50 protein-coding genes (1 of these 50 running past the window's edge) are annotated in these 57164 nt (G+C 63.0%); 36 read left to right on the top strand and 14 right to left on the bottom strand.

Going from position 1 to position 57164, the window contains the following annotated elements; all coding sequences use genetic code 11:
* The 6 genes from hisS to MKZ91_RS07230 all read left to right on the top strand — a co-directional run.
* Window positions 1–739 carry the 3' portion of a histidine--tRNA ligase gene (gene hisS, locus MKZ91_RS07255; protein WP_336169524.1) on the top strand. 773 nt of this gene lie to the left of the window's left edge, so the window shows 739 of its 1512 coding nt (coding positions 774–1512); its start codon lies off the left edge, out of view; its stop codon occupies window positions 737–739.
* 5 nt (window positions 740–744) lie between these two features.
* Complete coding sequence (locus MKZ91_RS07250) at window positions 745–1887, top strand: ATP phosphoribosyltransferase regulatory subunit (protein WP_336169522.1); 1143 nt, start codon at window positions 745–747, stop codon at window positions 1885–1887.
* Window positions 1884–2579 carry an ATP phosphoribosyltransferase gene (hisG, locus tag MKZ91_RS07245; RefSeq protein WP_336169520.1) on the top strand — a complete coding sequence of 232 codons (696 nt, stop codon included), beginning with the start codon at window positions 1884–1886 and terminating at the stop codon, window positions 2577–2579. The genes MKZ91_RS07250 and hisG overlap by 4 nt, the downstream gene beginning before the upstream one ends.
* A 166-nt stretch (window positions 2580–2745) precedes the next feature.
* Window positions 2746–3453 carry a glutathione binding-like protein gene (locus tag MKZ91_RS07240; protein WP_336169518.1) on the top strand — a complete coding sequence of 236 codons (708 nt, stop codon included), beginning with the start codon at window positions 2746–2748 and terminating at the stop codon, window positions 3451–3453.
* A gap of 89 nt (window positions 3454–3542) precedes the next feature.
* The gene (locus MKZ91_RS07235) at window positions 3543–4766 is read left to right on the top strand and encodes an NAD(P)/FAD-dependent oxidoreductase (protein WP_336169516.1); all 1224 of its coding nucleotides are present in this window, start codon (window positions 3543–3545) and stop codon (window positions 4764–4766) included.
* A gap of 216 nt (window positions 4767–4982) precedes the next feature.
* The gene (locus MKZ91_RS07230; protein ID WP_336169514.1) at window positions 4983–7784 is read left to right on the top strand and encodes a bifunctional diguanylate cyclase/phosphodiesterase; all 2802 of its coding nucleotides are present in this window, start codon (window positions 4983–4985) and stop codon (window positions 7782–7784) included.
* A 111-nt stretch (window positions 7785–7895) separates the two neighbouring features.
* On the opposite strand, the gene MKZ91_RS07225 is transcribed toward MKZ91_RS07230, so the two are convergent.
* From MKZ91_RS07225 to groES, 3 genes are all read right to left on the bottom strand, one after another.
* Entirely contained in the window at window positions 7896–8345 is a 450-nt protein-coding gene (locus tag MKZ91_RS07225) for a hypothetical protein (RefSeq protein WP_336169513.1), read from the bottom strand.
* A gap of 634 nt (window positions 8346–8979) precedes the next feature.
* Entirely contained in the window at window positions 8980–10617 is a 1638-nt protein-coding gene (groL, locus tag MKZ91_RS07220) for a chaperonin GroEL (protein WP_336169511.1), read from the bottom strand.
* 62 nt (window positions 10618–10679) lie between these two features.
* Window positions 10680–10976 carry a co-chaperone GroES gene (gene groES / locus MKZ91_RS07215; RefSeq protein ID WP_004675403.1) on the bottom strand — a complete coding sequence of 99 codons (297 nt, stop codon included), beginning with the start codon at window positions 10974–10976 and terminating at the stop codon, window positions 10680–10682.
* Window positions 10977–11213: 237 nt separating this feature from the next.
* On the opposite strand from groES, the gene MKZ91_RS07210 reads away from it, so the two are divergent.
* The 5 genes from MKZ91_RS07210 (at window position 11214) to MKZ91_RS07190 (ending at window position 17557) form a co-directional block, all read left to right on the top strand.
* On the top strand, window positions 11214–12062 hold the full coding sequence (locus MKZ91_RS07210; protein WP_336169501.1) for a TIGR01459 family HAD-type hydrolase: 849 nt from the start codon (window positions 11214–11216) through the stop codon (window positions 12060–12062).
* Between the two features lie 15 nt (window positions 12063–12077).
* Window positions 12078–13064 carry a bifunctional riboflavin kinase/FAD synthetase gene (locus tag MKZ91_RS07205; protein WP_336169499.1) on the top strand — a complete coding sequence of 329 codons (987 nt, stop codon included), beginning with the start codon at window positions 12078–12080 and terminating at the stop codon, window positions 13062–13064.
* 246 nt (window positions 13065–13310) lie between these two features.
* On the top strand, window positions 13311–16220 hold the full coding sequence (gene ileS / locus MKZ91_RS07200) for an isoleucine--tRNA ligase (protein WP_336169497.1): 2910 nt from the start codon (window positions 13311–13313) through the stop codon (window positions 16218–16220).
* A 127-nt stretch (window positions 16221–16347) separates the two neighbouring features.
* The gene (locus MKZ91_RS07195) at window positions 16348–16968 is read left to right on the top strand and encodes a hypothetical protein (RefSeq protein WP_336169495.1); all 621 of its coding nucleotides are present in this window, start codon (window positions 16348–16350) and stop codon (window positions 16966–16968) included.
* 109 nt (window positions 16969–17077) lie between these two features.
* Entirely contained in the window at window positions 17078–17557 is a 480-nt protein-coding gene (locus MKZ91_RS07190) for a GNAT family N-acetyltransferase (protein ID WP_336169493.1), read from the top strand.
* Window positions 17558–17577: 20 nt separating this feature from the next.
* Here MKZ91_RS07190 and MKZ91_RS07185 read toward each other — a convergent pair whose 3' ends face one another.
* Complete coding sequence (locus tag MKZ91_RS07185; protein WP_336169491.1) at window positions 17578–18027, bottom strand: nucleoside deaminase; 450 nt, start codon at window positions 18025–18027, stop codon at window positions 17578–17580.
* Window positions 18028–18100: 73 nt separating this feature from the next.
* Between MKZ91_RS07185 and MKZ91_RS07180 the strand changes: the two genes are divergently transcribed.
* The 3 genes from MKZ91_RS07180 (at window position 18101) to MKZ91_RS07170 (ending at window position 21680) form a co-directional block, all read left to right on the top strand.
* Window positions 18101–20149: a pseudouridine synthase gene (locus MKZ91_RS07180; protein ID WP_336169489.1), complete on the top strand. Its 2049-nt coding sequence runs from the start codon at window positions 18101–18103 to the stop codon at window positions 20147–20149.
* A gap of 6 nt (window positions 20150–20155) precedes the next feature.
* Window positions 20156–20716, top strand: a complete 561-nt coding sequence (gene rsmD / locus MKZ91_RS07175; RefSeq protein ID WP_336169487.1) for a 16S rRNA (guanine(966)-N(2))-methyltransferase RsmD — start codon at window positions 20156–20158, stop codon at window positions 20714–20716.
* An 82-nt stretch (window positions 20717–20798) separates the two neighbouring features.
* The gene (locus MKZ91_RS07170) at window positions 20799–21680 is read left to right on the top strand and encodes a patatin-like phospholipase family protein (RefSeq protein WP_442892211.1); all 882 of its coding nucleotides are present in this window, start codon (window positions 20799–20801) and stop codon (window positions 21678–21680) included.
* A 61-nt stretch (window positions 21681–21741) separates the two neighbouring features.
* On the opposite strand, the gene MKZ91_RS07165 is transcribed toward MKZ91_RS07170, so the two are convergent.
* The gene (locus tag MKZ91_RS07165; RefSeq protein ID WP_336169484.1) at window positions 21742–23577 is read right to left on the bottom strand and encodes a monovalent cation:proton antiporter-2 (CPA2) family protein; all 1836 of its coding nucleotides are present in this window, start codon (window positions 23575–23577) and stop codon (window positions 21742–21744) included.
* A 147-nt stretch (window positions 23578–23724) separates the two neighbouring features.
* Here MKZ91_RS07165 and MKZ91_RS07160 point away from each other — a divergent pair, with 147 nt between their 5' ends.
* The 6 genes from MKZ91_RS07160 to lpxK all read left to right on the top strand — a co-directional run bounded on the left by MKZ91_RS07160 (window position 23725) and on the right by lpxK (window position 29636).
* Window positions 23725–25071 carry a TldD/PmbA family protein gene (locus MKZ91_RS07160; protein WP_336169482.1) on the top strand — a complete coding sequence of 449 codons (1347 nt, stop codon included), beginning with the start codon at window positions 23725–23727 and terminating at the stop codon, window positions 25069–25071.
* A 78-nt stretch (window positions 25072–25149) separates the two neighbouring features.
* Window positions 25150–25965, top strand: a complete 816-nt coding sequence (locus MKZ91_RS07155) for a 3'(2'),5'-bisphosphate nucleotidase CysQ (RefSeq protein WP_336169479.1) — start codon at window positions 25150–25152, stop codon at window positions 25963–25965.
* Between the two features lie 60 nt (window positions 25966–26025).
* Window positions 26026–26262 carry a DUF4170 domain-containing protein gene (locus MKZ91_RS07150; RefSeq protein ID WP_336169477.1) on the top strand — a complete coding sequence of 79 codons (237 nt, stop codon included), beginning with the start codon at window positions 26026–26028 and terminating at the stop codon, window positions 26260–26262.
* Between the two features lie 91 nt (window positions 26263–26353).
* A complete protein-coding gene (gene waaA / locus MKZ91_RS07145) occupies window positions 26354–27667 on the top strand; it encodes a lipid IV(A) 3-deoxy-D-manno-octulosonic acid transferase (protein WP_336169475.1) in 1314 nt (437 codons plus the stop codon).
* A 26-nt stretch (window positions 27668–27693) separates the two neighbouring features.
* On the top strand, window positions 27694–28398 hold the full coding sequence (locus tag MKZ91_RS07140; RefSeq protein ID WP_336169474.1) for an HAD family hydrolase: 705 nt from the start codon (window positions 27694–27696) through the stop codon (window positions 28396–28398).
* A gap of 197 nt (window positions 28399–28595) precedes the next feature.
* Complete coding sequence (gene lpxK / locus MKZ91_RS07135) at window positions 28596–29636, top strand: tetraacyldisaccharide 4'-kinase (protein WP_336169472.1); 1041 nt, start codon at window positions 28596–28598, stop codon at window positions 29634–29636.
* Between the two features lie 66 nt (window positions 29637–29702).
* Here the strand turns inward: lpxK and MKZ91_RS07130 are convergent, their stop codons facing one another.
* Both MKZ91_RS07130 and mutL read right to left on the bottom strand, forming a co-directional pair.
* Window positions 29703–29936, bottom strand: coding sequence for a DUF2093 domain-containing protein (locus tag MKZ91_RS07130; protein WP_336169470.1), 234 nt, complete (start codon window positions 29934–29936; stop codon window positions 29703–29705).
* 91 nt (window positions 29937–30027) lie between these two features.
* Window positions 30028–31836, bottom strand: a complete 1809-nt coding sequence (gene mutL, locus MKZ91_RS07125; protein ID WP_336169468.1) for a DNA mismatch repair endonuclease MutL — start codon at window positions 31834–31836, stop codon at window positions 30028–30030.
* A gap of 405 nt (window positions 31837–32241) precedes the next feature.
* Here mutL and MKZ91_RS07120 point away from each other — a divergent pair, with 405 nt between their 5' ends.
* Together MKZ91_RS07120 and MKZ91_RS07115 are read left to right on the top strand one after the other, a co-directional pair.
* Window positions 32242–33966 (top strand): response regulator, encoded by a 1725-nt coding sequence (locus tag MKZ91_RS07120; protein ID WP_336169466.1) that lies wholly within the window; start codon window positions 32242–32244, stop codon window positions 33964–33966.
* A 305-nt stretch (window positions 33967–34271) separates the two neighbouring features.
* Window positions 34272–35579 (top strand): putative bifunctional diguanylate cyclase/phosphodiesterase, encoded by a 1308-nt coding sequence (locus tag MKZ91_RS07115; RefSeq protein WP_336170037.1) that lies wholly within the window; start codon window positions 34272–34274, stop codon window positions 35577–35579.
* A 6-nt stretch (window positions 35580–35585) separates the two neighbouring features.
* Here the strand turns inward: MKZ91_RS07115 and MKZ91_RS07110 are convergent, their stop codons facing one another.
* The gene (locus tag MKZ91_RS07110) at window positions 35586–36524 is read right to left on the bottom strand and encodes a LysR substrate-binding domain-containing protein (protein ID WP_336169464.1); all 939 of its coding nucleotides are present in this window, start codon (window positions 36522–36524) and stop codon (window positions 35586–35588) included.
* Window positions 36525–36616: 92 nt separating this feature from the next.
* Between MKZ91_RS07110 and MKZ91_RS07105 the strand changes: the two genes are divergently transcribed.
* The gene (locus tag MKZ91_RS07105) at window positions 36617–38167 is read left to right on the top strand and encodes a trimethylamine methyltransferase family protein (protein ID WP_336169461.1); all 1551 of its coding nucleotides are present in this window, start codon (window positions 36617–36619) and stop codon (window positions 38165–38167) included.
* Window positions 38168–38304: 137 nt separating this feature from the next.
* Here the strand turns inward: MKZ91_RS07105 and MKZ91_RS07100 are convergent, their stop codons facing one another.
* The 6 genes from MKZ91_RS07100 to MKZ91_RS07075 all read right to left on the bottom strand — a co-directional run bounded on the left by MKZ91_RS07100 (window position 38305) and on the right by MKZ91_RS07075 (window position 44417).
* On the bottom strand, window positions 38305–38967 hold the full coding sequence (locus MKZ91_RS07100; RefSeq protein ID WP_336169459.1) for a PRC-barrel domain-containing protein: 663 nt from the start codon (window positions 38965–38967) through the stop codon (window positions 38305–38307).
* Between the two features lie 420 nt (window positions 38968–39387).
* Window positions 39388–41112 (bottom strand): IlvD/Edd family dehydratase, encoded by a 1725-nt coding sequence (locus tag MKZ91_RS07095; protein ID WP_336169457.1) that lies wholly within the window; start codon window positions 41110–41112, stop codon window positions 39388–39390.
* A gap of 82 nt (window positions 41113–41194) precedes the next feature.
* Window positions 41195–42079, bottom strand: coding sequence for an SMP-30/gluconolactonase/LRE family protein (locus MKZ91_RS07090; protein WP_336169455.1), 885 nt, complete (start codon window positions 42077–42079; stop codon window positions 41195–41197).
* Window positions 42079–42714 carry a 2-dehydro-3-deoxy-6-phosphogalactonate aldolase gene (locus tag MKZ91_RS07085; protein ID WP_336169453.1) on the bottom strand — a complete coding sequence of 212 codons (636 nt, stop codon included), beginning with the start codon at window positions 42712–42714 and terminating at the stop codon, window positions 42079–42081. The genes MKZ91_RS07090 and MKZ91_RS07085 overlap by 1 nt, the downstream gene beginning before the upstream one ends.
* A gap of 15 nt (window positions 42715–42729) precedes the next feature.
* On the bottom strand, window positions 42730–43647 hold the full coding sequence (locus MKZ91_RS07080) for a 2-dehydro-3-deoxygalactonokinase (protein WP_336169451.1): 918 nt from the start codon (window positions 43645–43647) through the stop codon (window positions 42730–42732).
* Entirely contained in the window at window positions 43647–44417 is a 771-nt protein-coding gene (locus tag MKZ91_RS07075; protein WP_442892217.1) for an SDR family NAD(P)-dependent oxidoreductase, read from the bottom strand. Before MKZ91_RS07075 ends, MKZ91_RS07080 begins: the two co-directional genes overlap by 1 nt.
* Window positions 44418–44569: 152 nt before the next feature.
* On the opposite strand from MKZ91_RS07075, the gene MKZ91_RS07070 reads away from it, so the two are divergent.
* From MKZ91_RS07070 to MKZ91_RS07010, 13 genes are all read left to right on the top strand, one after another.
* Window positions 44570–45379: an IclR family transcriptional regulator gene (locus MKZ91_RS07070; protein WP_336169446.1), complete on the top strand. Its 810-nt coding sequence runs from the start codon at window positions 44570–44572 to the stop codon at window positions 45377–45379.
* A gap of 193 nt (window positions 45380–45572) precedes the next feature.
* On the top strand, window positions 45573–46313 hold the full coding sequence (locus tag MKZ91_RS07065; protein WP_336169444.1) for a LuxR family transcriptional regulator: 741 nt from the start codon (window positions 45573–45575) through the stop codon (window positions 46311–46313).
* Window positions 46314–46455: 142 nt separating this feature from the next.
* Window positions 46456–47229, top strand: coding sequence for a LuxR family transcriptional regulator (locus tag MKZ91_RS07060; RefSeq protein WP_442892209.1), 774 nt, complete (start codon window positions 46456–46458; stop codon window positions 47227–47229).
* 496 nt (window positions 47230–47725) lie between these two features.
* Window positions 47726–48889, top strand: coding sequence for an Mrp/NBP35 family ATP-binding protein (locus tag MKZ91_RS07055; RefSeq protein ID WP_336169439.1), 1164 nt, complete (start codon window positions 47726–47728; stop codon window positions 48887–48889).
* A 345-nt stretch (window positions 48890–49234) separates the two neighbouring features.
* Window positions 49235–50212, top strand: a complete 978-nt coding sequence (locus MKZ91_RS07050) for a magnesium transporter CorA family protein (RefSeq protein ID WP_336169437.1) — start codon at window positions 49235–49237, stop codon at window positions 50210–50212.
* 16 nt (window positions 50213–50228) lie between these two features.
* Window positions 50229–52127, top strand: coding sequence for a potassium transporter Kup (locus tag MKZ91_RS07045; protein ID WP_336169435.1), 1899 nt, complete (start codon window positions 50229–50231; stop codon window positions 52125–52127).
* A 153-nt stretch (window positions 52128–52280) separates the two neighbouring features.
* Entirely contained in the window at window positions 52281–52649 is a 369-nt protein-coding gene (locus tag MKZ91_RS07040) for a hypothetical protein (RefSeq protein WP_336169433.1), read from the top strand.
* 301 nt (window positions 52650–52950) lie between these two features.
* The gene (locus MKZ91_RS07035) at window positions 52951–54072 is read left to right on the top strand and encodes a cell wall hydrolase (RefSeq protein ID WP_336170035.1); all 1122 of its coding nucleotides are present in this window, start codon (window positions 52951–52953) and stop codon (window positions 54070–54072) included.
* A gap of 302 nt (window positions 54073–54374) precedes the next feature.
* On the top strand, window positions 54375–54734 hold the full coding sequence (locus MKZ91_RS07030) for an AtpZ/AtpI family protein (RefSeq protein ID WP_336169431.1): 360 nt from the start codon (window positions 54375–54377) through the stop codon (window positions 54732–54734).
* Between the two features lie 60 nt (window positions 54735–54794).
* The gene (locus tag MKZ91_RS07025; RefSeq protein ID WP_336169429.1) at window positions 54795–55547 is read left to right on the top strand and encodes a F0F1 ATP synthase subunit A; all 753 of its coding nucleotides are present in this window, start codon (window positions 54795–54797) and stop codon (window positions 55545–55547) included.
* Between the two features lie 82 nt (window positions 55548–55629).
* Entirely contained in the window at window positions 55630–55857 is a 228-nt protein-coding gene (locus tag MKZ91_RS07020; RefSeq protein ID WP_025426100.1) for a F0F1 ATP synthase subunit C, read from the top strand.
* Between the two features lie 76 nt (window positions 55858–55933).
* Window positions 55934–56548 carry a F0F1 ATP synthase subunit B gene (locus tag MKZ91_RS07015; protein WP_336169420.1) on the top strand — a complete coding sequence of 205 codons (615 nt, stop codon included), beginning with the start codon at window positions 55934–55936 and terminating at the stop codon, window positions 56546–56548.
* Between the two features lie 13 nt (window positions 56549–56561).
* Complete coding sequence (locus MKZ91_RS07010) at window positions 56562–57047, top strand: F0F1 ATP synthase subunit B (protein WP_336169418.1); 486 nt, start codon at window positions 56562–56564, stop codon at window positions 57045–57047.
* The last annotated feature ends 117 nt before the right edge of the window (window positions 57048–57164 follow it).

Raw genomic sequence — 57164 nt, 5'->3', positions numbered from 1 at the left:
CGAACTGGCAGCGCTCGTTTCCGGCACCGCCAAGGGCGGCGAGGGCGTCCAGGAACTCAACACCATCCGCAGCCTGGTGGTCAGCGCTGGCTATGAGGCCGACCGCATCAAGATCGACCCCTCGGTCGTGCGCGGTCTCGAATATTACACCGGCCCGGTCTTCGAGGCCGAGCTGCAGTTTGCCGTCACCAACGAGAAGGGCGAAAAGGTCGTCTTCGGCTCGGTTGGCGGCGGTGGCCGTTATGACGGCCTCGTCTCGCGCTTCATGGGCCAGCCGGTGCCGGCAACGGGCTTCTCGATCGGCGTTTCCCGCCTGATGACGGCGCTGAAGAACCTCGGCAAGCTTGGCGCGTCCGAGGTTCTGGCCCCGGTCGTCGTTTGCGTCATGGACCGCGACATCGAAAGCATGGGCCACTACCAGCGTTTCGTGCAGCAGCTGCGCCATGCCGGCATCCGCGCGGAGATGTACCAGGGCAACAAAAAGAACTTCGGCGACCAGCTGAAATATGCCGACCGTCGCGGCTCGCCGCTGGCCATCATCCAGGGCGGTGACGAGCGCGCCGCCGGCCTCGTCCAGATCAAGGATCTGATCGAGGGCAAGCGCCTGTCGGGCGAGATCGAGGACAATGTGGCCTGGCGCGAAGCGCGCGTGGCCCAGGTTTCTGTACCGACGGCCGAGATGGTCGAAAAGGTGCGTGAGATGCTCGCGGCGCAGGCCGAGGATCGGGCAAGGGGCTGACGATCATGGCCCTCATCAACCTGCCTGAATTTGCCGACGCGCTGTTGGCCGACTTCGAAAGCCTCGGTACGCTGCGCGTCGACACGCCGGTGATCCAGCCGGCCGAGCCGTTCCTCGCCATGGCTGGAGAGGATCTGCGCCGCCGCATCTTCATGACCGAGAGTGAGACCGGCGAGAGCCTCTGCCTGCGGCCGGAATTCACCATTCCCGTCTGCCTGCGCCACATCGAGGCGGTGACCGGCACGCCGAAGCGCTATGCCTATTTGGGCGAGGTCTTCCGCCAGCGCCGCGAGGGTGGCAACGAGTTCTATCAGGCCGGTATCGAGGATCTTGGCGATACCGACACGGCAACCGCCGATGCGCGCATCGTCGGCGATGCCATGCGCGTTGTTGCCAATCGCCTGCCCGGGCGCGCGCTCAGCGTGACGCTCGGCGATCAGGCCGTATTCGAAGCCGTCGTCGGCGCCTGTGGCCTGCCGGCGGGCTGGCAGAAGCGGCTGATCCATGCCTTCGGCGACCAGAAACATCTTCAGAAGCTTTTGACCGAGCTTGCGCACCCGCGCACGGTCGGTGTCTTCGGCCCCGAAGTGGTGCGCCTGTCGATGGATGGCCTGCTCGAGGACGAAGAGCGTCTGGTCGCCCATGTCGCCGAAACGATGGAGGCGACCGGTTATTCCACCAATGCCAGCCGCTCGCCGCAGGACATCGCCCGGCGGCTCAAGGAAAAGATGGAGCTCGCCAACACGCGGCTCGATCGCAAGACGCTCGACCGTGTCGGCGAGTTCCTGGCGCTCGACGTGCCGCTCGCCGAGGCCCCGGCAGCACTTTTCGCCTTCGCGCAAAAATCCGGCCTCAAGCTCGACGAGGCGCTGGCGCGCTTCGATGCCCGTGTCGCGGCCCTTTCGAAGGCTGGCGCCGACATTGGCGCAATCCGCTATCGCGCCGCCTTCGGCCGTCCGCTCGACTATTACACCGGCCTCGTCTTCGAGGTCGAGGTTGCCGGCTCGCATGCGGTTCTGGCGGGCGGTGGTCGCTTTGACCGGTTGCTGACGCTGCTTGGCGCCCGCGAGCACATTCCGGCCGTCGGCTTCTCGCTCTGGCTCGACCGTATCGAAAAGGCGATTGCCTCTGAGGGAGGCGTCCAATGACCATCACCATCGCGCTGCCGTCCAAGGGGCGGATGAAGGATGACGCTTCGGCGATTTTTGAACGCGCCGGCATGAAGATCGTTGCCGTCGGCAATGATCGCTCCTATCGCGGTCGGGTCGAAGGCAACGACGATGTCGAAATCGCCTTCCTATCGGCCTCGGAAATTTCGCGCGAGCTCGGCCACGGCTCGATCGATTTCGGTGTCACCGGCGAGGATCTGGTGCGCGAGGGGCTGGCCAATGCCGATGCCCGCGTCGAGTTCTGCGCCCGCCTCGGCTTCGGCCATGCCGATGTTGTCGTCGCGGTGCCGGAGATCTGGTACGACGTCGACACCATGGCCGATCTCGGCGACGTGGCCGCGGATTTCCGCGCCCGCCACGGTCGTCGCCTGGCGATTGCCACCAAGTACTGGCGGCTGACACAGAACCATTTCTCGGGCAGCCACGGCATCCAACTCTACCGCATCGTCGAAAGCCTGGGCGCCACCGAAGGCGCGCCGGCGTCAGGCTCTGCCGATATCATTGTCGACATCACCTCGACCGGCTCGACGCTGAAGGCGAACCACCTGAAGATCCTGACCGATGGCGTGATCCTGCGTTCCGAAGCCTGCCTGGTGCGGGCACGCAAGCCGGCCCATGACGGCGATCCGGTTGTGGCCCGGATTGTCACTGCGGTTCGCAGCGCGCTTTGACGCCCGCTCGGGGCGGGCAGGGCATTGCGTGCGGTACAGATCCAATGGTACCGAGGGCGGTCAAAAAAACTAGGGGAGGGCCCTCACAAGGCGCGCCCTCCGTTCCTATGTAAGGCTGGCAGACGCTGTTTTGCCGTTACCGCCATTCCCCTGCCAGGAGATCTTCATGGCTGATCTTTCCGCCTTTCCGATTACCAAGCGCTGGCCCGCGAAAAACCCCGACATCCTCCAGCTCTATTCGCTGCCGACGCCGAACGGCGTGAAGGTCTCGATTGCACTCGAAGAACTGGGCCTCCCCTACGAGCCTCACCGGATCGCATTCGATGCGAACGAGCAGAAGTCGCCGGAATTCGTTTCACTCAATCCCAACGGCCGCATCCCGGCGATCATCGATCCCAACGGCCCGGACGGCATGCCGATCGGCCTGTTCGAATCCGGCGCCATCCTGATCTATCTGGCGGAAAAGACCGGCAAGCTGCTGCCGGCCGATGCGGCGCGCCGCTATGAGACCATCTCCTGGGTCATGTTCCAGATGGGCGGCGTCGGCCCGATGTTTGGTCAGTTCGGTCACTTCTTCAAGTTTGCGGCCGACAAGGTCGCCAACAACTCCTATCCCGTCGAGCGCTATCGGGATGAAGCAAAGCGCCTGCTCGGTGTGCTCGAAGCGCGCCTTGAGGGGCGGCAATGGCTGATGGGCGGCGACTACACCATCGCCGACATCGCCACTTACCCTTGGGTTGAAGGTGCCCGCCGGTTCTATGGCGGCGCCGAGGTGCTCGATTACAAGAGTTTCCCCAACGTGATGGCCTGGGTCGAGCGCGGCCTGGCGCGCCCTGCGGCTCTAAGGGGCATGGAAGTGCCGCGCAAGGAATAGCAATCCGTCCACACCTGTGCCTGAGTTGACGAAGCTCCGCCGCAAGGCTAGGCCTTGCTGTACAATCGGATAAGAAACGGGTGGATAGCGTGTCGGGAAGGCTTGTTGTTGTTGGTGGCGGTCAGGCCGCCTTTGCTCTGGTTGCGAAGCTGCGTGCGCTGAAGGACGAGCGGCCAATCACGATCGTCGCTTCCGAATCAAGCCTGCCCTATCAGCGCCCGCCACTGTCCAAGAAGTACCTGCTGCGCGAGATGAGCCTCGATCGGCTGCTCTACCGACCGGAAGCCTGGTACGGCGAGCACAATGTCGATGTGCGCCTGGAGACCACGGTCACCCGCCTCGATCGCGCCGGCAACCGCGTGACGCTGAGCGACGGGACGTCGCTCGAATATGAAGTGCTTGCCTTTGCCACCGGTGCTGCGCCGCGCCGGCTGCCGGCGGCGGTCGGTGGCGATCTCGAGGGCGTGTTCGTCGTGCGCGACTTCAGGGATGCCGATCTCCTTGCCGACGAGATGAAGCCTGGCCGCCGCGCGCTGGTCGTCGGCGGCGGCTATATCGGCCTTGAGGCAGCCGCCGTTGCCCGCACCTGCGGGCTCGAAGTCACGGTCATCGAAATGGCAGACCGTATCCTGCAACGCGTCGCTTCCGTGGCGACCTCGGGCCTTGTGCGCGACATCCACCTCGCGCGTGGCGTCGACATCCGCGAAGGAACCGGCCTCAATCGGTTGGTCGGCGAAAACGGCCGTGTCGTCGCAGCCGAACTTTCGGACGGCTCAACCTTGCCGGTCGATGTCGTTATCGTCGGCATCGGTGTCACCGCCAACGATCGCCTGGCGCATGACGCCGGCCTCGAAACCGCAAACGGCATCGTCGTCGATGCTTTCGGGCGAACGGCGGACCCGGCGATTTTCGCCATGGGCGACTGTGCCGTTCTCCCGTGGGAAGACATGCGCATCCGGCTGGAATCGGTGCAGAATGCGGTCGACCAGGCCGAGGCGGTTGCAGCAATCCTTGCCGGCAGCGAACACCCTTACGATCCGAAGCCCTGGTTCTGGTCGGACCAGTACGACGTCAAGCTGCAGATCGCCGGCTTCGGCCTCGGTCACGACGAAACGATCATCAGGCCCGGTCAGCGCGAAGGCAGCGTCTCCGTCTGGTACTTCCGACAGGGGCGGCTGGTTGCGGTCGATGCGATCAATGACGCCAAGGCCTACGTGACCGGCAAGAAGCTGCTCGAAACCGGCGTCAATCCCGATCGTGCCGTGATCGCCGATCCGCAGTCGGATCTTAAGGCGCTGCTGACACAGGCTTAGTCCAAAGACCACGCTCGGCAGTGCTTCGCGCCCCCTGCAACCTGCAGGCGGCGCGCCTTCAAAATTCATTAACGACGAAACTATTGTCTTGCCGGGCAAAGTCGGGGCAGCGCCTCGATTTATCATTTCCTTAAATCACCTGACGCCAAGAGATGCTGCTTAACTGGAGGCGAGCAGTCTCGTTTTCCCGACAGGTTTTGATTTAGGCGATTGGCGATGTTCAAGGTTCTTACATGCCTCGTGGTGGAGCATAATCCCAAGCTGGTCGTTCTGGCCGCGCTCATCTGCTTCCTTTCAAGCTATGGCGCCGTGACGCTTCTGCAACGGGCCCGCGGTTCGTCGGGCAAGGCAAAGGCGATCTGGGCGACGGCGGCCGGCATCGCCAGCGGCTTCGGTATCTGGGCCACCCACTTCATCGCCATGCTCGCCTACGACCCGGGCGTCGTGCTCGGCTACCAGATGGATCTGACCGGCCTGTCGCTGGCCGTCGCGATCGTCCTGACCACGACGGCCTTGTTGATCGCAACCCACGTGCAGGATCGCCCGGGCTGGATTGCCGGCGGCGTCGTCCTCGGTGGAGGCGTCGCCTGCATGCACTTTCTCGGCATGGCGGCACTCGATGTTCCCGGCAGCATTCGTTGGGACGCGGCCCTGGTCGTGACCTCGATCGTCGCCGGCTCCCTCTTCGACGTCGCCGCGCTTCGCACGATCGCCCGCGTCGGCAAGCCATTGAAGGCGAAGATCCTCGCGACGCTGCTGATGACGCTCGGCATCGTCGCGCTGCATTTTACCGCCATGGGCGCCGTGACGATCGAGGCTGACCTGCTGGCGCCGGCCCGCGAAGGCCTGATCCAGCCGCACCTGCTCGCCTTCGTCATCGCCGGCACCGCTTTCTTCCTGCTGTCGATGGTGCTGATCGCCGCCGGCTTTGCCCACCATGCCGAGCTTTCCGCCGCTGCGGCCGAGCGGGAATTCGCCCGCTTCGTACGCAGCGTCAAGGACTACGCCATCTACATGCTCGACGTAGACGGCCGTGTCGCCAGCTGGAACGACGGAGCCGAAGCGAACAAGGGATATTCCGCCGAGGAGATCGTCGGCAAGAATTTCGCCTGCTTCTATTCCAAAGAGGATCAGCAGGCCGGCGTGCCGCAAAAGGCGCTCGAAGTGGCGCTCGGCAATGGCAAGTTCGAGAACGAAGGCTGGCGCTACCGCAAGGACGGTTCCCGTTTCTGGGCGCATGTGGTGATCGATCCGTTCCTCGACGAGGAGGGCAAGCACGCCGGGTTCATCAAGATCGTCAAGGACATCACCAAGGCGAAGCTCGATGCCGATCGCATCGCCGAGGTCAGCAACAATCTCGACGTCGCGCTTGAGAACATGTCGCAGGGCATCTGCCTGTTCGACAGCAGCGACCGCCTGCTCTTGTCGAACCGGCGCTGCCGCGAGATCTTCGGCTTCTCCGAGACGCTCGCCGGCAAGGGGCTCACCTTCCGCCAGATCCTCGACACCGTCTTTGCCCGCATGTACTCCGATCCCGAAATTGCACGCGCCAAGGCCGACGAACTCTATCAGAAGCATCGCATCGAAATGGTCGGCAAGGGCGGCGGCGATATCGTCGAGAAGCTCGCCAATGGCCGCTCGATCCTCACCAAGCACCGCACGCTGCCGGATGGCGGCTGGGTCAGCACCTATGAGGACATCACCGAGCGGCTCGACACCGAGGAGCAGATCACCTTCCTTGCGCGTCACGACAGCCTCACCGGACTGCCGAACCGGCTGCAGTTCAGCAGCTATCTCGAGGAAGAGCTCGATGCGGCCGCCTGGTTCAACCGCAAGGTCGCCGTCGTTGGCATCGACCTCAACAAGTTCAAGGAAGTCAACGATCTGCACGGCCATGCCGCTGGCGATTTCGTGCTGGTGACGATTGCCCAGCGCGTGAAGGGCCTGCTCCAGGACGGCGAATTCGTGGCCCGCTTCGGCGGCGACGAGTTCGCAGCGGTCAAGCGCTTCGAGGAGCTTTCCGAACTCAACGATTTCCTGCGCCGCATTGAAAAGAGCCTGCACGAGGAAATGCGCTTCGGCGATTTCGAGCTGAAGTCCGGCGGCAGCATGGGTGTCGCGATCTATCCGCAGGATGCGGAGACCGCCGATACCCTGATCAACAATGCCGACCTTGCGATGTACCGGGCAAAGGCCGCGCTCAACCAGACGGTCTGCTTCTACGAGGTGTCGATGGACGAGGCGGCGCGCCAGCGTCGCGCGCTTGCCAACGACCTCTGGGACGCGGTCGAGAAGCAGCAGCTTGCCCTTCATTACCAGGTGCAGAAATCGGTGATGTCCGGGGAAGTCATCGGCTACGAGGTGCTTCTGCGCTGGAGCCATCCTGAGCGCGGCATGGTTCCGCCCAGCGAATTCATCCCGCTTGCCGAGGAGTGCGGCGCCATCCTGCCGATCGGCGAATGGGTGCTGCGCGAGGCCTGCCGCGAGGCGGCGAGCTGGGAGAGCAAGCACAAGATCGCCGTCAACCTGTCACCGGTTCAGCTGGCCAACGGCGATATCGTCAGCCTGGTTGGGGACGTGCTCACCCAGACCGGCCTCGACCCGAACCGGTTGGAACTGGAAATCACGGAATCGACGATCATCGATGACAAGGAGCGTGCGCTGTTGACCCTGCGCCAGATCAAGGAACTCGGCGTCACCATCGCGATCGACGATTTCGGCACTGGATACTCCTCGCTCGAAACGCTGCGCTCCTTCCCCTTCGACAAGATCAAGCTCGACAAGAGCTTCATGTGGGAAGTGGAAGGCAGCCCGCAGGCCAAGGCGATCGTCCGCGCGATCCTCGCGCTCGGGCAGAGCCTGTCCGTGCCGGTTCTGGCCGAAGGCGTCGAGACGCAGAAGCAGCTCGATATCCTGCAGGCGGAAGGCTGCGACGAGGCCCAGGGCTACTTGCTCGGTCGCCCGGCGCCGATCACGTTGCTGTTTGCTGGTGATGAGGATGAAGCCGCGGCCGCCTGATGGCGACCGCGTGCCGGCCCGCTCGGACCCGTGCGGCTCCGGTACAAGCCTCTAACTGTTTCACTTTGGAGGCGCGCTTTTGCGGCGCGCACCTGCGGGGCGGGGCTGGCGTTATTGGCGCAGCAAGGTGCGACCTGCGCTGTCCACCATGAAGCGTGGGAAGAAGAAGACGCCGAGGATCGTGCCCGAATAGCGCTGTTCGAGGCCCGACGATTCACCGATGCAAAACAGCGGCTGCTTCTGGCCGGATTCTTCGAGTGCGATCGTCGTCGAGAAGCAGAAGGACGAGCAGCTTGTCGCTGCCTGCTCGAAGAGTTCCAGCACATGATTGCGGTCAGCGGGATCGTAGCAGCGGACGAAATTGAGCAGGCCGCATTCGCCGTCGCGCAGACCATGGATGGCGGCGGCCTTTTCGCCCAATCGGAACAAGCCTGTCGACAGATCGCCCGACCATCCTTCCGAGGCGCAGAACTGCTCCAGGAATTCGTGATGCGGAAGGCCGATATGCGGCTGGCCCGGAGAGCCGAGGGGAACGGAATTTGCTGTCGTGATTTTGAACACGGTCTACCTCAGCAGAGCTCCCGGAGCCCGCCCTTGGCGCCCCAGAAAACACGTCCCAATGTGCAAATACGGCCTAACATGACCAATACGAGAGAACACGCCACGTTATGTGGGCGCTTTCTGAAGTAAAAAGGTCGATAGATGGTAATAGAGCTCACCAACGAACTGAATTCGAGGGGGAGTGTCGGCTCAATTTGCGATTAAATACTTTTGTTCTTTTGTATATTCTCGAAGATGTCCCGGAACGCTAGCTATTTCGAGTAAGCTCCCGGCGATCGGCTGCTTGCTCTTGCTCTGCAATCCAGTCTTCCGTGAATCTCCGTTCACTTGGGGCGCTGTTATAGTTCGTTTTTTTTCGACTTCAACGGTTTTTTGACGCCGGAATACAACCGGCTGGATTTTTCTGCGGACAGATTGGCCGGGTGGTCGATAACGCGTGAATGACATTGATAAAAAACAAGAAAGGGCGACCCGAGGGCCGCCCTTCCGATCCGGATGGATCGTCAATGTGAAAGGCTGGCGCCTTTATCACATCATGTCCATGCCGCCCGTTCAGCGCGCTTGACGCGCTGAACCGCTTTAAGAGCATGGGCGAAGCTTTATGGACGATGCTGTGAAAAGGCTGGCGCCTTTATCACATCATGTCCATGCCGCCCATGCCGCCCATGCCGCCCGGCATTGCCGGAGCGTCCTTCTTCGGCAGTTCGGCGATCATGGCTTCCGTCGTGACGAGGAGGCCGGCAACCGAAGCTGCGTCCTGAAGGGCGGTGCGAACGACCTTGACCGGGTCGACGATACCCATGGCGATCATGTCGCCATATTCGCCGGTCTGGGCGTTGTAGCCGTAGTTGTCTTCGTTCTTGTCGAGGATCTTGCCGACAACGATCGAAGCTTCATCACCAGCGTTTTCAGCGATCTGGCGGGCCGGAGCCTGCAGAGCGCGGCGAACGATGTTGATGCCGGCTTCCTGGTCTTCGTTGACGCCCTTGACCGAGATCTTGGAGGCCGAACGCAGGAGCGCGGTGCCGCCGCCCGGTACGATGCCTTCCTGAACAGCAGCGCGCGTCGCGTTGAGAGCGTCGTCGATGCGGTCCTTCTTTTCCTTCACTTCGACTTCCGTCGAGCCGCCAACGCGGATCACGGCAACGCCGCCAGCGAGCTTGGCAAGACGTTCCTGCAGCTTTTCGCGGTCGTAGTCGGAGGTGGTGTCTTCGATCTGGGCCTTGATCTGGGCGACGCGGCCTTCGATGTCGGCCTTCTGGCCGGCGCCGTCGACGATCGTCGTGTTTTCCTTGGAGATCGAAACCTTCTTCGCACGGCCGAGCATGTCGAGCGTGACGTTTTCGAGCTTGATGCCGAGGTCTTCGGAGATCACGGTGCCGCCCGTCAGGATGGCGATGTCTTCGAGCATGGCCTTGCGGCGATCGCCGAAGCCCGGAGCCTTGACGGCAGCGATCTTCAGGCCGCCACGCAGCTTGTTGACGACGAGGGTCGCAAGAGCTTCGCCTTCTACGTCTTCAGCGATGATGAGGAGCGGCTTGCCGGTCTGGACGACAGCTTCGAGAACCGGGAGCATGGCCTGGAGGTTCGAGAGCTTCTTCTCGTGGAGGAGAACGAAGACGTCGTCGAGGTCAGCGACCATCTTTTCCGGGTTGGTGACGAAGTAGGGCGACAGGTAGCCGCGGTCGAACTGCATGCCTTCGACGACTTCGAGTTCGGTTTCGGCGGTCTTGGCTTCTTCAACCGTGATGACGCCTTCGTTGCCGACCTTCTGCATGGCTTCAGCAATGTCGAGGCCGATCTGACGCTCGCCGTTGGCCGAGATCGTGCCGACCTGTGCGACTTCTTCCGAAGTGTTGATCTTCTTGGCCTTGGCCTGGAGATCCTTGACGACTTCGCTGACGGCGAGGTCGATACCGCGCTTCAGGTCCATCGGGTTCATGCCGGCAGCAACGGCCTTGGCGCCTTCGCGAACGATCGCCTGGGCCAGAACGGTTGCAGTCGTGGTGCCGTCGCCGGCAATGTCGTTGGTCTTCGAAGCAACTTCGCGGACCATCTGGGCGCCCATGTTTTCGAACTTGTCTTCGAGTTCGATTTCCTTGGCGACCGATACGCCGTCCTTGGTGATGCGCGGAGCGCCGAAGGACTTGTCGATGATGACGTTACGACCCTTCGGGCCGAGCGTGACCTTTACGGCGTCAGCGAGGATGTCGACGCCACGCAGCATCTTTTCGCGCGCGGTGCGGCCGAACTTGATTTCTTTTGCAGCCATTAGAGAAAACTCCCGGGCTCATTGCCCATTGGTTGTCATGAAAAGGGGTGGGTAACGGCCAATCAGCCGATGATGCCCATGATGTCGGCTTCCTTCATGATCAGAAGGTCTTCGCCGTTGATCTTGACTTCGGTGCCCGACCACTTGCCGAACAGAACGCGGTCGCCTGCCTTGACGTCGAGAGCAACAACCTTGCCGCTTTCGTCACGGGCGCCCGAGCCAACGGCCACGATTTCGCCTTCTTGGGGCTTTTCCTTGGCGGTGTCCGGAATGATGATGCCGCCCTTGGTCTTCTCTTCAGACTCGACGCGGCGAACGACGACGCGGTCGTGCAGCGGGCGGAAGTTGGTGCTTGCCATTAGTCTAATCCCTCGATCAAATGACACTACGGATCGCTGATCGACCCGATGGATGGGTGTTAGCACTCTCGTTTATCGAGTGCTAGCGACGCCGAGATAAGGCGCGGTCCCGGACGAGTCAAGGATTGACGGCGAGATTTTTTGCCCGGGAAGGCATCCCTTTTTCGGCAGGCGAGACTTGTATTCTTGTGCCTTCCTTGCCATGCAAGCCGGAAACCGTGTTTGCAGGAAGCCAGGATGGCCGCAAGGATCAACAGTTTTCGGGAAATCGCCGCTCGCTATGACGTCGTGCTGTGCGATGTCTGGGGTGTTCTTCACAACGGCGTGCAGGCCTTCGCCTCCGCCTGCGAAGCGCTGGCCGAGGCGCGTGCCGCCGGCCTGACCGTTGTGCTGATCACCAATTCGCCGCGGCCGAACCCGATGGTGAAGGTCCAGATCCGTGGTCTCGGCGTTCCTGATGAAGCCTATGACCGGATCGTGACCTCGGGCGACGTCACCCGCGCGTTGATCGCTGCCGCCGACAAGAAGATCTATTTCATCGGCGCCGAACGCGACTTGCCGCTGCTTGAGGGCCTCGGAACGCAGATCGTTTCATCCGAGGATGCACAGACGGTGGTCTGTGCCGGCTTCTATGACGACGAGACCGAAACGCCGGAGCACTACCGCGCCACGCTGACCGGGCTCGCCAAGCGCAAGATCCCGTTTATCTGTGCCAACCCCGACCTCGTGGTCGAACGCGGCCACCGTCTGATCCCGTGCGCCGGAGCCATCGCCAAGCTCTATGAGGAGCTGGGTGGCGAGGCGCGTATCGCCGGCAAACCCTATATCGCCATCTATCGCGCAGCACTCGGCGAAGCGAAGGCCGCGCGTGGCGCGATCGATCTCACGCGCGTCATTGCGGTCGGCGACGGCATGCCAACGGACGTAAAGGGCGCGCAGGATACCGGACTCGATCTGCTTTACATCTCGGCCGGCATCCATGCGCAGGAATACATGAACGAAAGCCGGACCGACGAGGCGAAGCTCGCCGCCTTCCTCAAGAAGGAGGGCGCCTCGCCGAAATACTGGATGCCGCGGCTCGCCTGACGGAAGACGACGAAGATGACGGTTTTTCATCGCAACGAGACGCGCGATCCTCTGCCCAGGCATCTGCACGGCGGCGTCGTCGCCATCGGAAATTTCGATGGCGTGCATCGTGGTCATCAGTCGGTGCTGAACCGGGCACTCGAAGAGGCTGCCGCGCGCGGCGTGCCGGCGCTGGTTCTGACGTTCGAGCCGCATCCGCGAACCGTATTCCGTCCGGACACGCCGGTGTTCCGCCTCACCCCGGCGCCGCTGAAGGCGCGCATTCTTGAGGGCATGGGTTTCGGCGCCGTGATCGAATACCCCTTCGATCGCACCTTCTCGCAGCTCTCCGCATCCGATTTCATCCATCGTATCCTGCTCGAATGGCTGCATGCCTCGCATGTGGTGACCGGTTTCGACTTTCATTTTGGCAAGGGGCGCGAAGGTGGTCCGGCCTTCCTGATGGCGGCCGGCGGCGACAACGGCTTCGGCGTAACCCTCGTCGATGCCTTCCGCGACGAGAATGCCTCGGTGATTTCCTCGAGCTATATTCGCGCGCTGCTTGGCGAAGGTGATGTCTCGCAGGCGGCCGGCATGCTCGGCTATCGCTATGTCGTCGAGGCCGAAGTGATTGGCGGCAAGAAGCTTGGTCGCGAACTCGGCTTTCCGACCGCGAATATGCGGCTTGCGCCTGAGGTCGAGTTGCGCCCCGGAATTTATGCGGTCCGCTTTCGCCGGGCCGACGGTTCGCTCTACGACGGTGTCGCAAGCTTTGGCCGCCGACCGACGGTCGACAGCGATGGCGAGCCGCTGCTCGAAACCTACGTCTTCGATTTTTCCGGCGACCTCTATGGCGAGATCTGCGCGGTTTCGTTCTTCGGCCACCTGCGCGACGAACTGAAGTTTGACGGGCTCGATCCGCTGGTGGCGCAAATCCGGCAGGACGAGGCCGAGGCGCGCGCGCTGCTCTCCGGCGTGACGCCGCTTGGCGAGATCGATCGCAAGCTCAACTTCGCCGGATAAAAGAATTCGGTCTTCGCGCGGCGGCGGACCTTTTCAAAAGGCGGAAAACGCCTTAAACAACCGGCCACCATGACCCGGCACCGTCGATTGATCATCGATCAGCGAATTATTGGCCCGGCCTTCCGCGCGCTCTAGTCTGCCGGAAGGTCCGGGATTTCGGCGTTTCCGACGCCCCCAGTCATCTCTCGATACCCGAGTCCATTTCGTATGCGCGGACCCTCGCGCGAAGAAGCGATTGCAAAAACCATGACCGACACCGCTGAAAAGATCGACTACTCCTCGACCCTCTACCTGCCGCAGACGGAATTCCCGATGCGCGCCGGCCTGCCGCAGAAGGAGCCGGAAACGGTGGCCCGCTGGCAGAAGATGGGTCTCTACAAAAAGCTGCGCGCCTCCGCCGCCGGCCGCGAGAAGTTCGTGCTGCATGACGGCCCGCCCTACGCCAACGGCAACATCCACATCGGCCACGCGCTGAACAAGATCCTGAAAGACGTCATCAACCGCTCGTTCCAGATGCGCGGGTTCGACGCCAACTACGTGCCCGGCTGGGACTGCCACGGCCTGCCGATCGAGTGGAAGATCGAGGAAAAGTACCGCGAGAAGGGCCAGAACAAGGACGAGGTTCCGGTCAACGAATTCCGCCAGGAATGCCGTGACTTCGCCTCCGGCTGGATCCAGGTCCAGTCAGAGGAGTTCAAGCGCCTCGGCATCGAGGGTGACTTCGACAATCCCTACACGACGATGAACTTCCACGCGGAAGCCCGCATCGCCGGCGAACTGATGAAGATCGCCAAGCTCGGCCAGCTCTATCGCGGCTCGAAGCCGGTGATGTGGTCGGTCGTCGAACGCACGGCACTGGCGGAAGCTGAAGTCGAGTACGCCGACGTCGAAAGCGACATGATCTGGGTGAAGTTCCCGGTCACCGAAGGCCCGGACAGCCTTGCCGGCACCTTCGTGGTGATCTGGACGACGACGCCCTGGACGATCCCGGGCAACCGCGCGATCGCCTTTTCGTCGCGCTATGCCTATGGTCTCTACGAAGTGGCGACCGCCGCGAACGACTTCGGCCCGCAGCCGGGCGAGAAGCTGATCTTCGCCAAGCGTCTCGCCGACGAGTCCGCGGCCAAGGCCAAGCTCACCTTCAATTTCGTTCGCGACCTCGAAGCCGATGAGCTTTCAGCCGTCACTTGCGCCCACCCGCTGCATGGTCTCGGCGGCGGCTACGCCTTCAAGGTGCCGCTGCTCGACGGCGACCATGTGACCGACGATGCCGGCACCGGCTTCGTGCACACCGCACCCAGCCACGGCCGCGAAGACTTTGACGCCTGGATGGACAATGCCCGCGCGCTCGAAGCCCGCGGCATCTCCTCGGCCATTCCGTTCACGGTCGACGATGCCGGCTACTTCACCGCCGATGCTCACGGCTTTGGCCCGGACTCCGAAGGTGGCGCTGGCCGCGTGCTCGACGACAAGGGCAAGAAGGGCGATGCCAACGATCGCGTCATCAAGGCCCTCATCGGCCGTCACGCGCTGTTTGCGCGCGGCCGCCTGAAGCACTCCTATCCGCATTCCTGGCGTTCCAAGAAGCCGGTGATCTTCCGCAACACGCCGCAATGGTTCGTCTACATGGACAAGGCCTTCGGCGACGGCACGACGCTGCGCTCGCGGGCGCTATCTGCCATCGACGACACCCGCTTCGTGCCGGGTGCCGGACAGAACCGCCTGCGCGCCATGATCGAAGGGCGCCCGGATTGGGTGCTGTCGCGCCAGCGCGCCTGGGGCGTTCCGATCGCGATCTTCGCCGATGACCAGGGCGAGATCCTGATCGACGAGGCCGTCAACGCCCGCATCCTCGACGCCTTCGAACTTGAAGGCGCTGACGCCTGGTTCGCCGAAGGCGCCAAGGACCGCTTCCTCGGCAACGATCACGACCACGCCAAGTGGCACCAGGTCATGGACATCCTCGACGTATGGTTCGACAGCGGTTCGACCCACACCTTCACGCTCGAAGACCGCCCGGACCTGAAGTGGCCGGCCGATGTCTATCTCGAAGGTTCGGACCAGCACCGCGGCTGGTTCCATTCCTCGCTGCTCGAGGCCTGCGCGACCCGCGGCCGCGCGCCCTACAACGCCGTTGTCACCCATGGCTTCACCATGGATGAGAAGGGCGAGAAGATGTCGAAGTCGAAGGGCAACACCGTCACGCCGCAAGAGGTGATGAAGGATGCCGGCGCCGACATCCTACGCCTGTGGGTGATGACGACGGACTACTGGGAAGACCAGCGCCTCGGCAAGACGATCATCCAAACCAACATCGACGCCTATCGCAAGCTGCGCAACACCATCCGCTGGATGCTCGGCACGCTCGCCCACGACAAGGGCGAGGAGGTTGCCTATGCCGACATGCCGGAACTCGAAAAGCTGATGCTGCATCGCCTCGCCGAGCTCGATAAGCTCGTGCGCGAAGGCTATGACGCCTTCGACTTCAAGAAGATCGCTCGCGCGCTGATCGACTTCTCCAACGTCGAGCTCTCTGCCTTCTACTTCGACATCCGCAAGGACGCGCTTTACTGCGACGCGCCGTCGAGCCTGCGCCGCCGGTCGGCACTGGCCGTCATCCGCAAGCTCTTCGATTGCCTCGTGCTGTGGCTGGCGCCAATGCTGCCCTTCACCACGGAAGAGGCGTGGTTGTCGCGCAAGCCTGACGCTGTTTCGGTGCATCTCGAACGGTTCCCGGCGATCCCTTCGGAATGGAAGAACGATGCGCTCGAAGCCAAGTGGGACAAGATCCGTGCCGTGCGCACGGTCGTCACCGGCGCGCTCGAAATCGAGCGCAAGGACAAGCGCATCGGTTCGTCGCTGGAGGCGGCACCGGTCGTCCATGTCGCCGATCCGGAGCTCTTGAAGGCGCTGGAAGGCCAGGACTTCGCCGAGATCTGCATCACCTCGGCAATCACCATCGATGCCACCGAAGGTCCCGCGGACGCGTTCCGCCTGCCTGAAGTGGCGAAGGTGAGCGTCGTGCCGAAGCTCGCCGAAGGCCAGAAATGCGCCCGCTCCTGGCGGATCACGACCGATGTCGGTTCCGACCCGCTTTACCCTGATGTCTCCGCTCGCGATGCGGCGGCCCTGCGGGAACTTGGTTTCAAGGCTTAACGGATTGTTACTGGATGAATTGCACTCGTTGCGTTCATCCGGTAAAACCTGCCCGAAATTTGGCGGATTTCTCCGTCATGGGCGCTTGGGTGGCCGCGCTGACCGGCGGCCGGCTGGAAGGAATTTCATGGAAATGACGCGAGAGTTGCGAGTGTTTGCCAGCGTGGCCGCCATTCTGATGGGCGGCCTGGTGCTTACGGGCTGCATTGGCGGCCCGACCTACGGCACGGACAAGACGGCCGGCGAACAACTCATGGACGACCTCGGCAGCGCCGTGAGCTTTGGCCCGCCGAAGCGCGACCCGGTCAAGTACCAGCCGCGCCCCGGTCTGGTCCTGCCGCCATCGGCGCAGCAGGTTGCCCTTGTCGAGCCGCAGAAGTCGCTCGCCAGCCGGGAGGCCAACCCGGAATGGGTTGAATCTCCGGAAGAGGTGCGCGCCCGTCTGCGCGAAGAGGCCGACGCCAACAAGAACAACCCGAACTATGTTTCGCCGCTTGCCAAGGCAAGTGCCAACGGTCGTCGCCTGTCTGCCAAGGAACAGCAGGAAGCCTACCGCGAAGCACGCAAGGTCGAGATGGGCGCCTATTCCGACAAGCGCCGTTTCCTGAGCGACCCGCCGCTCGACTATCGCCGCCTGCCGGAGGGGGCTGAGACGGAGCTTGGCGAACCGGAGAAGGACAAGGAGCGCCGCCGCAAGAAGGAAGCGCAGATCAAGAATTCCGGCACCAAGTGGTACTGGCCCTTCTAAGATCATGCCGCCGTTTCGCTGAAACGGCGGCATGCCTTTATCTCCCTCAATCTTCGCAACCCGGGAACCGCCTTTCGTTTGCTGGAGTTGCCTAAGCAGCATATCGGCCATGACCATCAGCATTCGCGACGCGCGCCCGGAAGACGCGGAAGTCATCCTGCGCTTCATCACCGAACTTGCCATCTACGAGAAGGAGCCCGATGCCGTCGAGGCGACGGTGGAGATGCTGCAGGCTTCGCTGTTCGGACCTGACGCCATCACCCGCGCGGTGATCTGCGAAAAGGATGGCAAGCCTGCGGGCTTTGCCATGTGGTTCTACAACTATTCGACCTGGCAGGCGCGCAAGGGGCTTTATCTTGAAGATCTCTATGTCACGCCGGATTGCCGCGGCTCCGGTGCCGGCAAGCTGCTCTTGAAGCACCTGGCGAAGATTGCCGTTGAGGAAGGTTGCGGTCGCTTCGAGTGGAGCGTGCTTGACTGGAACGAGCCGGCGATCCGGGTTTACGAGTCGGTCGGCGCAGAACCGATGTCGGCATGGACGCGCTACCGTCTTTCGGGCCCGGCGCTCGAAAGCTTCGCGGCTGACTGAAGCGAGATCGGGGAACGGCGTTACCGTTTCTCGGCGAAAAAGTCCCTGAGCATGTCGGCGGCCTCCCGTTCGGCGAGCCCGGAATAGACGTCCGGAACATGGTGGCAGGTGGGAGAGCCGAAAAAGCGCACACCGCTATCGACAGCGCCGCCCTTCGGGTCGTCGGCGCCGTAGTAGAGACGGCGGATGCGGGCAAATGAAATCGCCGCCGCGCACATGGTGCAGGGCTCGAGCGTGACGTAGAGATCGGCGCCTGTCAGCCGCTCGTCCTTAAGGACGGCGGCGGCCTCGCGAATGGCGACGATTTCGGCGTGTGCGGTCACGTCGCTGAGTTCGCGGGTGCGATTGCCGGCGCGTGAAATGATCCGGCCGTCGAAAACAACGACGGCACCGATCGGGACTTCGCCGCGTTCGGCGGCTTTCCTGGCCTCTTCAAGGGCCGCATCCATGAAGCGTGTCGTCTCAGCCATCGCTCAAACAATAATTTCTCTTAACCCACGGGCCGCGACCTGATAGGACAGCCGCAAAAGGCAGGCAACACAAATGACATCTAAAGACAAGCCCACGCGGCCTGGCGGCAAGTCCGCCGGCCGGGACAAGAAACCGCATTTCGCCGACAAGAAGGGCGCAGCGCCGAAAAAGGCCGCAGGCTTCAAGGCTTCCGGCCCGAAGTCTTTTGGCGTCAAGAGCGCCGATGCCAAGAGCTTCGGTGCAAAGACCTCCGGTCCAAAGGCCGGCGCTTCGCGTCCGGCCAGGGAACGGCCGAGCGCTGCAACCGCAGGTGCCGACGAGCCGCAGCGCATCTCCAAGATCCTGGCGCGCGCCGGCGTCGCCTCGCGCCGCGATGTCGAGCGCATGATCATGGAAGGCCGCATCAAGCTGAACGGCGTCGTTCTCGATACGCCCGTCGTCAACGCGACGCTTGCCGATTCCATCGAGGTTGACGATCAACCGATCCGCGGCATCGAACGCACGCGGCTCTGGCTATATCACAAGCCGGCCGGCCTGGTGACCACCAACGCCGATCCGGAAGGTCGCCCGACCGTATTCGAGAACCTGCCAGACGAACTGCCGCGCGTGCTGTCGATCGGCCGCCTCGACATCAACACCGAAGGCCTGCTGCTGCTCACCAACGACGGCGGTCTTGCCCGCGTGCTCGAGCTGCCGTCGACCGGCTGGCTGCGCCGCTATCGCGTGCGCGCCCATGGTGAAATCGAGCAGGCGGATCTCGACCGGCTGAAGGACGGCATCGCCGTCGACGGCGTGCTCTATGGTGCGATTGAGGCGACGCTCGACCGGGTTCAGGGCTCCAACGTCTGGATCACCATGGGTCTGCGCGAAGGCAAGAACCGCGAAATCAAGAACGTGCTCGGCGCGCTCGGTCTCGACGTCAACCGTCTGATCCGTATCTCCTACGGACCGTTCCAGCTCGGCGAACTGCCGGAGGGCCATGTGCAGGAGATCCGTGGCCGCACGCTACGCGATCAACTCGGGCCGCGGCTGATCGAGGATGCCAAGGCAAACTTCGACGCGCCGCTCTATAACGACCAGGCGACAACGGGCGCTCACGAGCAGCACGAAGACGACGAACAGCGCAAGAGCAACCGCTGGGAAAAGCCGGAAGACAAGCGAGAACGAGCGCTGGCGCGGCTCGACACCCGGCGCGACGATCGCCGTGATGGTGGCCGCAAGGAAGGGCCGCGTGGCAAGGGCGGCCCTCGCGATGACCGCGACGCCAAGTTCGAAGACCGGCCGAAGCGCGCGCCCGCACAGCGCGCCCGCACGGCCAATGTCTGGATGGCACCGGGCGCCCGTCCGCTGGCCGACAAGAAGGCGAAATCCGCCGAAGGCGATGCCACCGAGAAGCCCGTGCGTCGCGAGCGCCCGGATGGCGCTCCGAAGACCAAGCGCTACGGCCGCAACAAGGACGGTTTGGCGACGAAGACGACGAGCAAGTTCGACCCGGACCGCAAGGGAGCCGGCAAGGATTTCGCACGCGCCGAGAAGCCGGCGCGCCCCTTCGTCAAGAGCCGCGACGATGAAGGCGAATGGATCAGCGCCGCTGAACCTGTCCGCCGCAACAAGGAACACGGCCGCGACGGCGGTTTCGAGCGACGCCGTTCGTTCGACGGCGGCGAGCGCAATTCGCGCGATCACGGTGATCGTCCGCCGCGCCGCGAAGGCGGGGACCGTCCCCGTGGCGACCGGCCGGCCCGCGCCGAGGGTGGGGAACGCCGGTTCGACAAGCCACGCACTCCGCGTGCGGAGGGTGATCGTCCGCCGCGTCGTGAAGGTAGCGATCGTCCGCGCGGCGACCGGCCTGCGCGTGCCGAAGGTGGTCCGCGCAGCTATTCCGACAAGCCGCGCGCTCCGCGCGCCGAGGGGGATCGTCCCCAGCGGCGTGAAGGCGGTGACCGTCCCTTCGGTGACAAGCCGCGCGGAAAGCCCTTCGGCGGCAAACCCTCTGGTGGCAAGTCTTTCGGAGCACGGTCAGGGGCTCCCCGCGGCGGCAAGCCGGGTGGCGGCAAGCCCGGTGGTCGCCCTGGCGGCGCCCGTCCCGGCGGCGGCAAGCCGCGCGGCAAGGGGAACTAAGCGATCGTGCGGATCGTCGGCGGAGAATTCCGGGGTCGCAGCCTGGCGACCCCCAAGTCCAATGATATCCGTCCGACGACGGATCGAACGCGCGAAAGCCTGTTCAACATCCTGAGCCACTCCTATCCGGAGGCGCTCGACGGCACCCGTGTGCTCGATCTTTTCGCGGGCACCGGCGCCGTCGGTTTTGAAGCTTTGTCGCGCGGGTGCCGACAGGCACTCTTCGTCGAACAGGGCGTCGAGGGCAGGGGGCTGCTACAAACCAACATCGAGACACTCGGTCTGCAGGGGCGAGCGAAGGTCTTCCGGCGTGATGCCACCAGCCTTGGCGGCGTCGGCACGATGGAGCCGTTTCATCTCGTTTTCGCCGACCCGCCCTATGCAAAGGGCCTCGGCGAAAAGGCGCTGGAATCGGCCGCTGTCGGCAAGTGGCTGGTTCCCGATGCGCTGGTCATCCTAGAGGAACGCGCCGATGTCCAGCCGGCGCCCGTCGCCGTGTTCGAAAACCTCGATGTCAGGGTTTTTGGCGACACCCGCATGCATTTCTATCGGTTTCGCGGCGCCTGACGTCATGTTTCCGGTTTGCTTGCAAAGCTAGGCTCCGCCTGCCGACGTGTTTCTGTCCCGCTTGAAAGCGGAGGGTATGCCGATGAAGCAGGATCTTTCGATGACGCACAGACTACCCAGGACGAAGGGCGAGCCGTCGGTGGCGCTGGCGCTCGGCGGCGGTGGCGCACGCGGACTGGCGCATATCCACGTCATCGAGGCGCTGGACGATCTCGGCATTCGTCCGGTGGTGATCGCGGGCTCCTCGATCGGCGCCATCATGGGCGCCGGCATGGCGGCGGGCCTCCGCGGCGAAGAAATCCGTGCCCATACGCTGTCGACGGTCGGCCATCGCCGTGAGGTGCTAAACCGCCTCTGGCAATTGCGGCCGGCGAGCCTGTCCGAAGCGATGGCCAGCGGTTTTCGCTTCGGACAGTTCAACGGCGAACGCGTGCTCAGGGCATTCCTGCCCGAGGCTATCCCGCCGAAATTCTCCGACCTGGCGATCCCGCTCAAGGTCGTTGTCACCGATTATTATGCCCAGACCGAGCACATCTGCGAGAAGGGCGACCTGTGGAAGGCGCTGGCTGCTTCGGCCGCCCTGCCTGCGATCTTCACGCCGGTGAAGATCGACGGGCGGGTGATGATCGATGGCGGCATCTACAATCCCATTCCCTTCGATCATCTGCGCGGCTTGGCGGATATTGTCGTCGCTGTCGATGTCGTCGGCGGGCCGGACGGCGATGGCAAGACGATCCCGAGCCGCATCGACAGCCTGTTCGGCGCAAGCCAGTTGATGATGCAATCGATCATTTCGATGAAGCTGAAGGAGGGCGCGCCGGACATCCTGCTGCGCCCGGATGTCGGCCGCTACCGGGTGATGGATTTCCTGCGGGCCGAACAGGTGCTGAAAGGGACCGCCAGCATCAAGGACGAACTGAAACGGGCGCTTGACGAGCGCATGAAGGCGCTGCAGCGCCGCTGATGTCGGGCAAGAGCCCCACGCAACCTGCCTGACGGGGAAAGACCCCTCAAAGCGCGAAACCTCAGGCGCTTTCCCGTTCGTCGGCGGGCAGGCCCGGCAGGACGCGCTCACCCGTCTCGACGGAGTGGTCGACCTCGCGCTTCGGCTTGACCAGCGGCTCGGGCCTGACCGGACGCGAATGCAGCATGTCGCGACCGGCGGTGATGCCTTCGGCTTCCTGAAGCACCAGCCGGGCCTCGTCACGCTTGCGGATGTCGTCCATGATCGCAATCGCCTCGTCGTCGCCGACACCTAGCGCTTCGAGCGTCTTGCGGCCGAAGAGCAGACCGGACTCGAAGGTTTCGCGCAGCTCGTAGTCGACACCCTTGGCGCGCAGTTCCAGCGTATGCAGGCGGTCGTAGGAGCGGGCGTAGATGCGGGCGTTCGGATACTCTGATTGTACGAGGTCGATGATGTGGTCGGTCGTTTCCTTCTTCTGCGTGCAGACGGCGACGATCTTGGCGCGTTCGATGCCGGCGGCGCGCAGCACGTCCAACCGGTTGCCGTCGCCGAAATAGATGCGGAAACCGAAGGTCGCGGCCTGGCGCACGCGTGCGGCGGAATGGTCGATGATCGTCACGTCTCGCCCGCCGGCAAGCAGGATCTGCGCAGCGATCTGGCCGAAACGGGAGAAGCCGATCATCAGGACGTCGGCATTGGCGCCATCGAAATCTTCCTCGATCTCCTCGTCCATCTCATCCTGCTCGCGCATCAGTTTTGACGCCAGCATCGAGGCAAGCGGCGTCAGTGCCATCGACAGGGTCACGATAGCAACGAGCAGCGAGGCGTCGCCGTCCGAGAAGACGCCGGCAGTCGCTGCCGCCGTAAACAGCACGAAGCCGAATTCGCCGCCCTGCGGCAGAAGAAGACTGATGCGCACTGCGTCGTTGTGGTGGGATCCGGTGAGCCGGCAGAGCCAGTAGAGCACCAGGCTTTTCAGTGCCATCAAAAGCGGCACGGCAAGGATGATCAGCTGGTAGCGTTCGACGATGACGCCGAGCTGCAGCGAAAGGCCGACGGCCATGAAGAACAGCGCCTGCAGGATACCGCGGAACGGCTCGATATCCGCTTCAAGTTCGTGGCGATAGGAGGATTCCGCCAGCAGCACGCCCGCCAGGAACGCGCCCATCGCCATTGAGAGGCCGGCGAGCTGCATCATCGTCGCCGCCCCCATGACGACAAGCAGTGCCGCCGCAATCATGACGTCACGGGCGCCGGTGCGGGCGATGATCTGGAACAGCGGATTTACGAGGTAGCGGCCGGCCGCAAAGAGCACGACGATTGCCGTGGTCGCGATCGCAAAATCCTCGAGCGGCGGCGTCGTGTCCTCGGGCATCTGCAGCGCCAAGAGCGGAATGAGCGCCAGCAACGGTACGATCGCCAGGTCTTGAAGCAACAGGATCGAAAACGCCCGCTGTCCGTAGCGCGTGTTGCGGTCGTTGTTCTCGTCAAGGATCTGCATGGCAAAAGCCGTCGACGACAGCGACAGGCCGAAACCGGCGATGATGCTGCCGCCATGCCCGAGAAGTCCGATGGCATAGATGATGTAGGACAGAAGGATACCGGTGATCAGCACCTGAGCGGTGCCAAGGCCGAAGATGTCGCGTCGCATCTGCCAGAGCCGCGAGGGCTTGAGCTCTAGCCCGATGATGAACAGCAGGAAGACGACGCCCAGTTCCGACACGTGGAGAATTTGTTCGCCCTCGGTGATGCTTTGAGCGACGGGGCCGATCAATATGCCGGCCGAGAGATAGCCGAGGATCGTGCCGAGGCCGAGCCGCTTGAAGATCGGGGCGGCAATGACGGCCCCGCCGAGCAGCATCAGGGCCTGGGAGTAGATGATCGGTGTCGTTGCCATGCCTTCAGGCTTTCACTATCGCAGAACCGGGCCCGTTCCAGGGCTTTCGAGAGCGCTTCATTTGCGGTGTTTGAGCGGGAATCGGGCCTACGCCCTTGATGCCTGCTTCGCCGCACAATAAATGGGGCAGGAATGAAAGGCCACACCATGTCAGACACGATCGATTCCGCCGACCTCGAAAAACGCGCCTCCGAGCTTGTGGACCTCGCCCGCAAGGCTGGCGCCGATGCGGCCGACGCCGTGGTGGTGCGCGGGCGCTCCCGTTCCGTAGCGGTCCGCCTCGGCAAGGTTGAGGCCACCGAAGCCTCCGAAAGCGACGATTTTTCCCTGCGGGTCTTTGTCGGGCGGCGGGTTGCCAGTGTCTCGGCCAATCCGGGCTTTGACCTGAAGGTGCTCGCCGAGCGTGCGGTTGCCATGGCCAAGGCCTCTCCGGAGGACCCGTTTGCCTCGCTCGCCGATGCCGATCGGTTGGCGAAATCCTATCCGGACCTTGATCTTTTCGACCCGACTGAAGTTTCGACGGACAGCCTGACCGAGGCAGCCCTTGCCGCAGAAGAAGCGGCGCTTGCCGTTCCCGGGGTCACCAATTCCAGCGGCGGTGGTGCCTCGGCCGGCATGGGTGGCCTGGTGCTCGTGACCTCGCATGGTTTTTCCGGTTCCTACATGGCCACGCGTTTCGGCCGTTCTGTCAGCGCCATCGCCGGCGAAGGCACGAAGATGGAGCGCGACTACGATTACGACAGCCAGCTCTATGCCGGTGATCTGCGTGCCGCCGATGAGATTGGCCGGCTTGCCGGCGAACGGGCCGTTGCCCGCATCAACCCGCGACAGGTGCCGACCGCCAAGAACGTCACCGTTGTCTTCGATCCGCGCATGGCGCGCGGCTTCGTCGGTCATCTTGCTGGCGCCATCAACGGCGCCTCCGTGGCCCGCAAGACCAGTTTCCTGCGTGACATGATGGGCAAGCAGATCCTGAAATCGGGCCTGTCGGTGACCGACGATCCGCTGATCGTGCGTGGCTCCTCGTCCCGCCCGTTCGACGGTGAGGGCGTCAGCGGCGAGAAGCTGGTGATGGTCGAGGACGGCGTGCTCAAGCACTGGTTCCTTTCGACCTCGGCTGCAGCGGAACTCGGGCTTGAAACCAACGGCCGCGGCGTGCGCGGCGGTCCGACTGTCAACCCGGCTTCGACCAACCTGGCGCTGGAGCCGGGCGCGATCTCGCGCGAGGACCTGATCCGCAGCGTCGGAACCGGCTTCTATGTCACCGAGCTGATCGGCCAGGGCGTCAACATGGTGACCGGCGAGTATAGCCGTGGCGCCTCCGGCTTCTGGATCGAGAACGGCGAGCTCTCCTTCGCCGTCTCAGAAGTCACGATCGCCTCCAATCTCAAGGACATGTTCATGGCGATCACGCCCGCCGATGACATCGACCGCAAGTTCGGCGTCGCCGCGCCGACGCTTGCCATCGAGGGCATGACGCTCGCCGGCATCTAGCGAGATTAGGAAAAAGCGCGAAGCATCAGCGCTGATCCCGCTCTCGTGTTATGGAGAGCCGGGCTGACGAGGTTTTGAATGTCTGAAACAACACCAGTGGGCGTGGATTGGAGCGCGGATCTCGAGTTGATCCGCGCCGCCGCGGTCGTGGCCGGCGAAACGGCGCTCGGATACTTCCGCAAAGGCCCTGACGTTCGCTGGAAGAACGAGGGCCGTTCGCCGGTGAGTGAAGCCGATCTGGCGGCAAACGACGTGTTGAAAACGCGGCTGCTCGCAGCCAGACCCGACTATGGCTGGCTGTCGGAAGAGACCGACGACGACAGCAGCCGCCTGACCCGCGAAACCGTCTTCGTCGTCGATCCGATCGACGGCACGCGCGCCTTCATCGCCGGCAAGGAACTCTGGTGTGTCAGCGTTGCCGTGGTTTGCCGTGGGATGCCCGTCGCCGGCGTCCTCTACGCCCCGGCCCTGGACGAACTCTACGAGGCGGTGGCCTCAGGCGACGCTCTCAAGAATGGAAAGGCGATCTCGGTTCGCGAGGCAGCCCCAGGAGAAACGCTGCATCTGGCCGCAGCAGAAGACACGATCGCAAAGCTCGCGCCCGTCTATCGCAATGCCGTCGAACGCGTGCCGCATGTGCCTTCGCTTGCCTATCGGCTGGCCATGGTGGCCGATGGGCGGATCGACGGCACGTTGGTCAAGAAGAACTCCCACGACTGGGATCTCGCCGCCGCCGACCTCATTGTCGCCCGGGCCGGTGGCGCGCTCGTCGACCTTGATGACAAGCCTCTGTTCTACAACCGCTCCACGGTCGTCCATGGGGTGCTATGTGCGGGTGCAAGGCCGATCCTGCCGGGCCTGATTGCCGCGTGCCGGTCGCTGGAGCCCCATTGACCTTTGAGGCTGAATGCCTCAAATCAACGCCCACACCCAATAAGAAAAAATGGAATTCCGATGGCTCACGAAACCGAGAAGAAACAACGTCTGCACCTCGTCTTCGGCGGTGAACTCACCACGCTGACCGACGTCCATTTCCGCGACCTGGACAAGCTCGATATCGTCGGCATCTACCCGGACTACGAAAGCGCCCTTGCCGTTTGGAAATCCAAGGCGCAAATGACTGTCGACAACGCCCACATGCGTTACTTCATTGTCCATATGCACCGTCTGCTCGACCCGGAAAACGGCTGATGCCGATGCGGTCGGGATGCGTGGCTGATACCCACGCGCCAGTCGCCCCCAAGTCTCTCCGGGCCGGACAGGCTGGGGAAGGTGCCTCGTCATGAGCAGCTTTCGCGCGCGCCTGGCGCTCTCCAGCTATCGCTGGATCGGCTCGGCCATTTATCCTCTTGTTTGGTCTTACCTTGCCATTCGCGCCGCGAAGGGCAAGGAGGACCCGGCACGCCGCCGCGAGCGGTATGGCCACGCCAGTGCGCCGCGACCGCAGGGGCCGCTTGTCTGGTTCCATGCTGCGAGTGTCGGCGAGACCAATGCCGTCATCCCGCTGATCAAGGAGATCCGGCGCCGCGGCATCCATGTCGTGCTGACGACCGGGACGACGACATCGGCGCGCGTGGTCGCCCAGCGTCTGGGCGCAGGCGTCATTCACCAGTATGTGCCGCTCGATTTCAAGCCGGCGGTCAGCCGTTTCCTGAGCTACTGGGAACCGGATCTCGCGATCATCGCCGAGTCCGAAATCTGGCCGATGACCATCCTGGAACTTGGCCGCCGCCATATCCCGCAGGTGCTGGTGAATGGCCGCCTCTCGGACCGGACCTTCGCGCGCTGGAAACGGCGCCCGGCTCTGGCCGACGCGCTGTTTGAAAACCTGGCGCTGGTCATTGCCCAGTCCGACGTCGATGCCGAACGCTTCCGTACGCTCGGCGCCTTGCCAGTGATGGTCTCCGGCAACCTGAAGGTCGACACCGATGCGCCGCCGCATGACCCGCAGGCGCTGAAGGAATACAGTCAGCAGATCGGCCAGCGAAAGACCTGGGCGGCGATCTCGACCTTTGAAGGCGAAGAGAACGCGGCCGGCGTCGTGCACCGCGCGCTGAAGGAGCGCACGGGCCTTCTGACGATCATCGTCCCGCGCCATCCCGAGCGCAGCGACGGGATCGAGGCGGCCCTGACCGCCAAGGGGCTGAAGGTTGCCCGCCGGACCCGGCGCGACCCGCTGACGCCGGATGTCGATATCTTCCTTGGCGATACGATCGGCGAGATGGGCCTCTATCTACGCCTGACCGAAGTCGCCTTCGTCGGCCGCTCGCTGTTTGCCGAGGGCGGCCAGAACCCGCTGGAGCCGGCCATGCTCGGCTGTGCGATCCTGTCTGGCGGCAACGTCCAGAACTTTCGCGAGACCTACCAGACGCTGGCGAAGAACGGCAGCGCCAAGATCGTGCGCGATGTCGAGATGCTGGCCAAGGGCGTCAACTATCTGCTCGCCAACGACGACATGCGTCGCTCGATGATCGATGCCGGGCTCGAAACCGTGCAAGAAATGCGCGGTGCACTGTCGGCGACGATGAAGGGGCTTGAGCCCTATATCAATCCGCTCGTCGTCAAGGCACGTCTCAATCCGCCCACCGACGGCTGATCCGCAGCAGGAGACGACCACCCGCCATGACAGCAGCCAAAGCCATTGCCGGTATCCTGTTCGACAAGGATGGAACCCTGCTCGACTACGCCAAGAGCTGGGTGCCGGTGAACTACGAACTGGCTCGGATCGCGGCGAGGGGTGACGAGGCGCTGGCACGCGCGCTGCTCAAGGCCGGCGGCATGGATGCCGAGACCGGCCATGTCCTGCCCGACAGTCTGCTGGCTGCCGGCAACACGGTGGAGATCGCGACCGGATTCGTCGAGGCTGGTGCGCCCTTCAAGATTGCTGAACTGACGGCCCTGCTCGACGGCCTGTTCGCGCGTTCGGCGGAATATGCGGTGCCTGTCACCGACCTTGGTGCCTTCTTCGCCGGCCTGCATGCAAGGGGCTATCGCCTCGGCGTTGCCTCCAGCGATAACGAACGTTCGATCCGCGAGACGGCGAAGCGCTTCGGCTTCGATGGTTATCTGCATTATGTCGCCGGTTACGACAGCGGCTACGGCGTCAAGCCGGAGCCGGGCATGGTTCACGGCTTCTGCGCCGCGACCGGCCTTGATCCACGCCAGGTCGTCGTCGTCGGTGACAACAATCACGACATGCACATGGGGCGCAATGCGGGCGTCGGCATGACGGTCGCGGTCTTGACCGGAACCGGTTCGCGCCAGTCGCTTGCAGCGGCGTCCGACCATTGCCTGGCCGACATCACCGAACTCGAGGCGATCCTTTAAGGGCTGCGCCACGCACTGCCGGACCTTCGCCGCACGGCCGGATTGCCTTCCACGCGCCTGCGGACATTTGCGCCGCTTGCGTTTTTTCGCGTTCTGACGTTTTTTGTGGCAATCCGTCGCTGAGCATTTCCGGCGGGCAACAGTTTTCGTCCTTCCCGCAGAGGAGGACTGCAGGGGCCGGGGGCCACGGAACGAAGATGGTATCGGAAGCGCCGCCATTCTGGTGGACCAAGGCGGATTGGCGTGCTCGCGCATTGTGGCCGTTTTCGTGGCTCTACGGCCGTATCGCCGGCATGCGCATGGATCGCGCCCGCCGGGCTTCGGTCCCGGTCCCGGTCATCTGCATCGGCAACTTTACCGTCGGCGGAGCCGGCAAGACGCCGACCGCCATCGCGCTCGCCCGCGTCGTTCGCGAGAAAGGCCTGAAGCCCGGTTTCCTCAGCCGCGGTTACGGTGGCTCGCTCGACGTAACGACCGTTGTCGACCCAGAACACCACCGTGCCCGTGATGTCGGCGACGAGCCGCTGCTGCTCGCACGCGAAGCGCTGACCGTCGTTTGCCGCCGCCGTGTCGATGGCGCCCGCCGGCTGGTGAAGGAAGGCGTCGACATCATCATCATGGATGACGGCTTCCAGAGTGCGCGGCTCGCCTTCGACTTTGCCCTGCTGGTGATCGATTCACGCCGCGGCATCGGCAACGGCTATCTCGTGCCGTCGGGGCCCGTGCGCGCGCCCTTGTCCAACCAGCTTCGTCACGCCACGGCGCTTTTGAAGATCGGCGGCGGCACTGAGGCCGATGCCCTGATCCGCCGGGCCGCCCGCGCCGGCAAGCAGATCTACGAGGCGGATGTGGTGCGGCTCGACGACGGATCGCTTGACGGCGTCAAGGTTCTGGCCTGGGCCGGGATCGCCGATCCGGAGAAGTTTTATCGCACGGTGCGCGAGACCGGCGCTATCGTCGAGGAAACCCGCAGCTTCCCGGACCATCACCATTTCTCCGACGACGAGATCGATGACCTCATCGATCGGGCGGCGGCTCTCGGCTGCACGCTGGTCACGACCGCCAAGGACCTGGTCCGCCTTGAACCGGGCCATGGGCGCGCGGGCGAGCTTGCCGCGGCAAGCCGCGTGATCGAGATCGATGTCCGGTTCGACGATCCTTCCGCGCCGAAGAAGATCATCGAGACGGCGGTGACAGCGGCCCGGGCGCGCAAACTGCGCGAAGGCGCCGCCAAGTAGTGGTTGGATTTGCTGGCTGGGGAAGCAAGGCGGCCGAAAGCCGCCGGCCAGTCTCGGTCTTTGCCCTTAGCGCCGCTGGTTCGGCAACGCGCCGGCACGCTTTTCTGCCTCGAGCGACGCTTCCGCATCGACATAGGCTTCCTGACGGGCGACGCTCCAGTAACGCAGTTCGTCGACCGGGATGGTCTTGCCCGTCATGGCACAGATTACATGCGAGCCGGCAAGGACGATCTGGAAGTCGCCGTCGAGATAGCGGATCTTCGCTTCGCGCGATGCGCTTCCTTCAAACCGGTTCATCATGCTCTTTGCCCATTGCGTCCAGGGTGATTGTTCTCTGGTCTAGCCCGACCTCCGGCAAAATGCCAGCCGCTTTTCGCCGGTCCGCGTGCGATCAGCTCCTGCCGAACAATCGTTCGATATCAGAAAGCTTGAGTTCGATATAGGTCGGCCTGCCGTGATTGCACTGGCCGGAGCCTGGCGTCGCCTCCATCTGCCGCAAGAGCGCATTCATCTCCTCGGTGCGCATGCGCCGGCCGGAGCGAACCGATCCGTGGCAGGCCATGGTCGCTGCGAGATACTCGAGCCGGCTGGTCAGCCCACTGGCCGTATCCCATTCGGCAAGCTCGTCCGCAAGCTGGCGCACCAGCCCCACCGCATCCATTTCGCCCAGCATCGCCGGCGTCTCGCGCACGGCGATCGCGCCGGGGCCGAAGCGCTCGATGGCAAGGCCAAGACGGGAAAATTCCGCCGCATGCGCCATCAGCCGATCGCAATCGTCCTCGGCAAGATCGACGATTTCCGGGATCAACAGCGCCTGGGCGGCAACCGGCCGTGAATGCAGCGCGGTGCGCATGGCTTCGAACACCAGGCGTTCATGGGCGGCATGCTGGTCGACGATGACCAGACCGTCGTTCGTCTGGGCAACGATGTAGTTTTCGTGGAGCTGCGCCCTGACGGCACCAAGCGGGAAGGATTGCGGTTGCGGTGCTTCCTGTGCCGGCACGGGCGCCTCGCGCTCGAGCGGCGTGGCGATGCGTGCCGAGGGCGTTGCAAGGGTGGCGAAGCTTGCCTGCGACGGTTCCGCAAGCGTACGCAGCATGGCGCCGAATTGCGCCGGCCGGGAGGGAGACGTCTCAGGCGTCCAGGGCGGCGGGCGGTAGGATCCGGAACGGAAGGCCTGCATCATGCCGCGCGCGCCCGTCGTCGCTGCGCGGTCGCCGTCGCGCGACAGCGCTTCACGGATCGCGCCGATGATCAGCCCGCGGATGAGGCCGGGATCGCGGAAGCGAACATCGGACTTCGCCGGATGCACGTTGACGTCGACGAGGGCCGGATCGAGCGTGATCGACAGCACCGCCACCGGGTAGCGGCCGCTCGGGATCGTTTCCGAATAGGCGGCGCGGATTGCCGACAGCAAAAGCTTGTCCTGGACCGGTCGGCCGTTGACGAAAAGATATTGCTGCAGCGAGTTGCCGCGATTGTAGGTCGGCACGCCGGCAAAGCCGGTGAGTTCAACGTCCTCGCGCGCCGCATCGATTTCGATCGCATTGTCGCGAAAATCCTTGCCGAGCACCTGGGCCATGCGCGCCAGGCGGTCGTCGCCGGTTGCCGGGAACTCGAGCGTCGAGCGGTCGCTGCCTGAGAGCACGAAGCGAACCGCCGGAAAGGCGATCGCCATGCGACGCACCACTTCGGAGATCGCCGCAGCTTCCGCCTTCTCGGTCTTCATGAATTTGAGCCGCGCCGGCGTCGCGAAGAAAAGGTCGCGGACTTCGACGACCGTACCCGTATTGGCGGGCGAGGGGCGAACAGCCTCGGTCTTTCCACCGGTGACGGTGATCACCGCGCCCTCGCTGGCGCCGGCCGTGCGTGTGGTGATCGACAGGCGGGCGACCGAGCCGATCGACGGCAGCGCCTCGCCGCGAAAGCCCAGCGTGCGGATATCGAAAAGGCTGTCGTCGAGCTTCGACGTGCAGTGCCTTCGAACTGCGAGCTCGAGGTCATGGGGCGTCATGCCCGAGCCGTTGTCGGTCACGCGCAGCAGCGTCTTGCCGCCGCCGGCGGTGGCGATCTCAATTCGGCTCGCGCCGGCGTCGAGCGCGTTCTCGATCAGCTCCTTGGCGGCGCTGGCGGGGCGTTCAATCACTTCGCCGGCGGCGATCTGGTTGATGAGGGTCTCTGAAAGCTGCTTGATGGCCATGGCCTATTTTCCGGGATTCGGCTGGGAAACGAAAGGGGAAATGGTGCCTCGTCCCCGGTGGATAAAGGCGCCGACCGACGGACGTGCGAACCGGGCTTTCGCTCCGCCGAAAAATGAGCCCGCAGCTTAATTGCCCCTTAACACTCTGCTGCGATTTTCCACAACAACCTGAATGATCACGGGTTTTGTCTTTTGAGCCCTGCGGCGTAGCTGGACGTTGCATTCCCTCGCTCGAAACGACGCCTTCCAAGGCCACCCCAGCATGTCCCGAAAAGAAACCGCCGCTACAGCGCCGCGTGTCCTGCCAGACATGCCGGGCCGCCGTGGCACTTCGATTGGCCGCAGCTTTCCTTGAATCGGAGGAGATTCCAGGAAACGCGCGGCAAGGCGAATGAGGACAGCGCGATGAACGATGGGGCGCCAAACGGCGCGGACATCAACAGGGTCATTCTCGAGTCGAGCTGCGACGCGCTCGGCATCGCTGTGCTTGTCTGCAGTCGGGACGATACCATTCTCTTCGCCAGCCGCACGATGCTGCAGTATTTTCCGGTGCCGCCGGAGATCCTGATGCCCGGCACGCGGCTCAGGGATTTTCTTGGTGCCGTTTATGACACCGGCGTTCGCCCGGGAACCGTTCCGGAAAGCAGCCGTCGGCGCACCAATCGCGAGGACTGGATCGCCGAGCACATGGCGCTTCATTGGCGCGAGCGCTACGAGAGCATCGAGCGCGCCGGGCGTACGCGTTGGGTCTCGATGCGCAAGCGCCGTCTGTCGAGCGGCATGGGCATCCTGTCGATCACCGACGTATCCGACCAGAAAAAACGGGACGACCAGCTCCAGACAGACCTTGAACGTGTCGAGTTGACCGAGCAGATCCTCGACGCCCAACCCAATCCGATCTGCGTCAAGGACCGCAATCTCAACTACATCGCCGTCAACAAGGCCTTCTGCCTCATCCACGATCTGCCGCAGGACGCCATCCTCGGCCGCTCTGCCTGGGACCTGGTCGAAAGCGAGCTTGCCGAGCGCTTCGAGCAATCCGACCGGATGGTGCTCGATACCGGCAAGCCACATTCGCAGGCCGAGCATATCGTGCGCGCCGACGGCAGTGATTTGTGGGTACTGACGCGCAAGTATCGCGTCGGCATGCCGGGCCGGCATTTCGTCGTCACCTGCATGAACGACGTGACCGACATTGCCGTCTGGTATCATGGCGGCGAGGACGCTCCCGCCCAGGCCGGTCTGCAGATCAGCGATTACAGTATCTTTGCGGCGGCGCAGAATTTCTATGATCCCTTCCGCGCGCTGAACGTCCAGCAACTCGTCGAAGCCGGTTCGATGATCGAGACCTTGCCCGCCCGTGGCCTTCGCGTCCTTGTTGCGACCGGCGATCACATGGTGGAGGAACGGCTGGTCGCGCGCCTTCGCGGTTCGGGGCTGGACGCCTGTGCCGTGCGTGATGCGGACGAGCTGCGGGCCTTCGGCCGCGTGGTCGATGATGCTGGCATCAAGCTCGATGTCCTGCTGCTCGATGCGGCCTTTCCCGAGCGGCAGCATGTTGCCGGGGCGTGGCGGAACTGCCCCGTGCTTTCGGTCTCCGCTGGGCAGGACGGTGCCGCCGTGCTTGCGGATGTGTTCCGCGTCTGCTCCGAACGGGCACCGTCGCCGGCCATGCCTGAGCCCGATTGGACGCTGTCCTTCGAGGGCGAGGACATCGCCGCACCCTTGCCGGCACCCCAGGTCGATGTACTCGTCGCCGAGGACAACCAGATCAACCAGTTCGTCTTCACCCAGATCCTCGAGGGGCTTGGCGTCTCCCATCGCATTGCCGCCAACGGCTGGGAAGCCGTCGAACTCTGGCACGAATTGCAGCCGTCCCTCGTGCTGATGGATGTGTCGATGCCGGTCATGAATGGGTTCGATGCGACCGTAGCCATCAGGGCGGCCGAAAAGCCGCGCAACCAGAAAACGCCGATCATCGGCGTCACCGCACAGGCACTCGATATCGATCTGCAGCAATGCAAGGCGTCAGGGATGGACGACCACATCATGAAGCCGGTGAGCCCGGACATGATCGAGGCGGTCTTGAGAAAATTCATGCCGGCAAAGGCGATGCGAACGACAGGTTGAGGCACGCACGTGTCAACTCGCTAGAATTGGGGAGGCGCAATGGCAGATCTTGGAGCGGAGCGATATCGGATTATTAACCGCCGATTGCGATCGTCTGCTCCGAATTGCCGCTAAAGTGTAGAGCCCGCCCGAATGGATCCCGCCTTCCCTGTTTCTGAAGACCCGGCCGTGTCGGAACGGCAGAGCCGGTCCGCGTCGCGGGACGGGCTGTTGCCGGTAACGGGGCTGTCGACTTCCTTCGGACGAGCCGCGAGGACCGGGCCATGACGACGGTCGAAACGCCCTATCACCGCATTGGCCGTGCCATGCCCGCAGCGACCGGGCATATCGATCCGCTGACCGGTCTTGGCAATGCCTGCTGCCTGCGCCAAACCGTGCTTGACCTGGCGCAGGAACGGGCCAGCGACCCTGCACCCTTCACCATCGGCCTTGCCAATATCGATGGCTTCAAGCCGATCAACGATCTGTTCGGACCGGCGGCCGGCGACGAAATCCTGTGCCAGGTGGCCTACCGGCTGAAAGCCTGTGCGCCGGAGGGCGCGACGATCACGCGCTCCGAAAGCGACGAATTCGCCTTCGTCCTGCCGCTCGTCTTCGAGCGCAAGGGCGCCGAGAAGATCGGGCAGATGCTGAAGGAGGTGCTGTCGGCGCCCTTCGATCTTGGCGATCGCCACGTTCGCCTTTCCGCATCCTTCGGATTTGCCGTCTATCCCTTTGCCGGCGAGGTGTTCGAGGACCTGTTGAAGAGTGCCGACACGGCGCTCTACCGCTCGAAGCGCCGCGGCCGTGGCCAGATCACCGTCTATTCTCAGGAAATCGCGCAGGAGATGAAGCGCGCCACGCAGCTCGAGCAGGCGCTGCGCAACGCCATCATCGCCAACGAAGTCGACGTGCATTTCCAGCCGATCGTCGATCTGCGCAACGATGCGGTCGTCGGTTTCGAAGCCTTGGCGCGCTGGTGTGACGCCGATCTCGGTTATGTCTCTCCGGCCGTGTTCGTGCCGCTTGCCGAGGAACGTGGCTTTATCGATTCGCTTGCAGAAGTCCTGCTGCGCAAGGCGGCCCATGCCGCGCTCTCCTGGCCGAAGGAACTCTTCCTCTCGTTCAATCTCTCCTCGGCGCAGCTTATGGACCCGTCCACCAGCCGGCGGCTGCTGTCGATCATCGGCCAGATCGGCCTCGATCCGCGCCGCCTGGAGCTGGAAATCACGGAGACGGCGGTCATGGCCGATGCGGACATTGCCCAGAAGATCGTTTCGGAGCTGCGTGCGGCCGGCGTGCGCGTCTCGCTCGACGATTTCGGCACCGGCCAGTCGAGCCTCGGCCGTCTCAGGGATTTCTCCTTCGACAAGGTCAAGATCGACCGCGCCTTCGTCTCGCGCATCTCCGCGGACCGGGCCTCCGAGCACATCATCAAGGCGATCGTCTCGATGTGTGAAGGCCTTGAGCTGGAAGTCGTCGCCGAAGGCATCGAGGATTTTTCCGAAGCGCTGAAGCTGAAGGCGCTCGGCTGTGGCCTGGGGCAGGGCTATTTCTACGGCAAGCCCGCCGATGCGGTGGCGACGATGCGTTATCTCTCCGACCGCTATCGCGACGTCTCGGTCCAGGCCTGAGCCTGCCTATCCGTCTGCGCCTGTCATGGCGGCTCGGTCACGCCGTCCTTCCTCCAGCAGCCAGTCCCTGACCCTTTTCGCCTGGGCATTGAGCTCGCGTGAGCGCGGCCAGACGACGTAGAAGGCAAGCCCGGTCTTCAGCACGTGACCGGCGACCGGCACCAAGGCGCCGGAGCGGATCTGCGGATAGATCAGATGTTCCCAACCGAGCGCCACCCCTTCACCTGAAAGCACCGCCTGGATCACCAGCACGTAATCGTTGATCGTCAGACGCCGTGCTTGCTTCGGATAGGCCAATCCGGCGCTTGCAAACCACTCGGTCCAGTCACAGGCCCGCCGAACCGGCTCCTCGAGATGGATGAGATTGTGCCGCAAGAGGTCGGCGGCGGTCCTTGGCAGGCCATGTTCGTCGATATAGGCGGGCGTCGCGACGGCGTTGACCACCTCCTCGGCAAGCAGGGCGGCGTGATAGCGTGGCCAGTGGCTGGGGTCGCCGCCACGGATGCCGAGCGGGATCGGCTCTTCCTCAAGATCGAGGTCACGCATGCTGGTCTGGATCCGAAGGTCGATCTCCGGCAGGTCCTCGCGCATGCGGTTGAGGCGCGGCAGCATCCACATCGAGGCAAAGGCCGTCGAGGCCGCAAGCGTCACGTTGGTTTCGCGGCCCTTGGCGCGGATGTCTTCGGCCGACTTCTGGATGCGCGATAGGCCCACAGACACGTCGGCATGGAATTTCTCACCGGCCTCGGTCAGTTCCACGGCTCGATGCACCCGGTGAAACAAGGGTACGCCCAACTGCTCCTCAAGGCCGCGGATCGCATAGGACACGGCGGCCTGGGTCATGCCAAGCTCATTGGCGGCGCGGGTGAAGTTCTGGTGGCGGCCGGCAGCCTCGAAAACGATGAGGCTCGCGGCAGAGGGAAGCAGGCGGCGCAGATTTTCCATAAACCAAGCTTATCGCATGGGTCGAATTTTTCCAGCGTTACAGCGGGATTTTTCACCCATAGCATCATCTCAGGTGATGGGAGGATGTAAGAATGGATACGGCATTGGCAGCAACCGAGACGGCACCGAGACGGACGCGGGGCGCACGTTCACAGCGGCGCGAGGGTGTCGGTCGAAGCCTCGGCGTTCCCTACATCATCAGAAACATCCCCACCTACGATATTCTCGGTGAGGAAAGTCTGTTGCGGATCGAGGCAGTCGCCGATCGCATCCTGGCAGAAGTCGGCATCGAGTTCCGCGACGACCCAGTCTCGCTCGACCACTGGAGGCGCGCTGGCGCAAAGGTTGATGGTGTGCGGGTGACCTTCGAGCCTGGGATGCTGAAGGAGATCGTGGCCTCCGCGCCGCGGCAGTTCACCCAGCATGCGCGCAACCCGGCGCGCAATGTCGAGATCGGCGGCAACAACGTGGTCTTCTCGCCGGCCTACGGCTCTCCTTTCGTCATGGATCTCGACAAGGGCCGGCGTTACGGCACGATCGAGGACTTCCGCAATTTGATCAAGCTCGCCCAGTCGAGCCCCTGGCTGCACCATTCCGGTGGTACCATCTGCGAGCCGGTCGACGTGCCGGTCAACAAGCGCCACCTCGACATGGTCTACAGCCATATCAAGTATTCGGATCGTGCCTTCATGGGGTCGATCACTGCCGAAGATCGGGCAGAAGATTCGATCGAGATGGCGCGCATCCTCTTCGGTCGCGATTTCGTCGACCAGAACTGCGTCATCCTCGGCAATGTCAACGTCAACTCGCCGCTCGTCTGGGACGGGACGATGACGAAGTCGCTGCGCGCCTATGCGCGGGCCAACCAGGCGGCGGTGATCGTGCCCTTCATCCTCGGCGGCGCCATGGGGCCGGTTACCAATGCCGGCGCGATTGCCCAGTCCTATGCCGAGACGCTTGCCGGCTGTGCGCTGACCCAGCTAGAGCGCAAGGGCGCGCCGGTGATCTTCGGCAACTTCCTGTCATCCATGTCGTTGCGTTCGGGCTCGCCGACCTTCGGCACGCCGGAGCCGGCGATCGGCAGCATGGTCGTCGGCCAGCTCGCGCGCCGGCTTGGCTTGCCGCTGCGCTGTGCCGGCAACTTCTCCAACTCCAAGCTGCCCGACGCGCAAGCGATGCAGGAAGGCGCGATGTCGATGTTGTCGGCAGTACACTGCGGCGCCAACTTCATCCTGCATTCGGCCGGTTTCGTCGACGGTCTGCTTGCCATGTCCTACGAGAAGTTCGTGATGGACACGGATTTCTGTGGCGCGCTGCATTCCTATCTCGCCGGCGTCGTCGTCGACGACAACACGCTGGCCATGGACGCCTTCCTCCAGGTCGGTCCCGGCAGCCATTTCCTCGGCTGTGACCATACGATGCGCAACTACCAGACCGCCTTCTGGGATGCCGCACTCTCTGACAATGAGCCGTTTGAGAAATGGGTCGAGGAGGGCGAGACGGACATGGCGACCCGCGCCAACCGCGCCTGGAAGAAGACGCTTGCCGAATACGAGGCGCCGCCTTTGGACGTGGCTATGGATGAGGCGCTGGTAGACTATGTCACGCGTCGCAAGGAGAGCATGGCGGATGCGTGGTACTGACGATAAGGCCACGATGCACACTGGCATCTATGATGCTTCGCGTTGCGGAATGCGAGTTTGAAGTCAAGCGAAAGCGGCGGTGCCCGGCACCGCCGCTCGCTGGAAGGCGTATTTGGTAGGCGTATTGAGCCGCAGCCTTACTGCTGCGGCTGCTCGGTACCCTGTTGCATCGGCTGGGCCGGTGCCGTCGTCGTGGTCGAAGACGTGGTCGAGGTATCGACCGGCTGGTTGGCGTTCTGTTCGGCAACCTGCTGTGCCTTCGTCTTGAAGTCCGGCGCGGCCTTCAGCGTGTCGACGGTTTCTGTCGTCGTCAGCTTCAGGTCGTCCGTGTTCGGCTGCTCGGCAATCGCGATGCGGTCGAACGGCACGGCGACGTTCTTTTCACCGATGCCCAGGAAACCACCGACACCGATCACGGCTGCTTCGACGCCGCCGTCCTTCTTCATGATCAGGTCGTTGATCTCACCGATGCTCTCGTCACCGGCGTTGTAGACGGTCTGGCCGATATAGGTGCTGGCGGCGATCTGGTCGCTGGCCTGCTCGGTCAGATAGGTGGCGTCGGACTTGGCAAGATCAGCGGGTTCCTCGGCAATCGGGGGCTTTGTCTGTGCCTGGTCGTTCGTCTGCATCTGCTCGGCAGGAGCCTCGGCGCCCGGAACCGGCTGCATCGTCTGCGTCTGGTCCGTCTGCACCTGATCTGTCTGGGGCTTGGCTGCATCCTGCGCAAAAGCCACCGGGGCGACAGCAAGGCCCGCGAGAAGTGCGCCGGCCGCGACGGTCGTTGCGAATTTCTTGGTCATGTCAAACTGCCTTTCCTTGACGTTGTCGATCAAGGCGCGGTCTGGCTGCTTTTGCCAGCTTCACCGCACCGGTGATACGGTCTCAACGCCCGGATTCAGGAACGGTTCCGAAAAAACAGGCAAAAAATTCAGCAGCGAAAGTGCACTGAAGCCCGGTTGATCGTCTTTCGGGGCAGCTGCTGCAGGTTATCTATGCTTCGCGCGGAAGTTTATTATCCATTCCGAATTTATGTATTTTAGTATTTTATGATGATACTCGGTTTCCTTCTGAATTCGTGATTGTGCTTGCGGATACTTCTGGCAAGGCGGGAAATAGCCTGCTGCTTCGTTCTGCCTGTCTCATCGCTTGCCGGATAAAAATACCCCGCCGGATGGGCGGGGTATCTGAAGCTTCCAGAGGTTGGTTGGCGAGCCGCGCTGTCAGTGGCTTTCGCGATGCACTTCGCTGCCACTACCGCCGACGAGGAAGTCGAGGTCGGCACCCTTGTCTGCCTGCAGCACTGTGTCCTGGTAGAGCTTGTAGTAGCCGCGCGTCCATTTCTGCGGCGGCGCCTGCCAGGCGGCCATGCGCGCGGCAAACTCTTCCTCGCTGATCATCAGGTTGAGTTCGCCCTTCATCGCATCGAGACGGATGCGATCGCCGGTCTTGACGATCGCGAGCGGCCCGCCGGCGTTCGATTCCGGGCTGACATGCAGGACGACGGTGCCGAAGGCGGTGCCCGACATGCGGGCGTCGGAGACGCGCACCATGTCGCGCACGCCCTTTTCGACCAGCCGCCGCGGGATCGGCATGTTGCCGACTTCGGCCATTCCGGGGTAGCCCTTTGGTCCGCAACCCTTGAGCACCAAAATAGTGTCCTCGGTCACCGGCAGGTCCGGATCGTCGATCTTCGCCTTCAGATCCTCGATGGTCTCGAAGACATAGGCCGGGCCTTCGTGGACCAGCAGATGCTCGCTTGCCGCCGACGGCTTGATGACAGCGCCGTTCGGCGCAAGGTTGCCCTTGAGCACGCGGATGCCGGCGGCCGCCCGAAGCGGGTTGTCTAGCGGACGGATGACGTCGTCGTTGAACACTTCGGCATCTTCCCAGTATTTGCTGATCGGCAAACCGAAGACCGTCGGCGCATCGGCATGCAGCAGGTGCTGGATGCGGTTCATCACCGCCGGCAGGCCGCCCGCATAGGCAAGATCCTCGATCAGGTACTTGCCCGAAGGCATGCAGTTGACGATGCACGGCACCTGGCTGCCGACGCGATCGAAGTCCTCGAGACAGAGGTCGACGCCGGCGCGACCGGCAATCGCCAGCAAGTGCACGACGGCATTGGTCGAACCGCCGACGGCGGCATTGGCGATGATGCCGTTTTCGAAGTTCTTCTTGGTCAGCACCTTCGACAGACGCAGGTCTTCATGCACCATTTCGACGATGCGTTTTCCCGTCATGTGCGACAGCGCCATGCGACGGGCGTCGACCGCGGGAAGGGCGGCGTTGGTCGGCAGCGACAGGCCCATGGCCTCGACGATCGAGGCCATGGTCGTCGCGGTGCCCATGGTCATGCAGACGCCCGGCGAGCGCGACATGCCGCTTTCGGCCGCCATGAATTCCTGCATGCTCATATCACCGGCACGCACGGCTTCGGAGAATTTCCAGACGTCGGTGCCGGAGCCGATGTCCTTGCCCTTCCACTTGCCGTTCAGCATCGGGCCGGAGGAAACGACGATCGTCGGCAGGTCAACGGAGGCGGCCCCCATCAGCTGGCCGGGCGTGGTCTTGTCGCAGCCGCCGAGCAGCACGACGCCGTCGATGCCATAGGCACGGATCGCCTCTTCGACGTCCATGGCGAGCAGGTTGCGAAACAGCATCGCCGTCGGGCGCATCTGCGTTTCGCCGAGCGAGGAGACCGGGAACTCGACCGGAAATCCGCCGGCTTCCCACACGCCGCGCTTCACGCCCTCTGCCAGGATGCGCAGGTGGCTGTTACATGGCGTCAGCTCCGACCAGGTGTTGCAGATGCCGATGATCGGCCGACCATCGAAAACGTGGTCCGGAAATCCCTGGTTCTTCATCCAGGAGCGATGGATAAACCCATCCTTGTCGGTGCCGCCGTACCAGTGGCGGCTGCGCAGTTCTTTCTTCTTGTCGCTCATGCGAGCTTCCTCCTCACCATGCGATGAAACGCCTGGCTGAATTGTATGACTTTTTATTGGCGCTTCGCCAAGAGGTTCCGCTTTAAAGGCGGAACGACGGTTCGAACCGGCCCTTGACGCTGACGCCGAGGTCGAAGGTCTTGCCGGCATGCGGATCAGCCGCACGCGTTGCCTCATCCAGGTCCTGCCAGGCGGATGTCACCAGCATGCGGTCGGCTTTCGGTCCGATGAAGGCCGTGCAGCTCGGCTGGCTCGTCGGCATGGCGTAGCGCGCGATCCGCGCCCCGTCGGGTCGGTAGACATCGACCGTACCGCTGCCCCAACGGGCGTTCCAGATCAGGCCCTCGGCATCGCACACAGACCCGTCGATGCCGCCCTTCTCGCCGCTGCCGTCGACAAGCAGGCTCGGCTCGCCCTTCGGCAGACCCGTCTCGGCATCGATATCGACGCGCATCAGGTGGTTGATGTCGGTATCGACGAAATAGGCGACGGTTCCGTCCGGCGAAAAGCAGATGCTGTTCGGAATGGTGACCCGGTCGTAGAGCTTCGTCACCTTCGTTCCGACCACGTGATAGATCGCGCCGGCGCCCTTCTCGGCGCTGCGGCCCATGGTGCCGATCCACAGTGAACCGGAAGCGTGGACACGACCATCGTTCGAGCGATTGCCGGGCTTGTCCTCAAGCGTGGTGACGAGGCTGAAGGCGCCCGTCTGGGTATCGCGCAGGAAGAGGCCCTGGTCGGATGCGATCAACTGCCGCGACGGATCGATGACGGCCAGCACGCTGCCGAGGAACGGCAGGGCGTGCACGGTCTTGCGGCCGGTTTCGAGGTGCAATTCATGCAGTTCCTGGCCCTTGATGTTGAACCACCAGGCGGTGCCGGTGGCCGGATCGTAGGTCGGGCCTTCCCCGAGGATCGAGGTCGATTCGCAAAGGATGCTGCCGGAAAAAGGGATGGTATCGCTCATCAGCGTGCTCCGTAGACGGCGTCATAGGCCTTGATTGTTGCGACGGCGCGTTCGCGCACTTCGGCCGCGCTCATGCCGGGCCTGTAGAGGCTCGAGCCGAGGCCGAAGCTGCGAATGCCGGCCTTGGCGTAGTCACCGAAATTCGTGTCGGAAACGCCACCGACGGCGGCGATCTCGAGGTCCGGCGGCAGGATCGCGCGGATCGCGGTGATGCCCGCGGGTCCAAGCACGCTTGCCGGGAAGAACTTCAGGCCGGTCGCGCCGGCGGCGGCCGCCGAAAGCGCCTCGGTCGGGGTGAGCACGCCTGGCATGGTGACCATGCCCTTCTTTGCTGCGAGGGAAATCACCGCCGGCTCGACGTTGGGGCTCACCATCAGCCGCCCGCCGACATTGGCAAGCTGCTCCACCTGCGCCGTCGCCAGCACCGTGCCGGCACCGATCAGGCAATTTTCCGGCGCCATTTTCACCGCAGTCTCGATCGAGCGGAACGGATCGGGGGAGTTCAGCGGGATCTCGATCGCGGTGAAGCCGGTTTCGATCAGCGCGCCGACGACGCCCTCGGTCTCCTCGGGCTTGAGACCGCGCAAGATGGCGATCAGCGGGTACTTCATCGGCGGGAAGGGGATGCGGGTCATGAGTTTGTCTTTCGTTCAGAGAGGCCAGATCGCCTGGGCGGCAGTCGAGAGGCCGGCGCGGACGGCCGTGTCGGCATCGATCACCCGCAGCGGGCAGTCGAGGCTTTCGAGGGCGGCATGGTAAAGCGCACCGAGTGAACCGGAGGCGACGAGGCAGATGCTGTCGATCGTACTGGCTGAAGCCAGCGCGCCGGCGATCTCGAGGCCGACCAACGTGCCCGACAGCAACGCCTTGGCGTCGGTCGCGCTTGCGCCATGCAGCAACTGCCCGGCGCGCGCGCCGAAGATCAGGCTGGTGCCAAGCGCCGGATTGGTGCGGGCCTCGGCCACGGCCGCCGCAAAGGCGGGATGATCACCGGAAAAGGCGTGGGCGTCCGCGATCGAGTGGCTGAGGATCGAATGCTTCGAGATCACATCGAACAATTCGCCGGTCATGAAGGTAGAGAAGCCACTGACTGCACCATCCTCGAGGCGAACCCATTTGCTGTGCGTTCCCGGCATGCAGACGAGGTGCCTGCCGCTGCCGAGTTCTCTGGCCGCGCCGAGCAATTGCGTTTCCTCGCCGCGCATCACATCGGGATGGCGTTTGTCCCTTTGGGCGAGGCCCGGCAGGATGCGGATGTCGCGGTCCATGTCCGGCACGGCGACTGCACGGGCGGCAATATCGCCAAGGGCTGCAGGCGTGTCGAGATAGCCGGCTTCCACCCAGCCCTGCTTGGCGCCGGCCATGCCGCAGATGATGGCCGGCAGGTGCCCGGGCGCATCGACGGCAGCGAGATGCTTTTCCAGGATGGCATGGAAGCCGGCCTTCGTCGCAGTGGTCATGCCTTCGCCGCTGCGGCGTTCGGCAAGCACCGAACCATCCTCGCCGATGATCCACAGCCGGAAACTCGTGGTTCCCCAGTCGACCGCGGCATAATAGGCTGCCGTCATCAAAGTGCGCCTCCATCAATGATCATAATTTGTGCGGTCATGCCCGAGGAGCAGTCCGATGCGAGAAAGAGGCAGGGGCCGACAAGGTCGTCGGCCGTCAGGCTGCGCTTCAGGCATTGCCTTTCCTGCATCCTGGCGATCGCAGCATCGTCGAGCCACAGCCGCTTTTGCCGTTCAGTGACGATCATGCCGGGCAGGATCGCGTTGACGCGGATGTTTTCGGGCCCGAGCTTGCCAGCGAGCGATTTGGTGAGGCCGACAATCCCCGCTTTTGCGGTCGCATAGGCCGGGATCTCGCCCATGTTGAGCAGGTAGGCGATCGATGAGAAATTGACGATCGAGCCGCCGCCGGAAAGGCGCATGTGCGGCGCGACGGCCTGGCTCATGAAGAAGACATGCCGAAGATTGACCGCCTGGCTCTCGTCCCAGCTCGCCGCGCTCACGGCGTCGAGTTCCTGGCGGTCGTCGCGTGCGGCATTGTTGACAAGGACATGGATTGCGCCAAGCACGTCTGCCGCCTTGAGCGCCGCTGCCTGCAGGGCCTCAATGTCGCGCAGGTCCGCGTGTATGAACTGTGGCGCTATACCGGTTTCGCCGGAAAGTCGTTCCGTGAGCGCGCGGCTCGCCCGCTCATCGATGTCGACGAAAGCGACCCGGGCACCCTGGCGCAAAAAGCCCTCGACCAGCGCAGCGCCGATCCCAGAGCCGCCGCCGGTGATCAGTACGCAGCGGTCCTTGAGGTCGTGAAATTGGACCCTCGACACCGGTATGTTTCCTCTTTGCCCCCAAAGGCCGTTGAATGTGTCAATTTATTCCATTATTTGGAACTTGATTTTATTATCTGGAATTATCGTGCCGAAGCGTCTAGCTTGTCAAGTCAGGCGGCAAGGTTGCGACCTCTGGCGGAGACACGAAAACGACGATGACGAACGAGGCGACAGTCGGGATGGATGAGGCGCGCGGCACCGGCACGCTCGGCAAGGCGATGGCGGTTCTCGAAGCCGTCGTCATGGCCGACGGCCCGCAGCGTTTCACCGATATCCTTGCCCGGTCCGGCCAGCCGCGCGGAACCTTGTACCGGTTGCTGAGCCATCTTGTCGAAGAAGGCTTGCTGATCCAGCGGCGTGACCTCTGCTACGAGCCAGGGCTTCGGTTGCTGACACTTGCCCATCGTTCCTGGTCGGCCAACCGGTTTCGCGATGTTGCCGAACCGCATCTCAGGCGGTTGCACGAATTGACCGGCGAAACCGTGCACCTCGGCATCCTGCGCGACGCGGAGATCGTTTACGTCGACAAGGTGGAGAGCCGCCAGACCGTGCGGATGAGCTCGCAGATCGGCAAGGCATCGCCGGCCTATTGCACCGGCATCGGCAAGGCAGCCCTGTCGTTGCTCGACCGGTCTGACCTGGAGCGTGTTCTGGCCAAGACCGAGTTTCGCGCTTTCACCCCGCACACGCACCGGTCGGCCGCAACGCTGGTGGCCGAGATCGAGGAGATCCGCCGCGACGGCCATGCCTTCGACCGTGAAGAGCACGAGGCTGAGATCCGTTGTGTCGCCGCACCCATCACTATTCCCGGTAGCGAACTCGCTGCCGGCATCTCGGTGACGGGGCCAGCCTACAGGGTCAGTATGGAGCAATTGATGGCCTGGGCGGCGCTCGTGCGGGCTGCAGCGCAGGCGATCGGCGAGGAGGCCGTTATCCGGCTTGGACCGGGGCGCGGTGGACCTTGAATTCACTTTACGGTAAATTAGAAACATCGACTGGACGTAGCGCTCCAAGCTCGATAGCTTTAATATATCAGACTCAGGTTCGTGGATGGTCTTAGTCTGGTTTGATTTTGGTATTGGTAGAAATTTTGACGTGATCTTCATGCGGCGTCAGCGGCCGGCTCTTGTTGGGACCGGATGTGGAGAAGGGCGGAAGATGATCGATTTCAGTGCGAATTTATCGTCGTTGACGCTTCCTGACGGGCGCACCGTCCGGGGGCCTATTTGTTGCGAAGAGGACATCCGGCGCGTGATTGCCCAGGTGGCAGATGCCTATGGATTCCGTGGCTTCCTGGTGCTTGCCGTGCCGGAAACGGGCTGCAACAGCCTGGCCTCGAATGCGCTCATGACGAATTACCCCACGGCTTTTCTCCAGGGCTATGACAGCGCCGGCCTGATCAACGGCAGCCCGGTGATCCAGCGCCTGCGCCGCAGCACCATTCCTTTCACCTATGACGCCCATCAGCTGGCGCGCCGCCGGTCCGACGGCAAGGGTGACGCGGCAATCTGTGTCTTTGAGCAGGCGAACATGCCACGCGGCCTCTATCTGCCGGTGCATGATGCCAACGGCCACCGTGCCGCCATCGCTTTCGGCGGCGACCGTCCTGTCGTGTCGAATGACGAACTGCAGGAGCTCAACCTCTGGGCCGGTGTCCTTTTCGCCAAGTTCAGCGAGGTCCGCGATCGCGACCGGCGCGTTCCCGGAAGCCTCTCGCGCCGGGAGGTGGAGTGCCTGCGCTGGGCCGCTGCCGGCAAGACCACCAGCGAGATGGCGAAGATCCTCGCCTTGTCCGAATACACGGTCAACCACTACCTGAACCGCGCGACGCGCAAACTGGATTCGGTCAACCGAGTCCAGACCGTCGCCAAGGCTGTTCGTGCCGGCCTCATCAATTGAGTTTCGGCCGAACCGCGTGCGATGCTGGCCGTCGTGACGGCTCTATACAGGCGAAATACACAGACTTTTGGGCCGAGACGGCAGCGAATCTCGAACATCTGTTGGCATTGGCGGTCGGCTCGGTCTATTTGATAGTTGATGAATGCCATGGAACGCGCGAATGCAGGATACGATGACCACCGGGATGACTGACGCAGATCTGCCCCGGGGCGGTGATTTCGCGTCCGAGATCGCAAAGCTTGAGACCCAGTTCGACATCATCCGCTACATGCGGCGGATTACGCAGGTCTTCGGTTTCAAGACTTTTCTGATCTGTTCGATTCCGACGATCGATGTCGAGCGTCTGGCCGCGAGCACCGTCATATCCAATATGCCGGCGGAACTGCTGAACAAGTATGACAGCCTGTCGATGCTGCGCTTCAGCACCGGGGTGCGGCGCTTGCGCGAAACCACGACTCCGTTCCAGGTCACGCTCGAGGCTTGGGAAGGCGAGGGCGGCAAGCCGGAGTCGGCTGCCGAATATATCGCCATGCTGCGCGAGAACGGCATCTTCCAGGCAAGCTATTTCCCGGTGCACGACGCCGAAGGCGGGCGTGGCGCGGTGATCCTGATGGGACCGCTGGTCGAGCTGCCGATGACGGTGACCATGGAACTGCAGATGATTGCAATCCATGTCTATAATCGCCTCGCTGAGATCGGCTCGGTCTGGAAGACCAGCGGTGCCGCATTGTCCGAGCGCGAGATCCAGTGCCTGAGCTGGACGGCCGCCGGCAAGACCAGCGCCGAGATTGCCGGCATCCTCGGTCTGTCCGAACACACGGTCAACCACTACCTCAATCACGTCACCAAGAAGCTCGACGCCGTGAACCGCACCCAGGCGGTCGTCAAGGCGATGAAGAAGGGCTATATCAGCTAACCCTCCGCTCGGTTTCCGGCGTACTTGCTTTCAGCAATTTCTTGCGCGCCCTTCGTTCGCCCGATGTGCACCCTGTGCGCGAGGTATCGGCTGTCGCCGGCGCTTTCGCCATCTCAGGCCCTGTGGCCCGATCGTTCATTTTCGGTGCCGACTTGCCCCATCATTGGACGCTTTGCAGACACTTGCCCAGAAACTGGGCAGGTATCGACAGCGTGCGATCCACGGCGTCTTTCTGTTATCTCACTGAAATAATGACATTTTCTCGTCGGCGTCGAATCTGGCACGCATCCTGCATTTCCTAGGGCATGTCCAGAGGGGACTAAAAAGAAGACAGCGCCCAAGAAGGTCGCGACCGAAAGGGCCACTGCCCGCCTCAGGTGATCCCGGATGTACGGACACCAGGGCGGGCGGTGGCCCTTGCTTTTTCTATCAAGTCGCATTGGCGAAGCGCCCGGCCTCGATTATCTAGGGGATAACAAAAGAATGAGAGGGCGCCATGCCGGAAGTCACAAAAGAAGTGGTCCTTGAGAAGCTACGCACGGTGCGCGGCCCGGGCATGGAAGGCAATATTGTCGACCTCGGGCTCGTGTCGGATGTCTTCATTTCCGACGGCAAGGCCTACTTCTCGATCACCGTTCCGGCTGATCGCGCCAAGGAACTGGAGCCGATGCGGGCGGCGGCCGAACGGGTCGTGCGCGAAATCCCCGGCATCAAGGCGGCCATGGTGGCGCTGACAGCCGATCGCAAGGCGGCGCCCGCGGGCGCGCCGGTGCAGCGGCCGCAGCCCCAGGCACCATCGCATGCCGGCCACTCGCATACGCAGCGTCCCGCCGGCGGAGCGCCGGCGAAGGCCGGGATCCCGGGTGTCGGCGCCATCATTGCCGTCGCCTCCGGCAAGGGCGGCGTCGGCAAGTCGACCACGTCCGTCAACCTGGCGCTGGCCCTCAAGGCAAATGGCCTCAAGGTCGGCCTGCTCGACGCCGATATCTACGGTCCGTCGATGCCCCGCCTCCTGAAGATCTCCGGCCGGCCGCAGCAGATCGAGGGTCGCCTCATTCGCCCGATGGAAAATTATGGCCTGAAGGTCATGTCCATGGGCTTCCTCGTCGACGAGGAAGTGGCGATGATCTGGCGTGGGCCGATGATCCAGTCGGCTCTCTTGCAGATGCTGCGCGAAGTGGCCTGGGGCGACCTTGATGTTCTCGTCGTCGACATGCCGCCCGGTACCGGCGATGCCCAGCTCACCATGGCCCAGCAGGTGCCGCTGGCCGGCGCCGTCATCGTCTCGACGCCGCAGGACCTGGCGCTGATCGATGCTCGCAAGGGGCTCGCTATGTTCCGCAAGGTGGAAGTCCCGGTTCTCGGCATCGTCGAGAACATGAGCTACTTCATCGCGCCGGATACCGGCAATCGCTACGACATCTTCGGTCATGGCGGTGCCCGCAAGGAGGCCGAGCGCATCGGAGTCCCGTTCCTTGGCGAAGTGCCGCTGACGATGGGCATTCGCGAAACGTCGGACGCCGGCACGCCGCTGGTCGCATCCGACCCGACGGGAGAGGTTGCCCGCATCTATCGCGATATCGCCACCAAGGTCTGGGAGCAGATCTCCGCACAACAGCAGGACAAGAGCCGCGCGGCGCCGACCATCGTCTTTGAATGATCGTCGGCAAACGCGGTCGCCTCAACCCCGCCGGCGCGAATCGAATTTGTCCTTGCTACGATGCAAACATGCGATAGGGTGACGCCGGAGCGTGCCCGGGTGCCGGGAAACAGGGGGCATTGATTTTGCGTTCGCGTTGCGCCATATGCCTTGCCGCACGTGCGAAGGTGCCCAACTTGACGCCCTCTCGCCGGAGATTTTGGCCTCCCGCGATGACTGAGTTGAAAGCTTTGTCCTGATTGGCGGAACGTCCCATCCGATGGATCTCTATTGTGGGTATTTTGTGGCGCACGACTTTTCGCCTTCGCCGTTGGGCACGCGGATTGGCATGACGAGGACCATTGCATGATCACCGGCTACTGCGCCGATGGCACTGCCGTCGTTCTCACGTCGGCAGAGCCGCCTGAGAGTTTGCGCGCCGACATCATCTGGGTGGATCTACTCGAGCCGAGCAAGGCGGAAGACCTGATGATGGAGAAACTTCTCGGCATCTCGATTCCGACACGCGAAGACCTGAAGGACATCGAGCCTTCGAGCCGTCTCTATGTTGAAGAGAAAGCCGTGTTCATGACGGCATCGCTGGTTTTCCGTTCGGACACCGATATACCCGGCTTGACGGATGTCGGCTTCATCCTGACGGCTGGCCGCCTTGTGACCATTCGCTACGCCGAACCTCGGTCCTTCACCCTGTTCAAGACGTCGCTGCACCGATTTCCAGGCGGTTGCCGCGATGGCGCGGTCGTCCTGACGCGGCTTCTGGAAACGATCGCCGACCGCACCGCAGAAATCCTTGAAGAGGCCGTGATCAAGATCGACGATCTCTCGATGGCCGTCTTCGGCGACAAGGCCGCGGCCAAGCGCCGGCCCCCGCATTTTCTCGAAGCGCGCCTGCGCGATGTCGCCGGGCATCATCGCCTCGTTGCGAAAACCCGCGACAGCCTCGCGTCGCTGTCGCGGCTGCTGACATTTGTCTACACCGTTCCGGAAGTTCAGCAAGACAAGGATACGCGCGAGCTTTGCCGTTCGATCTCGCGCGACATCCAGTCGCTTTCCGAGCACGCCAGCTTCATATCCGGTAACATCACCTTCCTGCTCGATGCATCGCTCGGCCTGATCAATGTCGAACAGAATGCGATCATCAAGATTTTCTCGATCGCGTCCGTCGTGCTGTTGCCTCCGACACTGGTCGCATCGGTCTACGGCATGAACTTCCGCGTCATGCCCGAACTGGAATGGCAGCTCGGCTATCCCTGGGCGCTCGTGGCGATGGTGATATCGGCCGTGATCCCCTTTTTCTTTTTCCGCTGGAAAGGCTGGCTTTGATGGCCAGTAGGTTTGCATGACCCAACCGCATGCCCCCTCCCACGAGCCGAAGGATCTGCGCCGCCTGCTGGTCCTCGGGCTTGGTTCGATCGGTGTCGTCTACGGCGATATCGGCACCAGCCCGCTCTACGCCTTTCGCGAAGCGTTGCGTCCGGTTTCCCATGACGGCGTGACCGACGTGGAGATCATCGGCCTGATCTCGCTGATGATCTGGACGCTGACGATTATCGTCACGATCAAATACGTGCTGTTCCTGCTGCGCGCCGACAACCAGGGAGAGGGTGGCACGCTGTCGCTGCTTGCGCTTCTGATGAAGTCGGCCAACGGCCATGCCACGATCCTGTTTTTCATGGGGATCGCGGGGGCGGCGCTGTTCATCGGCGACGCGATGATCACACCGGCCCTGTCCGTTCTTTCGGCCGTCGAAGGCCTGAAGCTGGTGACGCCGGCGCTGTCGGAATATGTGGTGCCGATTGCGGTGGTGATCCTGCTCTTGCTCTTCGCCGTGCAATCGAAGGGCACAGCGGCCGTCTCCAACTTCTTCGGGCCGATCACGCTTGTCTGGTTCCTGGTGATGGGCGGCATCGGCCTTGTCCACATCGCCGACGACCTGTCGATCTTCAAGGCCTTCAATCCCTATTTTGCCGTCAGCTTCATGTTGAGTGAGGGCTATGTCGGCATCATCGTGCTGGGCGCCGTGTTCCTCACGGTCACGGGTGCCGAAGCGCTTTACGCTGACCTCGGCCATTTCGGTCGCCGCCCGATCCAGTGGGCCTGGTTCCTGATCGTCTTTCCGGCGCTGACGCTCAATTATCTCGGCCAGGGCGCCTTCGTGCTGCAGAACCCCGAGGCGATGTCGGACCCGTTCTTCCTGATGTTCCCGAAATGGGCGCTGCTGCCGGTTGTCATCCTCGCGACCTTTGCCACGATCATTGCCAGCCAGGCGGTGATAACGGGCGCCTTCTCTCTGACACGCCAGGCAATCCACCTCGGCTTCCTGCCGCGCATGGCGATCTTCCACACGTCGGAAACGCACACCGGCCAGATCTATCTGCCCAACGTCAACACGCTGCTGATGTTCGGCGTCATGGCGCTGGTCTTCGTCTTCGGATCGTCGGAATCGCTGGCGACCGCCTATGGCATCTCCGTCACCGGCGCGATGGTGGTGACAACCGTGCTTTCCTTCGAGTTCCTGCGGGTGCGCTGGAACTGGTCGGCATTGTGGGCGGCTGCCGTGCTGCTGCCGCTTTTCGCGCTCGAATTCATCTTTCTCGGCGCCAACATGCTCAAGGTCCACGACGGCGGCTATGTTCCGGTGCTGATCGCCGCCACCTTCATCATCATCATGTGGACCTGGCGGCGTGGCACCGAGATTCTTCATGCCAAGACGCGCCACATCGACATACCGCTGGCGAGTTTCGTCAAGTCGATCGAGCGCAAGAGCGAACATGCGCCGGTTGCCGTGCCCGGCACGGCGGTGTTCCTGACGAGCGATCCGGAATCGACGCCGGCGGCGCTGCTTCACAACATCAAGCACAATCACGTGCTGCACAATCAGAACTTCATCCTGACAATCCGCACCGCGAACACGCCGAAAGTGCCGAAGTCCGAACGGGTGAGCGTGCAGCCATTGTCGGACCGTTTCACCCTGCTCGAAATGCGCTTCGGCTTCATGGAAACGCAGAACGTCTCGCAGGCGCTCGGGCTGTTCCGCAAGTCGGGGCTGAAGTTCGACATTATGTCGACCTCCTTCTACCTCGGCCGTCGCAAGCTGGTGCCGGATGCCGAGTCCGGCATGCCGCACTGGCAGGACCGGCTGTTCATCGCGCTCGCCAATGCCGCGATCGATCCGTCGGACTATTTCCGCCTGCCGACAAACCGCGTCGTCGAACTCGGCTCGCACGTCATTATCTAGGTCAGGCTGACGCTCGGCCTTGAGCCGGGCGCGAAACCGAAGCTCAGGGCAGGGCGAACTGCGTCCGCCCGGCTGCCATTGACTCGGTTCTCTGGACCGCTACGATTGACCGAGCACGGTTGCAACTCCGCGCGAAAACCCGAGGTGCGAAACATGCCATCCAGTTCACCGGATGCCTTGCCGATCGATCGCATTTTCGCGGTTTCCGATGCGATCCGCTATGTTGCCCTCTACCGAAAGGGCGAACTTATCTTGCGCCAGAAGCCGCAGCTGGCTGGGGCCTCTGCGGCGGAATCCGACAAGTACGAAGAACTGCTCGTCAATCCGACACTGCTCAAGCTGGCGCGCCAGCGCGGCGATATCGATTGTGGCGGCGCGCGCTTCGTCCTGGTTGGATACGGCAACTTCCACCAACTTGTCATAGACCTGCCGGATGGCCACGTTTCGGTCTGCTTCGAACTCGGCTCTCAGCCATTGGACCATTGGCAGGTCATCCGCGACGTCGCTCTCGCTTCTGGCTGAAATAATCCGGCACGGACGTGTCCTTTGCGCCTCAGCCTTGCGTCTCGCTGGGGCCCGTCTTTCAGCGACGCCGCATTAACCAAACATCAAGGTTAATGCTTCATTTTCAAGGCTCGAACGAAGCGGTTCCGGCGGGGTGTCCGGCCGCCTCATTGTCTAAGCTTCCCGCGCGGAACCTCCGACGCTGGCGTCTCGCCGGCGCGAGCAATGCCGTGCCTGACAGTCAAGCGTTGCGTGGAGTCGGTCGGTGCGTAAGAAACGGAACCTGCGTCAAAAGTATGGCCTGAACCTTTCTGCGTGGATGGCACCTGCAATCATTGGCCTTGCGCTCTATCTCGGCTTCCCGTCCGCTGCGGCCTATGCCGACCTGGCGACCTTTCTTTCCGGCATCAATCGCGGCGGTGAACGCTGGCGCATGTATATGACGCCGTCGCCGGCAGGCTCGATCCATGAGGTCGAGATGGTTTTTGCCGATCCGATCACAACAGGCGCGCTCGATGGCGGTGCCGGAATCAACATGCCCGACGGCAGCCGCGTGGCGCTGACCGCCGAGGCCAAGCATTCCGGCTCGCCCGATGAAGACCGGGTCAACCGCCGCGGCAAGAAGGGCCGCATCGTCGCCGTGACCCCGGTGACGCCGCCGAAGGATTTCACTGCCGGCTCCATCCTCCAGCGCACCAGCTCCCTGATGGAGCCGCGCCTTGAGGAGGGCGAGAAGATGGTCTTTGCCAAACCGCGCATCAAGGGCAAGGAGATCGAGATTGCCACGGCCTTCTACCGCAAGGCCCCGCCCAAGGCGGACCCAGGGGTCTCACCCATGCTTGCCAAGCTCGTGACCAACGAGAAGGCCGACATTCTTGCGACTGCTTACGTCCGGCCCGAGCCGGACTATGCGCGTGAATCGCCCTTCGATTCGATCCTGCGTGAAGACAAGAACGCTGGTCGCTTCATTCCTGATATCGCTCCTGATGATCACGCCTGGGCGGCAACGGCATTGCCCGGATCGGTGTTCAGCAAGGAGGAGCAGACCTGCCTTGCCGAAGGCATCTATTTCGAAGCGCGCAGCGAACCGCTGAAAGGCCAGGCCGCCGTTGCCCAGGTGATCCTCAACCGTGTCCGCAACCCGACCTATCCGAAGACCATCTGCGGCGTCGTCTATCAGAACAAGGCGTGGCGCAACCGCTGCCAGTTTTCCTTCGCCTGCGACATGATCCGTGACCTTATCTACTCCCGTTCGCATTGGAAGACCGCCAGGGAAGTCGCAATGGCGGTCACCGCCGGCAAGATCTGGCTGCCGGAAGTCGGTTCGGCGACCCACTACCACGCGACCTACGTCAACCCGCCCTGGGCAAAGACGATGAAGCGCGTCGGCAAGATTGGCCTGCATATCTTCTACCGAACCTATGGCGGCGGCTGGAGCTGATCTGCGTCTGACGCGATTCCGCCGTCTTTCGGCTCAGGGGGGCTTCGGCAGAGATTCCCGGCGACCGAGCGCATGATTCCAGTGATCGGCCTGGCGCCGATCTCGCAAGGATGGCGTAAATCATTGAATTTTCGAAATAATATTGTCCACGGTCAAGCGGCCCGCATGCCTTGACTATGCGGATGCCTAAAACTATGTTGCGCGCGACTTCAAATGGGGCCGAAACGTGGCTTGAACCAAGGCCTTTTGTATGACCGAAATCACGGTCTGAGACCGGATGAGGACGACAAGGGAGTAGCCACGTGGCGGAGAAACCTGAAGAAAGTCTGGAAGCGCGGCTGAAACAGCTCGGCGAAAAGATTGAGGCCAAAAGGCCTCAGGCGCCTGATGCAGCGGAAGCCCGTGCCGCCGAAAGCCGCAAGGGCTATGCGGCGGCGATGAAGCTCTCCAGCGAGTTTATCGCTGGCATCGTTGTTGGGGCGTTTCTGGGCTATCTTTTGGACCACTTTGCGGGTACAGGGCCGTGGGGCATGATTATCTTCCTGCTTCTCGGCTTCTGCGCTGGCGTGCTGAATGTGCTGCGCTCGGCCGGTCTGGTGGCGACACCGGATGCTGGAAGAGGCGGCTCTGGGAATGACAAGAAGGACGGAGACGCCCACTGAGGCGTTGCCCCGAAGAAAACGGTTTCCGCTCTTGGGCGGGCAGAACGAAAGAGAAGCGCGGTGTCAAACGATCCGACCCACCAGTTCCTGGTCAACAAGATTGTCCCGATCGAAATTGGCGGAATTGACTTTTCCTTCACCAATGCGTCGCTGTTTATGGTTGCGACCGTCGGTGCTGCCGCAGGCTTCCTCTATCTGACGACGTCGCAGCGCGGTCTGATCCCGACCCGTCTTCAGTCGGTCTCCGAAATGTCCTACGAATTCATCGCCTCGATGCTGCGCGAAGGCGCCGGCAGCGGCGGCATGAAGTTCTTCCCGATGGTGTTCTCGCTGTTCATGTTCATCCTGACGGCGAACCTGCTCGGGATGTTCCCGTACTTCTTTACCGTCACGAGCCAGATCATTGTCACCTTCGCGCTGGCGCTGTTCGTCATCGGCACCGTCATTCTCTACGGTTTCTACAAGCACGGCCTCGGCTTCCTGAAGCTGTTCGTGCCGCACGGTGTGCCGGGCGCACTGCTGCCGCTGGTCGTGATGATCGAAGTCATCTCGTTCCTTTCCCGCCCCATCAGCCTCTCGGTCCGTCTGTTCGCCAACATGCTCGCCGGCCACATCACGCTGAAGGTTTTCGCAGGCTTCGTCACGTCGCTGAGCGCCCTTGGCGCGCTCGGTATCGGTGGCGCCATCCTGCCGCTCATCATGACCGTCGCCATCACCGGTCTTGAGTTCCTCGTCTGCTTCCTCCAGGCCTATGTCTTCGCGGTACTGACCTGCATGTACCTCAACGACGCTGTGCATCCCGGAAGCCACTAAGGAATAACAGTCGCTTGCTTTCGGCCGGCCCTCCGCCGGAAGCACAATCCTAAGCCGCAACACCATTCGAAGGAGTTCAAACATGGAAGCGGAAGCAGCAAAGTACATCGGCGCAGGTCTCGCTTGCCTCGGTATGGCCGGCACGGCTCTCGGCCTCGGCAACATCTTCGGCAGCTACCTGTCCGGCGCACTGCGCAACCCGTCGGCTGCTGACGGTCAGTTCGGCCGCCTCGTATTCGGCTTCGCCGTTACGGAAGCTCTGGGCATCTTCTCGCTGCTCGTAGCTCTGCTCCTCCTGTTCGCCGTCTAATAACGGCTGGAGTTTCGGCCGCGGCCCCTCAAAAGGTCGCGGCCGCGCATATTCTTGAGTGCACCTGGAGGTGAGCATGTTTGTGACCGCGGCCTATGCCCAGTCAACCACCACTGAAGGCGCCGAAGCACACGATGCCGCTGCGGCCGGTGAGGTGCACACCGAAACGGGTGTGGCCCACGAAGGCGAGGCTGGCTCCGGCGTGTTCCCGCCCTTCGATTCGACCCATTTCGCATCGCAGCTGCTCTGGCTCGCGATCACGTTTGGCCTTTTCTATCTTTTGATGTCGAAGGTCATCATTCCGCGTATCGGCGGAATTCTTGAAACCCGTCACGATCGGATCGCTCAGGATCTAGATGAAGCGTCCCGCCTCAAGGGCGAAGCTGACGCCGCCATCGCTTCCTACGAGCAGGAACTGGCAATGGCAAAGTCCAAGGGCCACAAGATCGCCGACGACGCCCGTGAATCCGCAAAGGCCAAGGCCACTGCCGATCGCACCGCCGTGGAGGCTGATCTCGCCAAGAAGATCGCCGCTGCGGAAGACCGCATCGCCGACATCAAGGCAAAGGCTCTGGCCGACGTTGGCGCCATCGCCGAAGAAACCGCCACCGCTGTCGTCAAGCAGCTGATCGGCGGAACCGTCACCAAGGCTGAGATCGTCGCTGCCGTCAAGGCATCGGCCGGTAACTGAGGAGCACTGAACCATGCATCTTGATGCGACCTTCTATGCCCTCGTTGGCCTGGTCCTGTTCTTCGTCCTGATTGCCTACCTCAAGGTTCCGGGCATGGTTGGCAAGGCGCTTGACGCCCGTGCCGACAAGATCAGCAACGAACTTGCCGAAGCCAAGCGTCTGCGCGAAGAAGCGCAGAGCCTGGTTGCCGAGTACCAGCGCAAGCGTAAGGATGCCGAAGCGGAAGCTGCTGGCATCGTCGCTGCCGCCCAGCGCGAAGCCGAAATGCTGACCGCCGAGGCCAAGCAGAAGACCGAGGAATACGTCACGCGCCGCACGGCCCTGTCGGAACAGAAGATCAAGCAGGCTGAAAGCGACGCCATCAACGCCGTTCGTTCGGCTGCCGTCGATCTGGCGATTGCAGCTGCCGAAAAGGTCGTTGCTTCCAAGGCTGACGCCGGCGCCCAGAGCGAGCTGTTCGCGAAGGCACTTGGCGAAGTCAAGGCTCGCCTGAACTGAGCATTCGGACATTTTCCATTGAAAAGCCCCGCCTCGTGCGGGGCTCAGACTGCTGACAAACCCCTGGCGAGAGCTGGGGGTTTGTGATTCAGTGGGCCATGTTGAAGAAACCCGGCC

It is taken from the genome of Ensifer sp. MJa1 (assembly GCF_037026475.1).
In the GTDB taxonomy this organism is placed as follows: Bacteria; Pseudomonadota; Alphaproteobacteria; order Rhizobiales; family Rhizobiaceae; genus Ensifer.
The sequence above is the reverse complement of the archived record's forward strand: the minus strand, read 5'-3'. Positions and strand labels throughout refer to the sequence as shown.

What these genes read in the sequence shown, in the direction of transcription:
- hisG (WP_336169520.1), top strand. Translation starts at nt 1,884, where the DNA reads ATGACCATCACCATCGCGCTGCCGTCCAAGGGGCGGATGAAGGATGAC.
- MKZ91_RS07085 (WP_336169453.1), bottom strand. Translation starts at nt 42,714, where the DNA reads ATGACCCGCATCCCCTTCCCGCCGATGAAGTACCCGCTGATCGCCATC.
- MKZ91_RS07095 (WP_336169457.1), bottom strand. Translation starts at nt 41,112, where the DNA reads ATGAGCGACAAGAAGAAAGAACTGCGCAGCCGCCACTGGTACGGCGGC.
- MKZ91_RS07150 (WP_336169477.1), top strand. Translation starts at nt 26,026, where the DNA reads ATGGCTCACGAAACCGAGAAGAAACAACGTCTGCACCTCGTCTTCGGC.
- MKZ91_RS07165 (WP_336169484.1), bottom strand. Translation starts at nt 23,577, where the DNA reads ATGGCAACGACACCGATCATCTACTCCCAGGCCCTGATGCTGCTCGGC.
- MKZ91_RS07115 (WP_336170037.1), top strand. Translation starts at nt 34,272, where the DNA reads ATGCCCGCAGCGACCGGGCATATCGATCCGCTGACCGGTCTTGGCAAT.
- MKZ91_RS07090 (WP_336169455.1), bottom strand. Translation starts at nt 42,079, where the DNA reads ATGAGCGATACCATCCCTTTTTCCGGCAGCATCCTTTGCGAATCGACC.
- MKZ91_RS07035 (WP_336170035.1), top strand. Translation starts at nt 52,951, where the DNA reads ATGGCACCTGCAATCATTGGCCTTGCGCTCTATCTCGGCTTCCCGTCC.
- MKZ91_RS07055 (WP_336169439.1), top strand. Translation starts at nt 47,726, where the DNA reads ATGCCGGAAGTCACAAAAGAAGTGGTCCTTGAGAAGCTACGCACGGTG.
- MKZ91_RS07195 (WP_336169495.1), top strand. Translation starts at nt 16,348, where the DNA reads ATGGAAATGACGCGAGAGTTGCGAGTGTTTGCCAGCGTGGCCGCCATT.
- MKZ91_RS07170 (WP_442892211.1), top strand. Translation starts at nt 20,799, where the DNA reads ATGAAGCAGGATCTTTCGATGACGCACAGACTACCCAGGACGAAGGGC.
- ileS (WP_336169497.1), top strand. Translation starts at nt 13,311, where the DNA reads ATGACCGACACCGCTGAAAAGATCGACTACTCCTCGACCCTCTACCTG.
- MKZ91_RS07015 (WP_336169420.1), top strand. Translation starts at nt 55,934, where the DNA reads ATGTTTGTGACCGCGGCCTATGCCCAGTCAACCACCACTGAAGGCGCC.
- MKZ91_RS07080 (WP_336169451.1), bottom strand. Translation starts at nt 43,647, where the DNA reads ATGACGGCAGCCTATTATGCCGCGGTCGACTGGGGAACCACGAGTTTC.
- MKZ91_RS07105 (WP_336169461.1), top strand. Translation starts at nt 36,617, where the DNA reads ATGGATACGGCATTGGCAGCAACCGAGACGGCACCGAGACGGACGCGG.
- MKZ91_RS07100 (WP_336169459.1), bottom strand. Translation starts at nt 38,967, where the DNA reads ATGACCAAGAAATTCGCAACGACCGTCGCGGCCGGCGCACTTCTCGCG.
- MKZ91_RS07010 (WP_336169418.1), top strand. Translation starts at nt 56,562, where the DNA reads ATGCATCTTGATGCGACCTTCTATGCCCTCGTTGGCCTGGTCCTGTTC.
- MKZ91_RS07070 (WP_336169446.1), top strand. Translation starts at nt 44,570, where the DNA reads ATGACGAACGAGGCGACAGTCGGGATGGATGAGGCGCGCGGCACCGGC.
- groES (WP_004675403.1), bottom strand. Translation starts at nt 10,976, where the DNA reads ATGGCAAGCACCAACTTCCGCCCGCTGCACGACCGCGTCGTCGTTCGC.
- MKZ91_RS07210 (WP_336169501.1), top strand. Translation starts at nt 11,214, where the DNA reads ATGGCCGCAAGGATCAACAGTTTTCGGGAAATCGCCGCTCGCTATGAC.
- MKZ91_RS07190 (WP_336169493.1), top strand. Translation starts at nt 17,078, where the DNA reads ATGACCATCAGCATTCGCGACGCGCGCCCGGAAGACGCGGAAGTCATC.
- MKZ91_RS07180 (WP_336169489.1), top strand. Translation starts at nt 18,101, where the DNA reads ATGACATCTAAAGACAAGCCCACGCGGCCTGGCGGCAAGTCCGCCGGC.
- MKZ91_RS07250 (WP_336169522.1), top strand. Translation starts at nt 745, where the DNA reads ATGGCCCTCATCAACCTGCCTGAATTTGCCGACGCGCTGTTGGCCGAC.
- MKZ91_RS07185 (WP_336169491.1), bottom strand. Translation starts at nt 18,027, where the DNA reads ATGGCTGAGACGACACGCTTCATGGATGCGGCCCTTGAAGAGGCCAGG.
- MKZ91_RS07045 (WP_336169435.1), top strand. Translation starts at nt 50,229, where the DNA reads ATGACCCAACCGCATGCCCCCTCCCACGAGCCGAAGGATCTGCGCCGC.
- MKZ91_RS07120 (WP_336169466.1), top strand. Translation starts at nt 32,242, where the DNA reads ATGAACGATGGGGCGCCAAACGGCGCGGACATCAACAGGGTCATTCTC.
- MKZ91_RS07020 (WP_025426100.1), top strand. Translation starts at nt 55,630, where the DNA reads ATGGAAGCGGAAGCAGCAAAGTACATCGGCGCAGGTCTCGCTTGCCTC.
- MKZ91_RS07230 (WP_336169514.1), top strand. Translation starts at nt 4,983, where the DNA reads ATGTTCAAGGTTCTTACATGCCTCGTGGTGGAGCATAATCCCAAGCTG.
- MKZ91_RS07040 (WP_336169433.1), top strand. Translation starts at nt 52,281, where the DNA reads ATGCCATCCAGTTCACCGGATGCCTTGCCGATCGATCGCATTTTCGCG.
- MKZ91_RS07060 (WP_442892209.1), top strand. Translation starts at nt 46,456, where the DNA reads ATGCCATGGAACGCGCGAATGCAGGATACGATGACCACCGGGATGACT.
- waaA (WP_336169475.1), top strand. Translation starts at nt 26,354, where the DNA reads ATGAGCAGCTTTCGCGCGCGCCTGGCGCTCTCCAGCTATCGCTGGATC.
- MKZ91_RS07140 (WP_336169474.1), top strand. Translation starts at nt 27,694, where the DNA reads ATGACAGCAGCCAAAGCCATTGCCGGTATCCTGTTCGACAAGGATGGA.
- lpxK (WP_336169472.1), top strand. Translation starts at nt 28,596, where the DNA reads ATGGTATCGGAAGCGCCGCCATTCTGGTGGACCAAGGCGGATTGGCGT.
- MKZ91_RS07160 (WP_336169482.1), top strand. Translation starts at nt 23,725, where the DNA reads ATGTCAGACACGATCGATTCCGCCGACCTCGAAAAACGCGCCTCCGAG.
- MKZ91_RS07065 (WP_336169444.1), top strand. Translation starts at nt 45,573, where the DNA reads ATGATCGATTTCAGTGCGAATTTATCGTCGTTGACGCTTCCTGACGGG.
- MKZ91_RS07205 (WP_336169499.1), top strand. Translation starts at nt 12,078, where the DNA reads ATGACGGTTTTTCATCGCAACGAGACGCGCGATCCTCTGCCCAGGCAT.
- groL (WP_336169511.1), bottom strand. Translation starts at nt 10,617, where the DNA reads ATGGCTGCAAAAGAAATCAAGTTCGGCCGCACCGCGCGCGAAAAGATG.
- mutL (WP_336169468.1), bottom strand. Translation starts at nt 31,836, where the DNA reads ATGGCCATCAAGCAGCTTTCAGAGACCCTCATCAACCAGATCGCCGCC.
- MKZ91_RS07110 (WP_336169464.1), bottom strand. Translation starts at nt 36,524, where the DNA reads ATGGAAAATCTGCGCCGCCTGCTTCCCTCTGCCGCGAGCCTCATCGTT.
- MKZ91_RS07130 (WP_336169470.1), bottom strand. Translation starts at nt 29,936, where the DNA reads ATGATGAACCGGTTTGAAGGAAGCGCATCGCGCGAAGCGAAGATCCGC.
- MKZ91_RS07155 (WP_336169479.1), top strand. Translation starts at nt 25,150, where the DNA reads ATGTCTGAAACAACACCAGTGGGCGTGGATTGGAGCGCGGATCTCGAG.
- MKZ91_RS07240 (WP_336169518.1), top strand. Translation starts at nt 2,746, where the DNA reads ATGGCTGATCTTTCCGCCTTTCCGATTACCAAGCGCTGGCCCGCGAAA.
- MKZ91_RS07050 (WP_336169437.1), top strand. Translation starts at nt 49,235, where the DNA reads ATGATCACCGGCTACTGCGCCGATGGCACTGCCGTCGTTCTCACGTCG.